Origin of the sequence: Marinobacter sp. KMM 10035 (genome assembly GCF_046537445.1) — a bacterium.
Classification (GTDB): domain Bacteria; phylum Pseudomonadota; class Gammaproteobacteria; order Pseudomonadales; family Oleiphilaceae; genus Marinobacter; species Marinobacter sediminicola.
On the sequence record NZ_JBBVMG010000001.1, the window covers coordinates 2018131 to 2075185 of the forward strand.

Consider the following 57055-nt stretch of genomic DNA (forward strand, 5'->3'; position numbering starts at 1 on the left):
GTTGGGGTATGGTCTGGCATTGATGGCGGCATGCTGCTGGGCACTTTATTCCTGGATTTGCCAGGCGGCACCGGTTGCTATTGCGCCAATAATGCCCAGGCTGTTCTTGTTGGCGGCTGCAGGAGCGGCAATCGCGGATCTTCTCTCAGGGACAGCTTTTGGGCTGCCCACTGGGCTGGCTCTTGTGGTTGGTATTGGCCTTGGTGTGGGGCCATATGGACTTGCCATGCTGGCGTGGGATGTGGCGCTCAGGAGCGGGCCAGCGGCGTTGGTTGGCAGCCTGGCCTATGGTGTGCCCGTACTGGCTGCTGGTTTTCTGGTTATTGCGGGAGTTGCAGCGCCAGATTGGCGGTTACCGCTAGCCGCTACGCTCGTGGTTGTCGGGTCATTTGTGGCAACTATGAAGGCCCGCGAGCCTGCTCTGAAATACTGATATAAACGTAATAGAATACGGATGGTGGATCTACTTGTACGACTGTCCGGTGATGTATTAACAAACCAACGCGCAAAACTATTCTGAGACGGCCGGCTGATGATGCCGGCCAAAACTTCACGGCAGTGTGCGTATCTCTCACATTCTGCTTTGTTGTTTACTCAATGCTGCTGGTGACAGTTCCGGTGTACGGCTTGGAACTGGGCGCTTCTCCTCTAATGCTGGGTGTTATTCTCAGCTCTCAATATCTGCTTCCTTTTTTGTTGGCCATTCCTTTGGGCGGCGCGGTTACTCGCCACGGTGGCCGGGTCACACTAGTGATCGGTGCGTTTGTAATGGTTGCGGGTTTGCTTCTGATGCAGGCTGTACCTGGTTACTACGGGCTGATTGGTGGCCAGCTATTGATCGGTCTGGCGCATCTGCAGATGGTGTTGTCTGCGCAAACGATTATTTCTTCTCTGGCCACTGGGCCAAAGCTTGAAGGCTACTTTGGTTGGTACTCCACTTGGTTATCTGGCGGGCAGGTGGTTGGGCCCTTGATTGCTGGAGCATGGATTGAGTGGGCTGGTAGTGTCGATAAGCTATTTTTGGTGATGGCGGGAATTGCCTTGTTGGGCGCGCTCACCGGCTTTGCTTTGACGGGCGATGCCACCAGGGGTATTCGAGCTACTGGCAAGCAAACCGGATTTCGTGCGCAGGCAACGTTGGCGCGGACCAATATCGGTGTTCAGGTGTCTATCGCCATTACGGTGGCGGGCATGTTTACCCTGGGTGTTTATGGAAGCTATTTACCTGTGTACCTCGATAGCTTGCAGATGAGCGCTGTGATGATTGGTGTGCTGGTTAGCTTGAGGGCAGGCGTGTCGATGGTTATACGGCCGTTTATTCCCAGGATTATCCATGCCGTAGGAGGGCGCGGAAATGCAACAACCATCGCGTTGGGCGGTGTGGCAATTGGCTTGGCATATTTAGGATTTGCAACCGGTGCTCCATCTATTGCACTTGTGGCCCTGCTTGTGGGTTTTGGAGGAGGTCTTACGCAGCCTCTTTCCATGGTGGTTCTGGCTGAAAGTGTGGGGGCGGAGCAACGATCGGGCGCGCTTGGCATGCGGTTGATGGTCAATCGGGCTGTTCATTTTGTGGCACCGTTATTCTTCGGCGTGTTACTTGGTGTGAGTGGCTTTGGGGTCGCATTCGGGGTTTCGGGGCTGCTAATTGCTCTTGTTGCCATTTCACTTAGGCGCCTCCAGAATCGGCGTATCGATCCAGCGGGCTAATAAAATGCGAATTACTTGGAAATCAGTTGCCTGGGGACTGTTTGCAGTAGTCGTGCTTTCTATGCTGATGGGCATTTTGGCAGCTCGTCACTTCTGGAATCAGGCTCTGGAGCAGAACGGAATCGAATCTCTGGAGTGGCAGGGGCTGGATCTGTCGTTCAGTGGTGTATCTGTTCGCGAACTCACACTAACTCAGTCCATTCCGGAGAGGGATCTTGCTTTGCGTGGCCGGGAGCTGTCACTGGGTTGGCGCTGGCCGGCGTGGGAAGGTGAATGGCAGCCGCAGTTAACTAAATTGACCGCGGAGTACCTGAGGCTCGGTTTGTACACTAAACCAGTAGCTCAGTCCGACACGGCACCGCAACAGCAACAGCCAATCCAGTGGCAGCCGGAATTGCTGGCTTTGCTGCCATCGAAAGTAAGCGTACAGCAGTTTGACGTGACCTTGCCATGTGAGACAGGCCGCTGCCCGTTGGCAGGTAGTCTGGCCTTGACCAATTCCCATGAGACCCAGGTCACTGAGGCCCAGGTGCAACTCGACCATGAAGGCCATGAGCTTGCCTTGTTGGCGATTCTCGACAGCGCTGGGCGCGATAGCCTGAACTTGTCAGCAGAAGTATCGATTGATGGTGTGCGGTATCTTGTAGCGCGTTCGGCTTACACTCCCCGGAACGCCAATGGTCTGGTGTCGTGGCAGGGTTCTGTTGATGTGCCGGACTTACCCCGGACAGATTGGTTGCTGGCTTGGCTCCAAGCCTGGCAGAGCCTACCCTTGGAGCAATGGCCGGAACAGCCAGAGACCGGCTCTGCATCTGCCAGCTGGCAACTACAGGGTCCCGGAGATGAAACCTTTTTGGCCAAAGCGACGGGCAGCGTGAAGGTGCAGGCACGACTGCCGCAACCTTGGCCGGCACCCGGTGTTGGAACAGTCAGTGGCAATGCAGAGGTTGCATTGACGGTTGATGAGGGCATCTGGCAGCCCGAAACCCTGCAGGCGGACCTTAAGTTGAGCCATCCAGCACCCTGGATCAAAAACATACCGCAATGGATGCGCCCGGAGATTCTCGAACTCTCCGTTCGGCCAGCAAAGACTATACCTTCAGCGTCTGCCCGCGCTGCTGCTACCCAAGCCGGGGCAGAGCCTGCTTTGCTACCGCTAAATCTCGCGATGACCAGTCAAGGGGGTGCAAACCTTGCCATAAACTCCCATCTGGCTGTGGCTACAAGCTCTCCATGGCAGGTGCAGTTAGGGCGCACGCATGTCACTGCTGCACTGTCAAAATTTGATGTGGCCGGCTGGCGGTTGACCAAACCCAAAGTAGAGGCGTCGCTGACAGGTTGGCTGGACACCCGTGCAGCCGCGTTGAAATTCGGAGAGCCCGCATTCGTGGAAGCTGAGAAACTTGAGCCGCTTTCCGGCACGGCAGCCGTAGCTGATGGTACGCAGCTAAATGGCTTGCGTGTGGACTTGTCCGGAGCGGCACTTGAAGCAGGTTACCGTCGCGAGCAGGGCGGGCTGAGCCAGCTGTCTTTGATTGGGCCGCTGGGCATCAAGGCAAAACAGATCCGGCATCCGCAATTACAATCGCAGTCCTGGCAGCTGGATGGCGATGTGAATGCCACACTCGACCGTACCGATGTTAAAGGCTTGCTGAAGGCCAAAGCCGGGGCATCCGTAAATCTCAATCTGGCATTCCCGTATGACGGGCCATTATCCCTTGAAGCTAGCACTCGTGTGAGCGGTGAAAGCGAAGCTGAGGCGCTGTCCCGCATATTTACAGCATGGCCAGAACCCATGTTTGTATCCGGCGGCACTGTCAGTGCGCATGCCAGGTATGAGCGACCCCAAAATGGCCCAATGCGATTGGCGGGAAAGCTGGTGTTTGCGGACTGGAGTGGCACCTACGACCGCACGGCGTGGGCCAACATGAACGGCGCCACTGAGTTCGTTCTTGAAAACGAGCGCGTTAAAGTAGCAACAACGGAGCTGGCTGTAGAAGAAGTGAACCCGGGTTTGCCTGTTGGTCCAGTGCGCTTGGCTGGCCATTACGAAGCGGCTCTGGCCCACCTTGCGGCAGGGGTGATAAATTTGGAGCAAGCCAGCACCGGTGCTTTGGGTGGAGAAGTAAACATTCAGCCCGGACACTGGGATTTGGCGCAGGCGCCAGTGGCGATTCCCGTTGAGCTCCATCAACTCAGTCTTGCTCGTCTACTACAGCTCTACCCGGCAGAAGGGCTGGCAGGTACAGGCATCCTCAGTGGAACAGTACCGGTGTTGTTTGATCCTGCTACCGGCATTCGGGTGGAAAAGGGTCGAATCGATGCACTTAAGCCAGGCGGACGGCTGGAGGTGACGGCGGAGAGGCTAAAGGCACTTGCCAGCCAAAGTGAGTCCATGGAGCTGGTTGCGCGTGCACTGGAGGATTTCCGTTACTCTGTGCTCGATAGTGGTATCGATTACGATGAGAACGGCACTCTGATATTGGAGCTCCACCTTGAAGGCAATAGCCCGGAAGTTGGCCAAGGCCAGCCTGTAGTGCTGAACATCAACCTGGAAGAGAATATACCGGCGCTGCTAACCAGCCTGCAGCTAAGCGGCCGAGTGAGCGATGCTGTGGCGGAACGGGTTAAAAATTTACTGAAGAAGCGCGAGCGGGATTCAGACGACCTGTTAGAGTAAAGGGTAACAAAGGAGTACATCGATATGACGCAATTTGGTTCGAGGTTTCCCCGGAGTGTATTCGCCTTGTTGGCGTGTCTGGTGATGGGCGGTTTATTGCTGGGTTGCACCCCAACCGTTCAGGTGGCTGCGCCCAAGGAGCCGATTACAGTTAACTTGAACGTAAAGATTCAGCATGAAATTTATGTGAAAGTTGATAAAGACGTAGATGAGTTATTCAGTGAAAAGGGCCTGTTCTGATCGCCTTGGTGTTTTGTACAAAACGAATGATTAAGGAGTTAACCATGACATTATTTGCCCGATTCAGTGCCCTGGTTTTTGCGTTCTGTCTTGCGTTGCCGGCAATGGCAATGAGTTTGGATGAAGCCAAAAACGCCCTCGAATCTGCAAAAAGCCAAGGCCTTGTGGGGGAAACACCGGCAGGCTATTTGGCCGCTGTAGGCTCTGACCAGAAGGCTAAGGAGATTGTAAGTGCGATCAACGATGCCCGGCGTGAAGCGTATAAAGAAATTGCTGCAAAGCACGGCATCGCGGTCACTAAAGTTGAGACGGTGGCGGGTCAGAAAGCGGTGGACAAAACACCGGCTGGACAGTTCATACTGGTGGGTGAGCGCTGGCTAAAGAAATAGAAGGTATTCGTTACGGGGTGGGTGCGATATAACCAATCGATATTAATGTTTGGCGCGCGCCTGCCGTTAGCCGTTACACATAAGCCCCTGCAGGAGGTTAAGGTTATGGTAGCGCCAATCATTGGTCGCGGGCCGGATGTAACCGGTCGAGTGAATACGAGCCCCACCGAAGCCAAGCCCGCAAATCGCGTAGCCGCCGAGGCTCGAATCGAAAAACAGGCGACCATCCGTACACCTGCCGATGCGATCAATGTGATGCGGGCGCGTATGGAGCAGCGACTTCAGGAAGCCATGGGCGGTCAGAGCAAGGCTGTATCCGGGGCAGATAAGTACGCTGCACAGGCGCAGCCACCCACTGCTTCAGATGTCGCTAGTGTGATCCTCGGATTTGTCCAGAACCGACTGCAAGCAGAGGCAGACGGTGGTGCTGATTTGGAGAAGCTTACAGATTTGATGTCCCAGGCCCGCGCGGGCATTGAGAAAGGTTATTCCGAAGCACGAGAGCAGATAGTTGCTTTGGGCATGATGAACGAAACCTTGGGTGCAGAAATCGATAAAGGTTTTGATCTGATTCAGGATGGTTTACTGAATTTGGAGAAGCTGTTTTTAGGCAAAGAGCCCAGCGTGGATAATTCCACCGAGACCGGTTAATCGGCACTCGGTTTTTCTGCAAGCCCCTTCGTTTCCTGGGCTTTGTTCAGCATTGCAGAAGACTCTACTTCTCTACCTTGTTTGGACAAGGCTTCAGCCAGATTATTCCAGCCAGCACTAATATCAGGAAATTGTTCGGTCATGGCGCGGTAGTATTTTTCCGCTTCTGACCAATTGCCTTGCTGGTAGGCCAGATTACCCAAACCAAGCAAGGCGGCAGGTTGATCGGGCCAGGTTTGGGCTGCGGCGCTGTAGGCCGCTTTTGCCGCATTTGTTTGCTGAGTTGTTTCCAGATCATGGGCGGCCATGAGGAATTCTAGTGGTTCCGCCGAGGCGGGCATCTGATTTGGCGGCAGCATTACCCGTGCCCATCGTTCTGAGCGATCCCAAGTCGCCATAAATGCGCTAGCGGGCAGGCGGTAGTTCTCTTGTGTTCCGGAATGCAGTATCAGCACCTCCTTTTTGCTGTCGTAGCCAATTACTACGGCAAAGTGCCATTGCGGCCACCATCCAAAACGAAGATTCTGCAAAACCAATACCGGGTGCCCAGCTTCAACTTCCTTTAGTACAACGTCCAATTCCGGCTTCAGCGGATAAACCAACATGCCGTATTGGCGGGCTGTTGCCACCATCTCGACCTGCAACGCGCCTTTGCGTTCAGGCAGGTAAACCTTGCTCACCAATTCATCGGGCGTTGCCTGCACATCCTGGGCGTTGAGCATCATCGCCAGAGAGGCTGGGCCACACTGATACAGCTCTTGGGGATGAAAGGGTACGCTGGTAAGTGTGGTTGTTTCGTAGGCATCGGGCCACTTTGGTTGGCTGGCGCAGCCTGAGAGGAGAACTCCCAGGAGCGCCGCTGCCAGAAACCGGGCGATCTGTGGCCGGGAAGCATGCATTGCAGTGCTGCTTAACGGATGCAGTTAATAAACGGGAAGATATCCGTAGCGCACAGCATGTCTGTAACAATGAAAACCAGCAGGAACAGCACGATTATCCCCACAACACCTTCACCGGTAGGTGCCTCGGCAAGCTGCTGTTTGAAGTCCGCAAGTTCAGCCGGTGTGAGACTTTGAATTCTGTCTCGTACTTCCTGTTCTCCCACGCCCATGCTGGCCAGTGCGCCTTTTACGTCCTCGCGGTCCAGCATGCTCATCAAGGCTTCGCGGTCGATATCAGCCCTTTGTTCTGTGAGGAGCTCGCCAGTACCAACAATGTTGGCAGATGCAGGGATTGCCCACATAGAACTCAATACCATTACCAGCGCCATGATGGCGGAAACGGACTGGGTGTAAGATCTGATGGCTTGCATTAGGCTGCTCCTGTTCGTGATTGCTTCAGATTGTGATTTTGGATCAGTCAGGGCCTAAGTGTAAGCATTTGCGCGCCATTTGCCGTTAAAATCAGATTAACATGCATTAATCCGCGGTTTAGATTTGCTGGCGGACAAGCATTGTCTTGATTCGGCCAATTTGCTTCATGGGGTTGAGTCCCTTCGGGCAATAAGCCGTGCAGTTGCCAATCCCCCTGCAGCGAAATACGCTGAACGGGTCTTCCAGTTTTGCCAGGCGCTCAGTGGTTGCTGTATCTCGCGAGTCCAGTAAAAACCGGTGGGCTTGTAGCAGCCCCGCAGGTCCCACGTATTTTTCCGGGTTCCACCACCAGGAGGGGCAGGCGGATGAGCAGCAGGCGCACAGAATGCACTCGTACAAACCATCCAGTTTTGCACGATCTTCCGGGCTTTGGAGCCGCTCGATGGCTGGTCGTGGCTGGTCGTTTATCAACCACGGCCGAATGGTTTTGTATTGTTTGAAAAACAGGGATTGATCTACCACCAAATCACGGATCACCGGCATGCCGGGGAGTGGCCGGATGACCAGTTTGGACGACTTGCCAAGAGCATCAGCCACCCGTGTAATGCAGCCAAGCCCATTGCGGCCATTAATATTAAGGCCATCAGAGCCGCAGACACCCTCGCGACAGGAGCGGCGAAAAGAAAGCGTGGGATCGACTGTTTTCAGGTACTCAAGGACATCCAGCACCATACGGTTGCGGTAACTGGCATCCACTTCCACATTCTGAACATAGGGTGTGTTATCGGTTTCCGGGTTGTAGCGATAGAGTTGGACAGTGACAGTTTCCATTGCGTTATCCCTCGTTGCCTCCCTGAAGCGCAAAGGACCAACTGCCGGGTAGGCGTGCGCTCCATGTGATGTTGATCCCCCAAAGTTCTAGCAGAGGCAGGCAGCTTTCGCCTACGGATATATCAATTTGTACGGCGCAGAAATGATCCATCGCATGGGGGCTGTCCAGGTTGTTCATTGAGTGGTGATGATGAAAAGAATGGCCGCAATTTAGTCTATGCTTAGGGCAGTTCCTATCAACGAAGTTTGGATCCTTAGCCATGTCTGAAGCAGACACTACCGTTTTCGAAATTTTCCCATGGAACCGGAATTTCGAAACGGGCATCGAAACAATTGATGAACAACATAAGGTGCTTGTTGAAATAGTTAACAGGCTTGCCTGGCATTTTGCATCCAGTACCTCCGAGCTTGAAATCGGCCACATTCTGGATGAACTGCTTTCTTATGCCGCCTATCATTTCAAAGCGGAGGAAGAAATCTGGAAAGCTGCTCTTGGTGAGCAGGAAATGGTGCAGAATCATCACGATGGCCATCAGTTGTTCTTCGTTCAGATCCATATGTTCCGCTCCAGTGAAGAGCCAGAAGAAAAGGTCATGAGCGAATTGTTCTCCTACCTTACCCGATGGCTGGCTTTTCATATTCTTGAGTCAGATCGCCGAATGGCGCTCACCATCAAGGCGGTAGAGCGAGGTGTTCCTTTATCAGAAGCCAAAAAGGAAGTTGATAACGAGCTAAGCGGTGCAGTGTCTGTAATGGTTTCGGCTCTGCTGGAAATCTATGAAAAGCTGGCTGCCAGCACCATGCAGTTGATGCGTGAAAAAATGGCGCGGCTCAGAGCTGAGGATGAGCTTGCTCGCTTGCATCATGACAACCTCAATACAGCGCTTGAACAGCAGGCGTCTGAGCACGCAGAACACCTGAAGTTTCTCGCGTATTCGGATCCGGTTACCGGGCTGATGAATCGTAATGGAATACTCCGGGAGATCCGGAATGTAATGCAGCAAAAGCATTTACCTGCAGAGTCCGCTGCGGTGATCTCCATTGATCTGGATAATTTTCATAAAGTGAATGCCCGCTTCGGTGAGGAATCTGCCGACCGGCTACTTGGTTTGCTTGCCAGACGCTGGAAGGATGCGATGGCATACGGTGGGCACCTTGCACGAATCAGTGGCGACGAGTTTGTTGTGCTTCTTGCAGATAGCGGAAAAGTAGAATCCCAGCTTAGGGCCTTGAGGCTGACGGCCGAACAGCCATTCATGCTTGATGGTGGCAGTATTAGTATGGCATTTACGGCGGGCATCGTTCGTTTTCCCCATGATGGCGCAGACGATGGGGATACGCTTTTGCGGCAGGCTGATCACACGTTGTTTCGAGCGAAGCAGGAACAAAAAGGTGAGTGGTTGTTTCTGGATGCTGATGCACAGCGCCAGTCGGTTGAGCGCCAGCGGCTTTTGGCCGACATTCGTGCTGGGCTTGCAGGCGATCAGTTCAGGCTGCTGTATCAACCGAAGGTCTGTCTACGATCGGGCGTTGTAATCGGTGTTGAGGCGCTTATTCGGTGGGAGCATCCGGAGCAAGGTACCCTGAGCCCAATGCAATTTCTGCCAGTGCTGGAGCATCACCTATTGATGATCAATATTGGTGAGTGGGTTATCAACGAGGCGCTCAGACAAATGACGGTTTGGGATAGTGAAGGGCTGGTTTTGGATGTGGGAGTGAATATTGCCGCGATGCATCTCCAGCACCCGGATTTTGCAACAAGGTTGGCCGGGGCGCTGGCCAGATACCCTCATGTTGCGCCACAGAGACTGGATCTGGAAATACTTGAAACAGCAGCTCTTGGCGAGCTTGATAAGGCGGGTAGTATTATCCGGGAATGCGAAAGCCTTGGGGTGACCTTTTCGTTGGACGACTTTGGCACCGGGTACTCTTCACTTTCATATCTCAAAAAACTACCCGTCAAAACCTTGAAAATCGACCAAGGGTTTGTGAGCAGTGCGTTGTCGAATGGTGACGACATTGCGATCCTCAAGGGCATAATTGGCCTCTCTCATGCGTTCGACAAAAAGCTGGTGGCAGAGGGGGTGGAAACCATGGAGCACGGGAAGCTCCTGATCCGCCTTGGTTGCTATCATGCTCAGGGCTACGCCATTGCCAGGCCCATGAAGCCAGAGAAAGTTACAGCCTGGAAAAAACAGTGGCGGCCCTATCCTGAATGGTCTGCCGGAGAATACGTAAAACAATGATTACGCCCGCAAACACAACAGACAACCGCAAAATCGCCGAAGCCCGACTGCCTCGGATGATGTTTGACTACTTTGATGGTGGCGCCTTTTCAGAGCAGACTCTAAGAGAGAACACAGGGGATTTCCAACACCTGCACTTTCGCCAACGGGTTATGCGGGATGTGTCCAACGCCTCTGCCGCCACACAAATACTGGGCCAGAATGCCGCCTTACCACTGGCTCTTGCGCCCGTTGGTCTTGCCGGCATGCTCGCCCGCAGGGGCGAAGTTCAGGTCGCCCGAGCAGCGCAGGAAGCCGGCGTGCCTTTTTGCCTCAGCACTGTCGCCATCTGTTCGCTGGAAGAGGTTGCCGCGGCAACCAGCGCGGCTAACTGGTTTCAGCTGTATGTTCTGAAAGATCGGGGCTACTCGGAAGCCTTGCTTAACCGTGCACACAAAGCGGGATACACCACTCTGGTGTTTACGGTCGATCTTCCCAAACTCGGCGTGCGTTATAGAGATGTGCGTAACGGCATGAATGGCGGTCTCTCAACCTGGGGCAAGATGCAAAAGCTGTCTGATCTGCTTTCCCATCCCCTCTGGCTTTGGGATGTTGCCATCAAGGGCAAGCCCCTGACGTTTGGCAACCTCTCCGATGCCGTGCCTTCGGGACGCAATCCTGAGGATTTCAAAGCCTGGGTAGACCAGCAGTTTGATGCGTCGGTTACCTGGAAGGATCTCGAATGGGTGCGCCAGCACTGGCCGGGCAAGCTGGTTATCAAAGGGATTATGGATCCAGGCGATGCTCGCTCGGCAGTAGATGTTGGCGCCGATGGCATTGTTGTTTCCAATCATGGTGGGAGACAACTGGATGGTGCGCCGTCAACCATTTCGGCGCTGCCCGCCATCGTAGAAGCCGTGTCCGGAAAAACCGAGATTCTGTTTGATGGCGGCATACAGTCTGGCCAGGACGTTGTGCGGGCGCTTTGCCTTGGCGCGAACGCCTGTCTGGTGGGCCGCGCATGGGCGTATGCACTGGCAGCCGGTGGTGAGGCAGCGGTTTTGCGAATGCTGGACAACTTCCGCTATGAGGTTGAGTTGACTCTTGCGTTGCTGGGTAAAACGTCGGTAAAACAGTTGAGCCCGGATGATCTTGTCTGAACGATAAACGGAGGCTTGATGATGGATATTCGAATCAAGAGAGCTTACGAAGACGCCGCACGTTCTGACGGCCCACGCATTCTGGTCGACAGGATATGGCCCCGTGGCGTCGCCAAGGAAGATGCGGATATCGAGGCCTGGCTAAAAGGGCTGGCGCCTTCCACTGAGCTGCGAAAATGGTTTGATCACGACCCTGAGAAGTGGAAAGAGTTTCGGCAGCGCTACCTGAAGGAGTTGAAGGCCGCGAAGGAAGGAGACGCAGCCGACGCTCTGAAGGAGTTGAAGGCGATTATAAAAGAGCACAAACGCATAACCCTGGTATTCGCCGCAAAGGATACAGAGCACAACAACGCTGTAGCCCTTCGCGACTTTCTCGATAACGGCGATTTATAATTTACCAAGGGCTTGCTGAAGGTCTGCTACCAGGTCTTCAGCGTCTTCAAGCCCAACAGACATCCGCAGCATGCCGTCGGTAATACCACGGCGCTCTCGCTCCTCTTGGCTGATGCCATGATGGCTTGTGGCGCAGGGCTGGGAAACCAGGCTTTCCACGCCGCCCAAACTGGTGGCCAGCAAGAAAACCTGCAAGTTGTCCGCAACTTTTACCGCTTGTTCCCGGTCCCCTTTGATCTCTATCGTCAGCACGCCGCCAAACCCGTCCATTTGTTGCTTCGCCAGGTTGTGACCCGGGAAGTCAGGCAAGCCTGGGTAGAGCACTCGTTTTATGGCCGGGTGGCCTTCCATCGCGCGGGCAACCGCCAAAGCGTTCTCATTGTGTTGCTTTACCCGCAGGGGCAGGGTTCTGAGGCTGCGAGAGAGTAGAGCAGCGGTTTCTGGTGCGAGAATCTGGCCGAGGTTTTTACGCCACTGGGCGATGGGCTTTATTCGTTCCGCAGAGGCCATGACTGCGCCTGCTGTAATGTCGCTGTGCCCACCAAGGAATTTACTTGCGCTGTGAAGGCTCAGGTCTGCCCCCAGGTTTAACGGCCGTTGGTTCACCGGAGATGCAAAGGTATTGTCTACTGCAAGCAGGGCGCCCTTGGCGTGGGCCTGCTGCGCCAATTCCCGAATGTCCAATATGCTCAGCGTGGGATTGGCCGGCGATTCGCAGTACACCAGCATGCCGGGTTTGTTCAGGGCGTGGGCCAGTTGCTGGGGATCATGTTTTAACAGGAAGGTAACGGGGATGCCCAGCGGTTCGAAATGTTTTGTCAGTAGCTCCTGTGTGCCACCGTATAGATCCCCCACGCACACAATGCCGTTTCGGCCATGGGCAAACAGGGTTGCCGAGATGGCGGCCATCCCCGAGGCGAAGGCTAGCGCATCTTCTGTCTCTTCAAGGCTGGCCAGGCCTTGTTCCAGCTCCTGAATGGACGGATTACTGCCCCAGCGAGTGTACAGGTTACCCGGCGCACGGCCTGCAATGACCTCTTGCAGCGCTGCTGTATCCGGAAACCGGTAGGTGGTGGTGTTATAAATCGGCGAGTAGGGACTGCCAAAGCCATCCTTGTGGCGGCGGTTATGGATGATTCTGGTTGCTTTACCGTGCTCTGAACCTTTTTGCATGGGCTGTCCCTCAAGCTGGCTATGGTTTTAAAAGGAAGTGGGCGGTGTCGTGTGAATTATTCTCGCAGGCATGGCTCGCGCTGACTACTGGGGCAGATGACCGTGGGCATAGAGTGTTATAGAAATAACCACTTCGGGACGGGTTATTAGTCATCTGATATGCTCGGCGGTTTCCCGGTAAAAAGTTCGGGATAGATGCTTATTTATCAGTTTTTGATGCTGGAGTATTCGGTATGCCGGTTATGGTTCAGGCCCTCGTGCCTGTTTTTGCGCTGATTGTTTTAGGGCACCTGTTCAGGCGCTGGGCATTTCCGTCGATTGAATTCTGGCCTCAGGCTGAGCGCTTTACCTACTACGTGCTCTTTCCCGCCATGCTGGTGTTCAAGCTTGGGCAAGCTCGTTTACCCGTCTCCGCCTATGGTGATACTGCCTTACTTATCGCGTCCATGCTGCTGGCGATGACGTTGCTTTTGGTGGTTGTACAGTTCTTCTGGCGCTGGAATGGGCCGGTTTTTTCTTCGGTGTACCAGGGGGCTATCCGGTTTAATTCCTACGTGGCACTAGCGGCCGGGGGCATGTTACTTGGCGATGATGGTCTGTCCCTCACGGCCATTGCCGTTGCGGTCATGGTGCCGCTGATTAATTTACTGTGCATTCTGATGTTTTCGATTGTGGCAACAGACGGCCCGGCCCGGCTGGGGCCTGTGGTGCGCGCCATTGCATCAAACCCACTGATTATAGGGTCGGTGCTTGGCGTGACCTGGAGCTTTTTCGAAATTGACTTTCATCCGCTCCTCGCAGGAACACTTGAGCCGTTAAGCAACCTGGCTTTGCCAATGGGGCTGATGACAGTGGGCGCAGGGCTTCAGTTAAAAGCCCTGCGAGGCGCTTCTGTGCCTTTTGTTGTCTCGTCTGTTTTAAAGTTGCTACTGTTCCCGTTTATGGCCGCAGGCTTGGCCCTTCTGTTGGGCCTTGATGGCACCCTGGTGCAGGTCGCGATACTGCTGGCCACTCTGCCAACAGCGACCTCGGCCTATATCCTGGCACGGCAGTTGGGCGGCGATGCACCGTTGATGGCAGGTATCATCAGTGGCCAGACACTTCTGGCCATGGTGTCTATTCCCTTAATGCTCAGCATTCTCTGGTAGGCATTTGAGCACGGCATCGGCAATGCTTTGCTGGAAGGCCACATACCCCTCTGGGTTTGCGGTTATGTCTGTAGCCAGTGGGTCCCAAGTGCTGAATGTCACATCCAGCCCACTGGTGATGGAACGCCACCACTGCCGGTTGAATTGCGGCTCCGTTAGCAGGCAGGGATGATTTGCATTGCGCAAGCTGCTCTGCACTTGTGCAATGTGCCGGGCTCCCGGTGACAGCTCGGGGTTGAGTGTAAGCACGCCCTCTACATTCAGGCTGTAGTGTTCAGCGAACCGTGTGAAGGCGCTGTGGTATGCAAACAGGCTGGTGTCCCGCAAGGGCTCCAGTTGCTTCCGGATCTGCTGCTCTCTGGCTGTCACTGATGCTCTGAATGCTTCCAGGTTGGCATCGAGGGCAGGTTTGTCTGCCATGTTCCTTTGGGCCAGGGTATCTCGGATGGTTTCTGCCATGGTTAGCGCCATGTGTGGGTCCACCCAGATATGAGGGTCTTCACCATCTCCATGGTCATGCCCGTGGCTGTGTTCATCATGACTATCTGCACTGTCAGCGTGTTCGCTGTCTTCATCGCGCTCCATAAGCATGATCGAACGTCCGCCAAATTCGCTGCCCGTCAACAGGCGATTCAGAAACGTCTCCATTTTGGGGCCTACCCAGAAAATAACATCGGAATCTTCCAGTTCCCGACGCTTTGACGGTGTCATTGAATAGTTGTGAGGGCTGGCGCCAGGTGGCACCAGAGTGCTTACCCGCATGTCTTCCGTGGCTATCGCGCGCACCATAAGTTCCAGTGGCTTGATGGAAGTGAGAATGCGAGTGTCGGCAAGCGTATTGTCGGAATAAAACAAGGTGCTGGTTGTCAGCATTAGAGCCAGGGCTATGATTTTGGCGTGCATGTTAGGTCGGAATCCTGAAGCTGGTTGGTAATGTTATAATGTAACACTGTTCGTGATGTCATCGCAAAATCTTGTTGTGTCTCGAGACGCCAGCCCAATGATACGATTTGCACTCATGCGAAATAATGCCCGGGCCGGTATAATGCCTGGCTAATCAAACGGCCACCGATTTTCAGGAAGGTTCCATGACTGTACGTACCCGAATTGCCCCATCACCCACCGGTGACCCACACGTTGGTACCGCCTACGTGGCCCTGTTTAACCTTTGTTTTGCCCGACAGCACGGTGGCAAGTTTATCCTGCGCATTGAAGATACCGACCAGGCTCGCAGTACGGCGGAATCCGAGCAGGATATTCTCAAGGCTCTGCGCTGGCTCGGCCTCAACTGGGATGAAGGTCCCGATGTGGGCGGGCCCCACGGTCCTTATCGTCAGTCAGAGCGCAAGCACTCCTATGCTCAGTACGCTGAAGACTTGGTAACGGCGGGTCATGCGTTCTATTGCTTCCGCACGCCTGAAGAGCTGGATGCCATTCGCGAAGATCGCAAGGCGCAAGGTTTGAACCCGGGCATCAAGGGAAACCTTGAAGTATCCCAGGAAGAGATCAAGCGCCGTTTGGATGCGGGTGAATCCTATGTTATTCGTATGAAAGTGCCCGATGAAGGTGTTTGCGAAATTGATGACATGCTCCGGGGCACTATTGAGATCGACTGGGCGCAGGTGGATTGCCAAATCCTGCTGAAGTCCGATGGTATGCCGACGTACCATTTGGCCAACGTGGTTGATGACCACTTAATGGAAATTACCCACGTATTGCGTGGCGAAGAGTGGATTAACTCTGCGCCCAAGCACAAGCTGCTGTACGAGTATTTTGGTTGGGATATGCCTGTGCTTTGCCATCTGCCGCTGCTGCGTAACCCGGATAAGAGCAAGCTCTCAAAACGCAAAAACCCCACCAGTATCAACTTTTACGAGCGCATGGGCTTTTTGCCGGAAGCCGTAACCAACTACCTTGGCCGAATGGGCTGGTCCATGCCGGATGAGCGTGAAAAGTTCACTCTGGATGAGATGATCGGTAATTTCGACATTCAGCGGGTATCCCTCGGCGGGCCGGTTTTTGATGTTGAGAAGTTGCGCTGGCTTAACGGCCAGTGGCTGCGCGATGAGCTAACAGAAGACCAGTTTGTCGAGCGCATGAGCCAGTGGTGGTTCAACAAGGATTCACTCAAGGCAATGGTGCCTCATATCCAGGGCAGGGCAGAGGTGTTCTCCGATGTGGCGCCCATGGCTCAGTTTATGTTCTCCGGCATGCTGGATTTAAAGCCTGAAAACTTTACCCACAACAAGCTGGAAGAATCGCAAATCAAACGGGTGTTGCAGTTCACTCTGTGGAAGTTGGAAGCTCAGCGTCATTGGAGCAAGGACACCATTTTTGCCGATATCAAATTCCTGGCGAAAGCCATGGATCTGAAAATGGGCGATTTCATGTTTTCTGTGTTTGTGGCCATTGCCGGTACCCCGAACTCCTGGTCTGTTATGGATTCCATGGATATGTTGGGCCCGGATATGACTCGCGCCCGTTTGCGCCACGCTCTGGAAGTGCTCGGTGGTTTCTCCAAGAAAGAAACCAAGAAAGTAGAGAAAGAGTACGCGGCTTTGGGCGCTTAATGACCAGTTTGGCCAAGAAATGAACGCGATGGACAGGGAAGTTCAGAAAAGTTGAAAAAAGTGGGGCGAAAGGTTGACGACCATGGGGTGGATCCTTAATATACGCATCCGTTGGGGCCATAGCTCAGCTGGGAGAGCGCAACACTGGCAGTGTTGAGGTCGACGGTTCGATCCCGTCTGGCTCCACCAATTTTCTAGTCCCCTTCGTCTAGTGGCCTAGGACTCCGCCCTTTCACGGCGGCAACAGGGGTTCGAACCCCCTAGGGGACGCCAATACGGCTTGACGGTTTAGTCCACCGGATAGCCATCAAAAAAACCGCCTTCGGGCGGTTTTTTTGTGCCTGAATGAAAAGTGGAGTTTAGCTATGTGCCGCGAACCGTGAGCAGGGTGCCGCCTCCCAAAACACGCCGTGAACCCATCCATGGGGGCTTGGTGTTGCCATCCCTGGCAACACACAGTTTTGGGAGGCGGCACCCTGCTCACTTGGCTATGGAGTGGCCTGCTTTCGATGCGGCCGATTTTAGCGGGAAGCTATGGCGCCTTTGCCAACGCCTTCGTAGGCTTTTACGAGAATCGTGTCAGATGGGAATTTGGCTTTCAGCGCGTCTGCAATGTGAGCGGCAATGAATTCCACAGTCGTATCTGTGTTCATCATATAAACCCGCGCCTCGGGCAGGGTCAGGGCAAACTCACCCTGGTTGGACTCATATTCGAAGGTTATGTAAGCCACGCCATCTTCTACATGGCGGCGTACGACATCTTCCTCAGAGCCCACATAAATATCCTGCCATAACTTGGCCCAAGAGCGTTCCAGTTCCCCGTCACGCTTGCCGTTGCGGTCTATCCGAATAGGTGAGCGGTGGCCGTGGGCGATGCGCTGGCAGTTGCCCAGATGCTTTTTCAGGCCGTGTACGTAGTGATAGTAAGCCCCTTCAAGCACTTCTTCCCGCAGGTTGATCTGCACTGAAGTGACATTCGAAGGAAGAACGGCCAGCAATTCCCGCTCGAGCAAGGCGGCGACAGCCGATGGAATAACCCGGTCTGCAGACAGCCATACAACGGCTTCGTCGGGGGACCGATGGACGATGTGACTGCCATCGGTAAGCGCCCAGGTGAAGGTGTCAGGCGTGTCTTGGTTCCAGGAGAGGCCTTCGTAACCCCGGGGTATTACCAGCCGATGATCTACGCGTTCATCGATGATGCGCTTGATGGTGCGCTTCACGTTGCTGAAATCGAATACCATGCCCTGGTCATCAAGCTCACCTCCCAGCACAACGTCGGCAATCCAGCTTTCCCCTACTAACCCACGGGCGGGGTCCAGGTAAGCAAAATCAATAACGGTGAGGTTGTCTACAAACAGATGGTTCATTAAATTTCCGGGCGGGTATAGTTGATTGATGGAGGGATTCTAGCAAAAATCCCTTAGTGAGTGTCTTGTCGAGTTATTGCACTAAAACGTACCTCGTCACTCTTTTTCATGTTCATTGCCTTATCAGGAGCGACATCATAACTGCCTCTCGCCATGACTTCGATCAGGATTTTCCGGCACTTGTGCTCGCAGCTGGGGCTTCCAGCCGGCTTGGGCGGCCTAAAGCCCTGTTAAACGTGGGAGGCATGGAAGGGCCCAGCGATACGTTACTGAGTAACGCTATAAGGCAGGCCAGGGTGCTTAGCCGCGATGTGCGTGTTGTATGTGGCGCCTGGTATCCATTGATTCGTTTTCGCTGTCGCCAGCAGCCTTCCCGTTGGGTCCCTGTGGCGTGCTGGCACGAGGGTATGGCAGCTTCATTAGTGGCGGGTATCCAAAGCCTGGGGCCTCGGGCAAAGGGCGTGTTTGTGTTGGTTGTGGATCAGCCACTGCTGGATATAGGAGCCCTTCAGGCGTTGGGTGAAGCCGCGAGATGTTTTCCCACGGTGCCAGCGGCAGCGGATTATGGCCGGCGCCCGGGCGTACCGGCTTATCTGCCGCGATGGCTTTGGCCTGACGTGTTGGCACTGGAGGGTGATCGAGGTGCTGGTCGCTTATTGGCGGAAGCCTATGCAGCGCGTCTGAATATTCCGGGTGTCCATGACGACATAGACACGCCGGAAGATTGGGTGAGGGCTCGGGAGGAACTTAACCGAAGAGCCCTGCAAGCCACGCAATTCCGAGACTGAACACCCCAAGGCTAACCGCTAGCCCGACGGTGTAGATTCTGGACGATGCGGAACGCTGCTGCGCTACAAACAAGTCGATCGTGCGCTGGGCGATGTCTTCCGCAGTTTCGCGGGAGATTTCGTGGGCTTGCTGGATGGCTTCAGATTGCAGCGTCTGCCAGAACTCCGTATCAATGGTCTGTACGCTGGTAATGTGATCCTTCAGTTCAGCCATGTGGTTGGCGGTAAAGCCTGAGTTGCGTGAGAGATCCTTTTTAAGATCCGCAAGCTCCCGACCCAGACTGAGATTTACCTCAGCGGCGACATCATCGCGCAGGTGTCGTGTTCGCTCCTCTAGCATTGCACTCATGGCGCCCAAGCGTTCTTCAATAATGCTTTCCTGCTTTCCGCGGGATTCATCCAGTGCGCGCTTGAGATTTTCAAACTGCTCATCAAACAGCGAGCTGAGCAATTCATGCAGATTGTTATTAACCTGGCCATGGGCCGCTGAGCGGGCGATCTGCTCAATCAGATCGCTTGTGAGTGGCACGGTGTTGGATGCTTTCTTGCCGTTGAGGGCAGCCTCAAGATCAGAGGGCTCCGCTGACATTTCCAGCGAGTCGCTTTCGGCCGTGCCAACAGCCAGATCGTCAAGCCCTGATTCCGATAGAGGAGAAAGGGGCAGGGTTCCGCTTTTTACGTCGCTGGCGAGTTGCTCAAGCACCAGGCCAAGACCTTCGGGCTGAGTTGGCTTGGTCAGGATGTTGTATACCCCGAAGTTTTTCGCCTCTTTGGTAAAAGATGACGACTTCTGAGACGTACACATAATGATTGGTATGCTCGCGGTATTCGGATTGCTCTTGATGGCCTTGGTGGCTTCCACGCCATTCATGCCGGGCATCAGATGATCCATGAAAATGACGTCCGGATGTTCATTGCTGTCCAGAAAATCCAGAGCTTCTTCAGCTGAACCTGCCATGTTGACATGCATGTCGCGGCTTTCCAGCAGTTTGCTCAGGGCAAACCTGGCTACCTTGGAGTCATCCACCAGAAGAGCGTTCTTGATCGCCATCTTACTACCTCAAGCTGTTACTTCATTCGCGTTGGTTATCGGGCTGGTTTTACTGTTAGAGCTACCAGCCTTCGAGTTTCGGGCACTGTGTGGCCCTGTAGCTTTTGTCCCGATAACACACGCCGGGCTCTGTTGTTCGGGCAGTGAAAATCTCACCTGCCGCCGTGGTCAGGCGAACCTGACCATAGGGTTCACCGTGGCGGAATGTAGCCTCGATGGAGCTGCCATTCGGGTTGCGCAGCAAACCATTTCCGTGGAACTTGCCTTCAATATACTCACCTTCGTATTTCTTGCCATTGGCAAAAACTTCCGAGCCGCGACCATGGAAAGTACCATTTGAAAAGTCGCCTTCGTAATGACGGCCATCGGGGTAGGTGAGAGTGCCGCGCCCATGAAAGTCGCTGTTGAGGAACCCGCCGACGTACAGCATCCCGTCGGCTGTTGTCAGGGAACCGTGGCCGTTGAGCCGCCCCTGTGACCACTCTCCGGTCAGGATATCACCGTTGGCAAGAGTGAGGGTGCCCTGGCCCTGGAACGAATCGGCGGCAAACTGCCCGGTATAACGTGAGCCATCTGCGTCGCGCCATACGCCTTCGCCCGCACGCTTGCCCGTGACCCAGTCACCTTCATAGCGGGTTCCATCCGGGTACCAGGCTGTGCCAGAACCGTGGAAAGCGCCATCTACAAATTGACCTTCGTATTTAAGGCCATCTTTGTCTTCATAGGTTCCGTCGCCGGTCTTTATGCCGCCTCGCCAATTCCCGTTCTGGTAATTGACGGTAGTGTAGGCTTCCAGTTTGCCTACGAGGGTCAGCTCGTTGCCAGCATCGAGGGCAACGCTTTGCTGCCAAGGGCGGAATCCGTCTTTACTGATGGTGATATCGTATTTGCCTGGGGCCAGTTCAAGATCCAGCCGGGTTGCGCCGTAATCCTTGCCGTTGATTTCAACCCGGTCGCCAGCCACGTTAGAGCGCAGTGTAAGGGCGCCGGTAGTCGGGGCTGGTGGCTGCTCTGGCTCAGCTTTGGCGGTATAGGTGGCTATTGCTGCTGGAGGTTCGGCCGAGGCAAGCATGACCGCCTCATCCGGAAGATCTGGAATATTGAATTGCTCTGTGCTCCCTGGCTGTTCCACAGGCGCGGCTTTCACTTCCACGGTCGCTTCAGCAACAGTTTCAGGTGCAGGTGCAGGTGCAGTTTCAGGTGCTTCAGCAACGGTTTGTGGGCTTTGCGTTTCCACCGGTTTGCTGGCGGGCTTAATTGGCGCTTCATCTTGCAACGATTGCAGAGGGGCAGCGGCGACCGGCAGTTCACTTAGAACAGAAGCAAAGCCGGCTGTTACTAGAAGCATAAGAGCCAGTGCATTCAAAAACAAAAGTGGTCTGAAATCGACCATGGCGGAACCTCTTAATCCTGCATTCTACAGATTCGTGAGCAACTTCATCTTACCCAGCGAAAGCGGCGTTATGTAACAGAAAGTGTCTGAACTTGGCGAGAATGCTGGCCAAATCACACTTTAGACGGAAGCTGGTCATGGTTGAGCTGCTCCCACGCACTCATGTAGACATCGGCTTCATATTCGTAAGGCGACTTGAACGGTGTCAGCACAAAATCAAACATGAGGAAGAAGAAGCCAACCGATGCCCAGGCGATGGTCAGGGTGCTGAGCGTTGTAGCTTGTACTTCCGGGTTGCCGCTCACAAAGTCCTGGAGCAGGGGGATCAAATCCGACGCCATTACAACCGGGTTGAAGCTGGACAGCACCAGCGGAATCCAGAACGCCATGAATATCGGAAAGAAGCCAAACGACCAAAGCACGCGGCGCGCCAGGTAGATGGCCACCTCTCGCCAGAAGCGCTGTCGCACCTCAGGGGATTTGCGGATGCGTTCAAGGTATCGACGGCGTTCTGCCCAGTAAGCGGCAACTTCTGGAGCCTGGGCTGTTTTTTTGGGGCCTGACAATGTGCTCATGATCCTGGCAGCTACCTTATAGCTAGGGTGACGGATACAGGATAACCGATACTACGTGTTACCCTGTCATTCTCCAATTGTTTAAAGACAGGAATAGTTTGAATGGCTGCAGTGATCGATAACGCAATCCACCCGGCTTTTGAGAAGCTTCGCAGTCACCGGATTGACACGCTTAATCTTGATGTTGAAGAGTATCGTCATATTAAAACCGGTGCCCGTCATCTCCACCTAGCGGCGGATAACGATGAAAACGTGTTTTTTGTGGCGCTAAGAACCTTTCCCATGGATTCTACCGGCGTTGCCCATATTCTTGAACATACGGCACTGTGCGGCAGCGAGCGTTACCCGGTACGCGATCCATTTTTCATGATGATTCGACGTTCCCTGAATACGTTCATGAATGCGTTCACCAGCAGCGACTGGACGGCTTACCCCTTCGCGAGCATGAACCGTAAAGATTTCGATAATCTCCTGTCGGTTTATTTGGATTCAGTGTTCTTCTCCAAGCTGGATCCGCTGGATTTTGCCCAGGAAGGGCATCGACTGGAGTTTGAAAAGCCCGATGACCCAAGCACTGACCTGGTGTACAAGGGCGTTGTTTATAACGAGATGAAAGGCGCCATGAGTTCGGCAACCTCTCAGCTCTGGCAGAACCTGAGCAGCCACCTGTTCCCGACAACGACCTATCATTACAACAGCGGCGGCGAGCCGGATCATATTGTTGATCTGAGCTATGACGATCTTATTCGCTTTTATAAGCACCACTACCACCCAAGTAACGCCATTTTTGCCACTTACGGCAACATTCCGGCCCATGAGCACCACGAACGCTTCGAAGAGCTGGCTCTCAAACGATTCGACAAGCTGGATATCGAACTGCCAGTGCGTGATGAAAAGCGTATGTATGCCCCGGTTCGTGTAGAGCAGGGCTACGGCGTTGCCGAGGGCGAAGATACCGCCGGTAAAACCCATATTGTGATGGGCTGGCTGTTGGGCCACAGTTTTGACCTGCAGGAAAACCTTGAAGGGCAGTTGTTGTCTTCGGTGCTGCTGGAAAATAGCGCATCGCCCTTGATGCGTGCGTTGGAAACCACGGATATCGGCCATGCACCTTCGCCTATGTGCGGGCTCGAAGACTCCAACAGGGAAATGACCTTTGTTTGCGGTATAGAGGGCAGCGAGCCAGAGAAACTGAAAGATCTGGAAGCCTTGATCGAGACCACGCTTCAGAAAGTGGTTGAGGAAGGCGTTAGTAAAGAGCGACTGGAAGCGATTCTTCACCAGCTGGAATTGCATCAACGCGAAATTGCGGGAGACAGCTTTCCTTATGGTCTTCAGTTGATCATGAGTGCGATCGCGCCCATGGTTCACGGTGGCGATCCGGTTGAATTGCTTGATCTGGAGCCTGTTTTGGCTACATTGCGTGAGAAAATTCGCGATCCTCAATATATCCCCGATCTGATTCGTCGCAAGTTGATGAATAACCCGCATCGGATAACGCTCACTCTGCGACCAGACGACAAGTTGGATGGCCGTCGTCAGCAGGCTATTCGTGAAGCCCTGGCGAAACGCAAGGCAGAGCTTACCAGCGAAGAGGTCACGCAGATTGTTGAGCGGGCTAAAGCGTTGGAAGAGCGGCAGATGCGTAAGGATGATGACTCCATTCTGCCGAAAGTCGATCTAACGGATGTGCCCCTGCAAATGCCTGAGCCGGAGGCACGTTTCGACGGGGACATTTCAGCAACGGTTTATGCACGGGGAACCAATGGGCTGATTTATCAGCAGGTTGTGCTGCCACTGCCAGACCTGACTGACGATGAGCTCCTGCTCCTGCCGTATTACGGTGCTCTGATTTCCGAAGTTGGCTGCGGTGATCTGGATTATTTGCAGATGCAGGATCGGATTTCGGCGGAATCCGGTGGTATTGGGGCGTCGTTCAGCGCCAAAGGCCGCATTGATGATGTTCAGAGCCTTTCTGGCTACGTGATATTCAGTGGTAAGGCGCTTGCCCGAAACCGAACAGCGCTGACGACACTGCTCCGTGATGTCTACACCAGTGCGCGGTTTGATGAAAAAGACCGTATTCGGGAGATTATTGCCCAAATCCGCGCCCGTCGGGAGCAGTCGGTCACCGGCAGTGGCCACGCATTGGCCATGGGGGCCGCATCCCAGGGTATGGGGCCTGGCGCCTGGCTGAGTTTCCGTCTTGGAGGGTTGGCAGGTATTCGTGGCACCAAAGAGCTGGATCAGTCCCTGAAAGACCCGGCAGCACTTGATGCTTTTTGTAAGCAGTTGGCAAGTCTGCACGACCGAATTCGCCAGCAGGCTCGTGAATTCCTGCTCATTGGTGAGGATGAGCATCTTCCTGCATTGATTGATGACCTCAAATCCTGCTGGCAAGGCGATGAAGGCACAGCTTCATCCAGCTGGACCATGGAGCCTGTGAACTTCGTAACCCGCGAAGCCTGGCTGACCTCCACTCAGGTCAACTTTTGCGCACGCGCCTACAGCACTGTTCCGATTGATCATCCGGATGCGGCGGCACTCACGGTGCTGGGCGGCTTCTTGCGCAACGGGTATCTGCACCGGGCTATCCGGGAGAAGGGTGGTGCTTATGGTGGTGGCGCATCTCAGGACAGTGTGAATGGCACTTTCCGCTTTTTCTCATACCGGGATCCGCGCCTGACCGAAACCCTTGAAGACTTCGATAAGGCCTTGATATGGCTTCAGGAGACCGAGCATGAGTATCAGGAGCTCGAGGAATCCATTCTTGGAGTGATTGGCCAGCTAGACCGCCCACGGTCTCCGGCGGGTGCGGCGCGACATGCGTTCCACAACAAGCTGTTTGGGCGCAGTGCTGAGCAGCGTGCGCGTTTCCGTGAGCGGGTGCTGTCAGTGACGCTTGATGATCTCAAGCGGGTTGCGACAACCTGGCTGCAGGCTGAAAAGGCCAGCACTGCAGTTGTTACTGGGTCTGAAAATCGCGCCCTGGTTGAAGGCCTGGGCCTGGCTGTTCAGGAGCTGTAAGTTGCAGGGCAGGCGGGCCGGTAACGGCCTGCCTGCTAATTCAACAGGCTAGATTTCAGCGGTTTCTCTTAAGCCCCGTGGTAACCATAATTCGGGTCGAAATTTCTTCCACGGAGTAAGCGGTCGTATTCAGGAATGGAATGCGCTCCCTCCGGTACATAAGCTCAATCTCTTCAATTTCATGCATGCATTGCTGAATCGAGGCGTAGCGTGAATTCGGCCTCCGCTCATTACGAATGGTGGCCAGTCTTTCTGGTTCAATTGTCAGTCCAAAAATCTTTTCCTTGTGCGGCCGCAGAGCATTGGGCATCTGTTGGTCTGACAGGTCGTCTTCGGTGATCGGGTAGTTGGCGGCTTTTACGCCATACTGAAGTGCCAGGTACAGGCAGGTTGGGGTTTTTCCGCTACGGGACGCACCAACCAGAATCAGGTCTGCTTCATCGTAATGTCGTGTACGTGCACCATCATCGTTATCCAGAGCAAAGTTCACCGCGGCGATACGTCGCTCATAAACCCCTTCATTATTGATAGAGTGGGATTTGCCGACAGAGTAGGACGACGAAGATTGGAGTTCAGCCTCGAGCGGCTTAAGGAAAGTCCCGAATATATCTATCATGAAGCCCTGCGCATCAGAGATAACCTCTCGAATGGAGCTATCGAGGATCGTATCAAAGACCAGTGGGCGGGCACCGTCGGTTTCCGCTGCACTGTTAATGCGCTTGACCATGTCCCGGGCTTTCTCAACATCGTCTATGTAAGGTACGGTAACCCGTTCAAAATCTATTTTATCGAATTGGGCCAGAAGGCTGTGCCCAAGAGCCTCGGCGGTAATGCCGGTGCCGTCTGAAATGAAGAAGGCTGTGCGTTTCATGATGTTTTTCCGGGTCCGTGTCAGGAGAAATGTCGGGGCGCATTTGTCAGGGGCTCCCAGCAAAGTACAGTGTACTTTCTCAGGGGCTCCCTAGGTAAATTCCGAAGGTTACAGTATCATACACGGCAAGTTAGAGACTCCGCAGTGGTTGTTGTCCGCTTTTTACGCTTGCCGCCGCTGGCACGGTTTTATTCTTCAGTACACAGATTCGAGGGAGACGCGCTTTGGAAGATTACATAATCTGGTTTGATCACCTGGGAATGTCCGATGTTGACCGGGTAGGCGGAAAAAACGCCTCCCTCGGTGAAATGATCAGTAATCTCGCCAATGCAGGTGTAACCGTTCCTGGCGGTTTTGCTACCACTTCCCATGCCTATCGTGAGTTTCTCGCTAAGGATGGTTTGAAGGACAAAATTGATAACCTCCTTGATACGCTTGATGTAAATGATGTGAACGAACTTGCCCGCGTAGGGGCAAAAATCCGCCAGTGGATAATTGATACGCCGTTTCCGGATGCGTTGGAAGAGTCTCTCAAGGAAGCTTACGTACAAATGCAGGACGGTAATGAGAGTATGGCGGTAGCCGTGCGCTCGTCTGCAACCGCTGAAGATCTGCCGGACGCCTCGTTTGCTGGCCAGCAGGAAACCTTCCTGAACGTGGTTGGCCTGGAGCAGGTTCGTACCTCGGTCAAGGAGGTGTTTGCGTCACTGTTTAACGATCGTGCTATTTCCTACCGCGTCCACCACGGCTTTGATCACAAGCTTGTAGCCTTGTCTGCCGGCATTCAGAAGATGGTACGCAGTGAAACTGCAGCCAGTGGCGTAATGTTTACGCTGGATACAGAGTCTGGCTTCCGTGATGTGGTGTTCATCACTGGTTCTTATGGCCTTGGTGAAACGGTAGTGCAGGGTGCGGTAAACCCGGACGAGTTCTACGTTCACAAGCCCACACTGGCAGCAGGCAGGCCCGCTGTTCTGCGCCGTAACCTGGGTAGTAAAGCCATCAAAATGGTTTACCACTCAGAGCCGGACACGGGCCAGCTTGTAGAGACCATTAAGGTAGATCCGGAAGAGCGAGGTCGGTTCTGCATTACGGATGCAGAAGTTGAAGAGCTGGCCAAGCAGGCCATGATCATCGAGAAACATTATCAGAGGCCCATGGATATCGAATGGGCCAAAGATGGCGACGACGGAAAAATCTACATCGTGCAGGCTCGGCCGGAGACGGTTAAAAGCCGGGCGTCTGCAAACGTGATGGAGCGTTACCTGCTCAATGAAACCGGTACGGTGCTGGTGGAAGGCCGTAGCATTGGTCACAAAATCGGTGCAGGCCCTGTCAAAATTATTACCAGCATCAAGGAAATGGATCTGGTGCAGGATGGCGATGTGCTGGTAACGGATATGACAGATCCGGACTGGGAGCCTGTTATGAAACGGGCTTCTGCCATTATTACAGATCGCGGTGGCCGTACTTGTCACGCAGCCATTATTGCCAGGGAGATGGGTATCCCAGCGGTAGTAGGCTGTGGGGATGCCACCGAAGTACTGACGAACGGGCAGGAAGTAACAGTTTCGTGCGCTGAAGGCGACACGGGGCTGATTTACGAAGGTGCACTGGACTTTGAGCTGCGTGAAAATACCGTAGATTCCATGCCCAATATACCGTTCAAGATCATGATGAACGTGGGCAACCCGGATCGTGCCTTTGATTTCCAGTCACTGCCCAATGAAGGCGTTGGCCTTGCACGCCTCGAGTTTATTATTAACCGTATGATTGGTGTGCATCCCAAAGCGCTTCTTAATTTTGACAGTCTGCCCCGGGATATAAAGCAGACTGTAGAAAAGCGTATTTCCGGTTATAGCTCACCCGTTGATTTTTATGTAGATAAGCTGGTGGAAGGAATCTCTACCCTGGCCGCTGCTTTCTCACCCAAGAAGGTCATCGTGCGCTTGTCTGATTTTAAATCCAATGAGTACGCCAATTTGATTGGTGGCACTTTGTACGAGCCAGACGAAGAAAATCCGATGCTGGGTTTCCGTGGGGCATCTCGCTATATCTCTGAAACTTTCCGTGATTGTTTCGAACTGGAGTGCCGCGCGCTCAAGAGAGTGCGCAATGAAATGGGGCTGACCAACGTAGAGATTATGGTGCCCTTCGTGCGCACCGTGGGTGAAGCAGAGCAAGTGGTCAAGTTGCTGGCTGAAAACGGTCTTAAGCGCGGCGAGAATGGCCTGCGGGTGATCATGATGTGTGAGCTGCCGGGCAACGCATTGCTGGCGGAAAGGTTCCTTGAGCACTTTGATGGTTTCTCTATCGGCTCCAACGACTTGACCCAGCTTACGCTTGGGTTGGATCGTGACTCGGGTATTATCGCGCACCTGTTCGACGAGCGGGATGAGGCCGTGAAGATTCTTTTGTCCAGTGCCATCCAGGCCTGCAAAAAGGCAGGTAAGTACATTGGCATCTGTGGTCAGGGGCCATCTGATCACCCGGATCTTGCAAAATGGCTGATGGATCAGGGTATTGATACCGTATCTCTTAACCCGGATTCGGTGCTGGATACCTGGTTCTTCCTCGCAGACGAAAAAATCGACTGACTGTTTCTTGCACTTACTTTGGCAATTAAGGAGAGCAATAAGGTGACAACGATTATTACTCCGGATTTGTGTGATGAGTTTCCGGAAGTTGAGGTGGCAGCACCCGGCTTCAATAACTATGGCGGAATCAAGGCCTTCGGTGGCGAAATCGTCACTGTAAAGTGCTTTGAAGACAACTCTGTGGTTAAGGAGCAGGTTGGCCTGCCTGGTAAGGGGCGTGTGATGGTGGTAGATGGTGGCGGCTCGATGCGTCACGCGTTGCTGGGCGATATGCTGGCTGAGAAGGCCGCCAGTAATGGCTGGGCAGGCTTAATCATTTACGGCTGTGTGCGGGATGTTGATGAGATCGGGAAAACGGATCTGGGGGTGCAGGCGCTGGCTACCTATCCCCGGAAAAGTGAAAAGCGCGGTCTTGGCGACTTGGATGTGCCAGTAACGTTCCACGGCGTGACCTTCCGTCCAGGCCACTACGTGTATGCTGACAACAACGGCATCATCGTGTCAGAGAAATCCCTGGTATAGCGCCAGGGGAGTGCGCCTAGCGGGTGACTTCGCTGATGTTGGCCCCCAGCAGAAAGCCGTCACCCTCAGGTTCGCAACGGATAACCTCGCATATTGTTTCCAGTGGAGGGAACTGATCGTTGCTCGGGTGTAGCACCGTGCTCAGTTCCTCTCCGACGGCTACGGGGTCTCGGACAAGCAATTGCATGCCCGTAGCACTGAGATCTCTGCAAATTCCAGCAAACGTTCTTCCTTTGCTATCAGTGATCTCTATTTCTGACTCAACCTGCATGCGATGAAAATCGCGCTTCTCCGAATAGTCCTTCATATAATTCACGCCCAGTTATCAGTTTTTCTTGTGGGTTTGAGCATCGGTATAAGCAGAGCCAGAAGAACACCTCCAAGTACAAGGCCGGCACCAACCAGCATGAAATCAGATTCCTTGCCGGCTTCCAGCCGCTCGTTCTCAGCGGTTAGTACTTCCAGGTCGTTGCGCAGCTTCTGATTCTCCTCCAATAGTTCGCGATTTCGGCGAACCAGATTGATTGAATCTGAAGCTATGCTTTTGATACGTCTGAGTTCCTGTTGCAATTCCTCTGTCTGGGTCGAGAGCGTCGATTCTGCTGAACTCAATGTGTCCCGCTCACTGGACACGTCCTTCAGTTGCCCTTTCAGCGAGGCCAGCTCTGTTTGCGCCTGCTCGAGCTGACGGCTGACGGTTTTCAGTCTGTCCGCTGCGATGGGCCTTTCACTCAGGTATTGGGTAGAAACCCAGCCGTCATTGCCTTTTGGCGTACGTACTCGAGTATAGCCGGAATCAGAAACGTCGAGAACTTCCAAAGCCGTGCCGCTGGGTACGGCGTTTTCAATGATGCGGAACTGGGTGCCGGCGCCCGAACGAACAGGTAGGTAGAGCTGATCATCAACCCAGACGGTTTTCGCCTGAGCCATGGCTATGGATGACAATACAAATAAAGCACTGATGGCAAGGCGAAAAAGCGTCACTGGCAAGGTTCCCACAATGTTCGGTTTAAAAACTCGTTAATATTAAAGCCGCAATTTTGTCACAGATATGCGGTGGTTCAAGCGAGCTGTCATTACAATAAGCTCATGGAATTCTATTGGTAGCGTCAGGGTAGAACTACTTTAAATGGTTTAACCGTTACTCTGCTGTAAACGCCTGCGTCCATATAAGGATCGTTGGCCGCCCAAGCCTCAGCTGCAGCCAGGGAGTCAAACTCCGCTATCACGAGGCTGCCTGAGAAGCCGGCTTCGCCGGGATCTGGGGTGTCTATAGCCGGGTGAGGCCCGGCAACGAGAAGTCGGCCTTCTTTCTTCAACTGTTGCAGACGTTCAATATGAGCAGGCCTTGCGCTCTTGCGCAGGGCAAGGCTGTTATCAACATCTTCACTGATAATGGCGTAATACATGGGGTCTCCGATTCCTTGAGGGCCTGCAAAGTGACGCATGGAGTTGCGGGGCTGGTACACTGTATGTTCCGGTCAGCATAATCTGGCCTGAACCTGAGTGTTGCCATTCACTTCGTTATTTATTTCATTTGGAAATTTTTGTGACTATACCGCAAGACCCCGTTTTGTGCATTGATCTGCATTGTCATAGCACCGCGTCAGATGGGGCGCTCTCACCCACGGAGCTATTGGTTCGTGCTGCAGAGAACAAGGTTACGCATCTTGCTCTTACGGATCACGATACGATTAGCGGCCTTGCTGAAGCCCAGGTTGCAGCAGACGCCAATGGAGTGGTGTTGATTTCTGGTATCGAGCTTTCCTGCTTGTGGCGAAGTCGCACGATACACATCGTCGGGTTGGACTTTGATATCAACAACAGCGAATTTCTCGCGGCGTTGGAGCAGCAAAACCGTAACCGTTGGGCCAGAGCCGCGATGATTACTGAGCGGCTGAGCAAACTTGCCATTCCGGACTTGCTTGAGCGTGCCACTACAGAAGCTGGCGGTGATGTGCCTGGGCGGCCACACTTTGCACGGGTGATGGTGGAGTCAGGTGTGGTGAAAAATGCTGCACAGGCGTTCAAGCGCCACCTGGGGGCGGGTAAAGTGGGTGATGTAAAGGCCTACTGGCCAGAATTGGCGGAAGTTGTGCGATGGATCAATTCAGCGGGAGGAGTTGCGGTACTGGCTCATCCCAGAAAGTATCAGCTTACTGCAACGAAGTTGCGGGAACTGACGGCCGATTTTCGCCGTGCCGGGGGGCAGTCCATTGAAGTGAGCACATCGGGGCAATCCAGTGGTGACCTTGGGTTTTTAACCGAATTATGTATGCGGGAGAAGCTTCTTGCGTCTCAGGGTAGTGATTTTCACTTTCCCGGTGCGCCTTGGTGTGAGCTGGGGCGGATAATGAAAATGCCAGACGGGCTGGAGCCAGTCTGGCATCATTTCAAGCAGGTTCCTGGCGCCCACGCACCGGATTAATCCGGTGCGTGGAACAGCAGGTAAAGATCAGTCAGCGAGTCAGGAATAGCATCTGCCATCTGACCTGACAGCTTTTCACTGCTGCGAACGTTTTGGAAGTCTTCGTCATCAAACAGTCCTGACAGTGTCAGCATGGGTACCATCAGGTCGGCTGTCTCTTCTTCGCTTGCGGCGTCCAGCCACTCATCTTCATGCTCCAGGAAGGTGTCCACAAAACCTGCACACCAGTTTTCCAGTGCATTCATCGGGTCACCGTCTTCCGGTTCCGGAAGTTCAATAGCCTGGCCCATATCGAGGGCTTTGGCCATGTCTCCTGCCAGTTGCGTAACGCACTGGCGGAAGGTTTCCGGAATTCCGCCGCCGGGTGTGTCATCGGTACCCGTCACGAGCCGGAAAACGGTTTCCACGCTCAGTTTGGCTGGCCCGACGACACTGGCGCAGACCACGCCATGAAAGCCGAAGAAGTCCAGGGCGTCGTCGCCCCAAGGCTCTGCGAACAGTATGTCTTCCAGTGCTTCGATGTCGGAATTGGACAGCATCGGTTAGTTTTCCTCGGATTTTTTGGCTGCTTCGGCCGCTTGTTGGCGCTTGCGCATTTCACGAGGGTCGTTGTATGCGCGCCCGGGGGTTACTGGAATACCAGTATCAGTAACCGGCGTGGCTGCTGCCGGAGCAGGTTTGCTCTGTTCTGGCGCGGGCTTATCTGCCGGTGCCTTCCCTGCAGACTTGTCTTCAGCTTCTGCAGGCTTATCCTCAGCGGCAGTTTTGGCTTTGCTTCTGGCGGGCGCTGATCTTGGCTTTCGAGCCGGAGCTGCTTCGCTTTGAGGAACGGCAGGCTCAGCCTTTGCAGCGGGTGTTTCTTTAGTCTGCTTGGCTGAAGACTCTTTGGTCTCATTAGCTAAGGGCTCTTTAGCCTCTTTAGCCGAGGGCTCTTTAATTTCTTTAGCAGATGGCTCTTCGGCTTTAGCGGAAGACGCTTCTGCAGCTCTTACTGTGGGCTCGGCTGTTGCTGAGGGCTTCTGTTCGGCCTCTGCAGCAGGCTTTTGCGCTGGCTCAGTTGTGGGCTTGCTGGCAGGCTCAGGGGTGCGCTCACTAGCGCTCTGGGCCTCAGGCTCCTTAGCCTTGGGGGCAGGAGATGCCTTGCTCGCCTCGGTTGTCGCTTCAGGTGTATCAACTTTAGGCTTTGCAGCAGGTACTTCGGGCTTTTCAGCTGCCAAATCTTTAGCTGGAACTTGAGGCTTTTTCGCCTGCTCCGGTTGCTTTTGCTCGGCTTGCTGAGCCCCTGGTGCATCGGTAGTAACGTGAGCATTGGCCTTTGCAGGCACGGCTGCAGCTGCTGTTTTCACATCAGCGTTGTCGTTACCTGCTTCAGGCTGAGTGTCCTTCTGATGCCGCTCATTGCGGGTGTTCTTGCGGGCAGCTGGTGTAGATGCCGGGTTCTCGGAAGGTGAGCCATCCCGATTACGGGGGCGGCGTGGCTTACGACGGCTATCGTCAGAGCTGGACTTTTCAGTAGAGGCCTTTTGTGGGGCGTCTTGCTGAACCGTGTCTTTTTGATCACCGTTATTTTTAGCTTCACGCTGCGGGCGATTGCGGTTTTGACCACGGTTCTGGCCATCTTTTCGGTTGTCCCGACGGTTATCGCCACCGCGACTTTCACCATTTCTGTTGTCAGAGCCCTTGGTGTCGGTGTCAGCAGCCTGACGATTCTGATTGGGGCGGGTCTGGTCGTCGTTACGGTTGCGGCCGCGCGAGCGGTTTTCGTCACCGCGGTTCGACTGGTTGTTGCTTTGACGGCGCTCGTTAGGCTTGCGGTTGGTTCCGCCAGCGTTTTGGCTATCGCGGGCAACACGTGTTTTACGGCGATCTTGCCGAGCCTGGTTGCGCTGATCTTCGCGGTTAGCGTTTGCCTTGGCTTTGCCTTTGCCGCTGACTTCGCTCTGAGACTCTTCTTCACCGCTAAAGAAGCACGCAATCTTGCGGCCTATTCTGCGGAACAGGCCATCGTCTTGCTCTGCTGACGCTTGGGCGGCAGCTGCTTGCGGGGCTGCTGCAGTCGGAACAGGAGCCCTTGGGCGAATAGCCCTTATGGCAGCCTGTTCGCGAGCAGGTTTGTCCGCTGCTGGCGTTTCAAAGACTTCTTCTTCGCGCTCGCTGTATTCCTGAGCTACCTGGTGGCTCGACACATGCTCGGGAGCTGCTTCGTCGTCGCGCATACGCAGGATTTCAAAGTGCGGTGTTTCCATGTGGGGAACCGGCACAATAACAATGTTCACTTCCTGGCGGGCTTCAATATCGGCAAGCTGCTTGCGCTTTTCGTTAAGCAGGAATGTGGCCACAGAAACCGGCACTATAGCCCGTACCTCTCCGGTCTTGTCCTTGGATGACTCTTCGTAGATAAGGCGCATTATGCTCAATGCCAGGGATTCGATGCCACGGATCGTGCCTTGGCCTTCACAGCGCGGGCAGACTTCACTGCGGGTTTCTCCCAGAGAAGGGCGCAGCCGTTGGCGTGACATCTCCAGCAGTCCGAAGCGTGAGATCTTGCCAACCTGAACACGGGCACGGTCGATTTCCAGGGCTTCGCGCATTTTCTGCTCGACTTCGCGCTGGTGTCTGGCTGGGGTCATGTCGATAAAGTCGATGACGATCAGGCCGCCCATGTCTCGCAAGCGGAGCTGGCGTGCAATTTCTTCGGCTGCTTCCAGGTTAGTCTGGTAAGCGGTCTCTTCGATATCCTGGCCCTTGGTGGCACGGGATGAGTTGATGTCGATGGAAACCAGAGCTTCTGTTGGATCGATAACAATAGAGCCGCCAGAGGGGAGCTTTACCTCACGCTGGAATGCGGTCTCAATCTGGCCTTCAATTTGATACCGGCTGAACAAAGGGATTTCGTCCTTGTACAGCTTGATCTTGTTCTCGAAGGTTGGCATTACTGCGCGAACGAAGTTAAGCACGTCTTCGTAAACGCCTTCCGAGTCGATCAGTACCTCTCCGATATCCTGGCGCAGGTAATCGCGAACAGCACGGATGATAACGTTGCTTTCCTGATGAATCAGGAAGGGTGCCTTGCGCTCACCGGCGGCCTGGGTAATGGCTTCCCAGAATTGCACCAGGTAGTCGAGATCCCACTGAAGCTCTTCAGACGTGCGGCCGATGCCTGCGGTGCGCACAATAATGCCCATGGACTTGGGCACCTGAACGCTGTTCATGGCATCTTTCAGCTGCGCGCGCTCTTCCCCTTCAATGCGGCGGGAGATACCACCTGCACGAGGGTTATTGGGCATCAACACAAGATAGCGGCCGGCAAGGGAGATAAAGGTTGTCAGTGCGGCACCTTTGTTACCACGCTCTTCTTTATCAACCTGAACAATGACTTCCTGACCTTCAGCAACCACTTCCTTGATGTTCACCTTGCCTTCAATTTGGCCTGGTGACTTTTTGAAGTAATCCCGGGAGATTTCTTTTAATGGCAAAAAGCCATGGCGGTCTGCACCGAAGTCTACAAATGCGGCTTCCAGGCTCGGCTCTACGCGGGTAATTCGCCCCTTGTAGATGTTGGCCTTTTTCTGCTCACGGGAGCTGGATTCGATATCGAGGTCAAACAGACGCTGGCCGTCAACCAGGGCGACGCGCAACTCTTCTGGGTGAGTTGCATTGATGAGCATTCTTTTCATGGAAAGAGGTTATTCCTGTCAGTAAATTTTGACAGAAAACCATAGGGCGTCGCATCTGCGAAGCAGGGATATGCGTGCCGCTGGCCCTGTTACATCAGGGGGTGAGCGGCGGACAGACGAATCATTCCCTTCCGGGGTATGATCCCGTTGATCTGAGACCACCGCTGACAATCCGCCTACCTAATGGCAGAGAAGAGTCGTATAGGGTTCGTGTCTGTTGGCGCATATAATCCGTTTTCTAGTTCACACAAGTGCCTGGGTCTCACGTCGTATTCGTAAGCTGGACGGCCCGGCCTTGCGTGGCAGTGATTCTTCGCGATATCGCCCGGCGGTTTTCCGCGCGGTTTCAGTTTCTCCGGTGTCAGCTCGCCGTTTCTTTATTACGGGTCTGCTCTGACACTCCGGAAGCATTTCTTACGCCGTGCCCGATAGTGATTGGGCGTCCGGCGTTCAAACTCTTGAATAGTGTCGGTATACTCTTCTGCCGCTCCGGCTTCTGACTAGAGTAGGTCAGGCCGTAGACAAACGACAGATCACGCCGGAATATAACAGTATTCAAAGAACCGTTCAATCCTGCTTTTGTCGCCAGTTTTACCACCCGTGAAAGGAACCTTATGTCTCGCAAAACTGCTACCGGAAAGCCCGCTAAATCCCGGGTGAGAAAGTCGGCGCCTCATCCGGTGTCTCGCGAAGACAGCAAGCAGGCTAGCCCTGGCCCGCAAGTGGTGCAGCAGGGGGTTGTATGGGTAACGGTAGATGAGGATAACCATGGTCAGCGCGTGGATAATTTTTTGTTGGCGCAGCTTCGTGGGGTGCCCAGAAGCATCATTTATCGCATCGTGCGCAAAGGCGAGGTGCGAATTAATAAGGGCAGGGTGAAGCCGGATACCCGTCTTGTGACGGGCGATCAGGTGCGTATCCCACCGGTTATACGGAAAGAAAAAGTGCCGCAAGCTGCTCCAGGTAGTCGGGTGCAGAGTGTCGTAGAGGCTGCGGTAGTGTTCGAGAACGACCAGATGCTGGTGGTTAATAAGCCATCTGGAATAGCAGTGCACGGTGGTAGTGGTCTCAGTTTCGGGTTGATTGAGGTGCTGCGGTCAGCTCGGCCGGAGGCGCGCTTCCTCGAATTGGTGCATCGCTTGGACAGGGATACTTCCGGTCTGGTTATGGTTGCCAAGAAACGCTCAGCTTTGCGTTTTTTGCAAGATGAACTTCGGCAAAGGCGCATTCGCAAGCAGTACCATGCACTGGTTGCCGGGGATTGGCCGGATAAGCTTAGTCGTGTTGAAGAGCCTTTGTTGCGCTATGAAATGCCTAATGGGGAGCGTCGGGTCAGGGTGGATGAAGCTGGCAAGGCCTCATTGACAACCTTTCGTTGTTTGGAGCGCTACAAAGGGTACAGTCTGGTGGAGGCCTCGCCCATTACTGGTCGAACCCATCAGATTCGCGTTCACAGTTTGTGTTCCGGTCATCCGATAGCGGGTGATGACAAGTATATGGATGATGTAAGTCTCAAAGCGTTTCGGGCGGTTGGTGGGCAGCGTTTAATGTTGCACGCCAGAGCACTCGAATTCTCCCTGCCTGTTACCGGGGAGGCGGTTCGGTTTGAGGCACCTTATGATGATGTATTCAGTCACGTGCTAGGCAGGCTTGAAGTGCGTGCGACGGGAGCAGATTAATGGATGTGAAAGCGGTTATCTTCGATTGGGATGGAACCTTGGTGGATTCCGTAGACCATATTGCCGAGAGCCTGCACCAGGCAGCCACAGATCTCGGGTACCCGGCGCTGGAGCGAGAGGCATACCGGGACATAATTGGTTTGGGCATGGTTGAGGCTTTGGAGCGGCTTTATCCGGGGCTTGGTCGCGACGAGATAACAAGCATACGAGAAGGGTATGCGAATTATTTCTTTCGTAAAATAACAACGCCGCAGAATCTTTTTGAAGGTATGGCGGATGTCGTACTGGATCTTCAGAGTTCTGGTCGCGGGTGTTCGGTAGCAACTGGCAAAAGTCGCAGAGGGCTTGAGCCCGCGCTGGTTTCCAGTGGGTTGGGGCCGCATTTTGATATTACCCGCTGCGCCGATGAAACCCGATCCAAGCCAGATCCGCGCATGCTGGAAGAGATTTTGCTTTTTTATGGCATCAAGCCTGCCGAAGCCGTCATGATCGGCGATACCCGTTATGACCTGGAAATGGCGCAGCGAATCGGCATGCCCTCGATTGGTGTGGAGTGGGGTGTGCACAAGCGCGACGTGCTTGGTGATTATGCGCCTCACGCGATTGTAGATACTGTTACGGACCTTCGCGACGTACTTGGTTTGTAGGTTGACCTTGGTAAATTTATTTCTGACAGGAAACGTTCATGAGTGACTGGGATTCCGATAAAACGCCTGAGTGGGGAGATAAACCTGCTGAGCAAGGTGCGTTGCGACGCAAGCCAAACCTGCCGCCGGAGACAGGGCGCGACTGGAAGTTGATAGAAAAGCTGGTGATGTCATTGCAGTCTGAGCAGCGTCGTAGCCGGCGCTGGGGTATCTTTTTCAAGTTCCTTACCTTTGCTTACCTGTTTGCACTGTTGGCGATTGTTTGGTCACCGCTCGGTGGGAGCTTGGAGGCAACAACTGGCGAGCATACAGCGGTTGTCGAAATTAACGGGCCAATTTCTGCTGATGAGATTGCCAGTGCCGACAATATTGTTGGCTCGTTGCGATCAGCATTTGAGCAGGAGAATGCTGTGGCGGTGATATTACGTATTAATAGTCCGGGAGGGAGTCCTGTTCAGTCCGGTTATATTTACGACGAGATCAAACGCCTCAGGGGCGAGCACCCGGAGAAGAAAGTCTATGCGGTGATCTCGGATATCGGTGCGTCCGGCGCTTATTATATTGCGGCAGCGGCTGATGAAATCTACGCAAACCGCGCCAGCCTTGTAGGCTCTATTGGTGTTGTAGCTGGCGGTTTCGGGTTTACAGGTGCTATGGATAAGCTGGGTGTTGAGCGTAGGCTTTATACATCAGGCGATAACAAGGCGTTCCTGGATCCGTTTTCCCCAGAGCAAGAAGGGGAGGTGGCCTTCTGGCAAAGCGTGCTCGAGAACACGCATCAGCAATTTATAGAGGCTGTAAAGAAAGGGCGCGGAGACCGCCTTGCGGACGATGAGCGGCTGTTTAGCGGGTTGGTTTGGAGTGGAGAGCAGGCTCTTGAGCTTGGGCTGATTGATGGGCTGGGAAGCACCTCCTATGTTGCCAGGCAGATTGTTGGTCAGGAAGACTTGGTCGATTACAGTCGCCGCAAAGGGGCGCTGCGAGATCTTGTGGATCAGCTTGGTGTCTCTTTTGGTCAGGGCATTGCTTCGCAACTCGTGGAGTCTCGACTGGAATTACGCTAATAGCGGGCGGGAGAGCTTGCTAGGGCTCCATTAGCGGATTTCTGCCCCAGGCTATCAGCATTTCATTGAGCGCGATAAGTGGGAGGCCGACAAGACTGTTCGGGTCTCTGCCTTGCAGTTCTCGGAAAAGGCTTATGCCCAGGCCTTCCATTTTAAAGCTGCCCGCGCAGTCGTAAGGTTCTTCTTTGTGCAGGTATGCGTCGATCTCCCGGGTCGTCAGATCGCGAAAATGTACGGTAAATTGCTCACAATAAGTTTGTAGATTTCCGGAGTCGACGTCCAGAAGCGCAAGCCCGGTATGGAAGTTGACGCTTTTGCTACTGCACTGCTCCAGTTGCTGGAAGGCAGTTGAGTAATTTCCGGGTTTATTTAACAGGGTGCCGTTGGGTAGGGCGGCAACTTGATCCGAGCCAATAATCCAATGTCCTGGGTAACTGGAAGCCAAGGCTATGGATTTACTTTCGGCTAAGCGTGTCGCCAGGGTAACGGGATCTTCTCCTGGTACTGGTGATTCGTTAATATTCGGACTTGCACAGCTGAAGGGCAGCCCGAGCCGGGCTAGAAGCTCCCGGCGATAAGGGGAAGAAGACGCCAGCAGCAGGTGTTTCCGGGGCATGAGTCGGTGCTCCTTCGATAATTTTGGGCCAATTTCTGTGCCCGTATCGTAAAATACACCTACGAAAACGGAAAGCCCTTGGCAAAAGCGGACGAAGTCTTTGACAGCAGCGAGCTTCGCCCCTAGAATTGCGCGCCTATGTCAAATGCGTCTAGTGCCGAATTACCGAAAATAGTCGACCCATATAAGTTGGCGGAGCACAGCAGCGTACTGGAGGGAGAAATTCCTCTCAGTGCATTGTCTCGTTTCCGTGAAGCTGTTTTTGGGTTTGAAGATGGTGCTGTCTGTCGCGTAAAGCTGTCCTTTTATAAGGATAGCGAGCGTCGCCGCATCGTCTCGGGTGAGTTGGAGGTTCCGGTAAATCTGGAGTGCCAGCGTTGCATGGGGCCTATGAAATCTGTGTTGGTTTCTCAGTTCGTACTTGGGCTGGTGACCAGTGATGAGCAGGCCCAAGGTTTGCCTAAAGACCTTGAACCTTTTCTGACTGATGATTTCAGTGCGGATTTGTGGTCGATGACAGAGGACGAGTTGCTGTTGGTTTTGGCACCGTACCCTCTTCACGATCGGGGCGAATGCCCGGCTAACGAAGACCTGAAAGCTTATGAGCCAGATGGTTCTTCTGCAAAACCTGAGAAGAAGGCAGGCGAAAACCCGTTCAGTGTGCTGGCGGGGCTCAAGAATACAAAGCATTAATCAGGGCGTGGGCATCTATAATGGGCGCCGGCGCAATCAAACGAACATACGTTATTCGTAACCCTATTCAAGTAAAGTTTACGTTAACAGGTCAGGAGTAGAACCATGGCTGTACAGAAGAACCGTAAGACTCGTTCCAAGCGTGGCATGCGTCGTGCCCACGATGCCCTGAGCACTGCAGCTCTGAGCACTGATTCAACAACGGGTGAAGTTCATCGCCGTCACCACGTATCTCCAGACGGGTTTTACCGTGGCAAGCAGGTAATCGAAGCTAACGACGAGTAATCTCGTTGTATAGCCGCGCAAACCTCAATCGAGTGGGCAAGCGGTGAATCCGGTTACCATAGCGGTTGACGCCATGAGTGGCGATCGAGGCCCGGCAGTGGTAGTAGCTGCGGCCCTCGAAGCGGTGTGTGAAAACAAAGCCTTGAGCTTCATTCTGGTGGGAATCCGGAGTGAGCTTGAGGCTTTGTTGCATGAGGGGCACCCACGAATTCGTATTGTTGAAGCTGCAGACGTTGTGCGCATGAACGAGCGCCCGTCCCATGCGTTGCGGCATAAAAAAAACTCGTCCATGGCAATTGCCTTGAGGCTGGTGCGTGATGGCGAGGCTCAGGGGTGTGTCAGTGCGGGGAATACCGGGGCCTTGATGGCATTTGGTCGTTCCATTATCCGTATGTATCCGGGCATTGAACGCCCTGCAATCACCAAACTTATCCCCTCGCTACGGGGGCGCTGCCATGTTCTGGATCTTGGCGCCAACGTTGATTCCAGTGCGGAAAACCTCTACCAATATGCTCTGATGGGCTCATTGATGGCATCGGCAATCTGCAGTCAGGGCGAGCCACGCGTGGCGCTGCTGAACGTAGGCGAGGAGGAGATAAAAGGCAACGAGCAAGTTCGTCTTGCCTCTCACATGCTCGCCCAATGCGACTCCATTAACTACATCGGCTACGTGGAAGGCAGTGATCTGTTTCGTGATGTTGCGGATGTAGTGGTTTGTGATGGCTTTGTGGGTAATATCGCGCTGAAAACGGGCGAGGGTGTCGCCGGGTTGCTTATTGAGTTGATGGAGCAGGCATTTACCCGCACTCTTTACGGCCGTTTTGTAGGTCTTCTCGCACGTCCTATCATCGGTAGGCTTCTCCGTTTGATGGATCCTTCGCGGCACAATGGTGCCAGCCTTCTTGGCCTTCAGGGCGTGGTTATAAAAAGCCACGGCAACGCCAATGAACGGGCCATGCTTGCGGCCATTCGCCAAGCCGTTCTTGAGGTTGAACTCGAGGTCCCCAGGCGCATTAATGAGCGTCTCGATGATTTGATGCTTTGAGTAGCCCTCTGCCTCTGGCTCCTTGAAAAAGAGCTTGTTTGAAATCATTCGGTTTATTCGCGCAAAATCCAGCCAACTTGTACTATTGGCTAATCTCCTGAAACTCCCAATGACGATAAGATCCCGCTTATGAAATCAGCCTTTATATTTCCCGGACAGGGTTCCCAGTCGGTTGGCATGCTATCCATAGCTGCCGAATCTTGGCCCATGATTAACAAAACCTTTGCAGAAGCCTCGAATGTGCTGGGCTACGACTTGTGGCATCTTTGCCAGAAAGGGCCGGCAGAAGAGCTCAATCAGACCATGATTACCCAGCCCGCGATGCTGACTGCAAGCGTCGCACTATGGCGTGAGTGGTTTGTTGCCGGCGGGCCGCGGCCCGATTTTCTGGCGGGGCACAGTCTGGGTGAGTACAGTGCGCTGGTAGCTGCTGAAAGCCTTGATTTTGTAGAAGCTGTGAAATTGGTGCGCCTGCGTGGTGAACTGATGCAAGAGGCCGTTCCTGCTGGCGAAGGCAAAATGGCGGCTATTCTTGGTCTGGAGGACGCCGATGTTGTTGCGGCCTGTGAAGAAGCTGCGAATGGCGATGTGGTGGCAGCGGTTAATTTTAACGCGCCCGGCCAGGTTGTCATTGCCGGCTCAGTTGCCGCTGTTGATCGGGCTATTGAAGCCTGTAAAGCCAGGGGCGCGCGTAAGGCTATGCCTTTGCCGGTCAGCGTTCCTTCGCACTGTGCTTTAATGAAGGGCGCAGCTGAAGAGCTGGGTCAGGCTCTGGATGAGGTTCGTTTTAACGATGCTGTCATCCCGGTTATACAGAATGTTAACGCTGCAGCGGTTACAGATTCAGCTACACTAAAGGCAAATCTGTTGAAGCAGTTGTATTCTCCGGTATTGTGGACGGATTCGGTTCGCACACTGGTGGGGAATGACGTTAAGGTTGCCCTTGAGTGTGGCACTGGCAAAGTGCTTGCAGGGCTGGCCAAGCGAATTGACCGGGGGCTCGCCGTTCATGGCATCGAAGACCCCGAGGCGTTGGCTGCTGCACTTGCGGCATTTGAACCGTCTTGATGTTTAATGGAGTTGTGCATGTCTCTGGAAGGTAAAACAGCACTGGTAACCGGTGCTACTCGCGGAATCGGAAAAGCTATTGCTCTGGCGCTCGCAAAGCAGGGTGCAGAGGTTGTCGGCACTGCCACAACCGCAGAGGGGGCAGCAACTATTACCGAAAACCTCCAGGCGGCTGGTGCAAACGGTTATGGCATCGTGATGAACGTCGCGGATGCCGAAAGCATTGAAGCTGGCCTGAAAGAAATAGCCAATAGATCTGCGGCACCTCTGATTTTGGTCAATAATGCTGGCATCACCCGTGATAACCTGCTGATGCGGCTGAAAGACGATGATTGGGCGGCGGTTCTCGAAACCAACCTCTCAAGCGTGTACCGTACGACTAAAGCTGTGTTGCGAGGCATGGCGAAGGCACGTTGGGGGCGCGTTATCAACGTAAGCTCTGTGGTTGCCAGTATGGGCAATGCCGGGCAGAGCAATTACTGTGCAGCAAAAGCCGGCGTTGAGGGGTTTACCCGCAGCCTTGCTAAAGAAATGTCGAATCGTGGCATCACAGCGAATTGTGTGGCCCCTGGATTTATCGACACAGATATGACAAAAAAACTGGACGACAAGCAGCGTGAAGCTATGCTGGAAATCATACCCGCGGGTCGTTTGGGGGAGCCGGAAGAGGTGGCAGCGCTTGTTGCTTTCCTGGCATCGGATGTTGCCGGTTACGTGACTGGGGAAACCATTCATGTGAACGGCGGAATGTACATGGGATAGGCTCCAGCATCGGAGCTCGTGCGCAACTCGTTGTCGCGCAACATGTTTAACCGGATCCCTGCTTGTTTGCAGGTAGGGTTTACACTAAACTGGCAGCACTTGAGTTGCTTGGTAGATACACAATAAGTGAGGACATTATGAGTACAGTTGAAGAGCGCGTTAAGAAGATCGTTTGTGAACAGCTGGGCGTTAAAGAGTCCGAAGTTCAGAACTCATCTTCTTTTGTAGAGGATCTTGGCGCTGACTCACTGGACACCGTTGAGCTGGTGATGGCACTGGAAGAGGAATTTGAAACTGAAATTCCTGATGAAGAAGCCGAGAAGCTGGCCAGTGTTCAGGACGCGATCGACTACATCGTCGCGCATACCTGATACTCTGCATTGTAGTTAGCCAGGCGAAAAGCCGTCCTTGTCATTCAGTGAAGGACGGCTTTTTTATTGCCTGAAAATGACCCGAAATGCGGGTTCATTCAGCAACACTGACGCATGAAATGACCAGGTGAGCGCAGTTATGAGTAAACGACGGGTTGTTATCACGGGCATGGGGATGTTGTCTCCACTGGGAAACGATGTAGCGACGTCCTGGGAGGCTGTTCTTGCCGGGCGAAGCGGGATCGGCATGATCGACCGTTTTGATACGTCCGGGTATGGCACCCGCATTGGTGGTGCAATCAAAAACCTGGATCTGGAGTCCTATCTCTCGACAAAAGAAGCCAGAAAACTGGACGCGTTTATTCACTACGGCCTGATTGCCGCTCAGCAAGCTGTCGATGACAGCGGGCTTGCAGAATATGCAGCGCTGGATAAGGATCGAGTTGGTATTGCTATCGGCTCAGGTATTGGCGGGCTTGAGTATATCGAAAAGAGCGTGCTGACAATGGAAAAGTCTGGCCCGCGCAAAGTGTCGCCGTTCTTTGTTCCCGCATCGGTGATCAACATGATCTCCGGTAATGCCGCCATTCGCTTCGGGTACCGAGGCCCGAACATTGCCATAGTGACCGCCTGCACTACCGGTACTCATAACATTGGATACGCTGCCCGCACCATTGCTTACGGCGATGCCGATGTCATGCTTGCAGGTGGTTCTGAAATGGCAACAACGCGTACAGGCGTTGCGGCCTTCTCGTCCGCCCGCGCACTTTCAACCCGTAATGACGAGCCGGAAAAAGCCAGTCGCCCATGGGATCGGGATCGCGACGGTTTCGTACTGAGTGACGGTGCCGGGGTTCTTGTGATGGAAGAGTTGGAGCACGCCAAAAAGCGTGGTGCGACCATTTACGGCGAGCTGGTGGGTTTTGGTATGAGTGATGATGCTCACCATATTACCGCGCCGCCGGAAGATGGCGAGGGCGCTGCCCGCTCGATGGACAATGCGCTGAGAGACGCAGGCCTGAAACCGGAAGATGTTGATTACATCAACGCCCATGGCACTTCAACGCAGGTCGGCGATGTGGCAGAGATTGCAGCCGCCAAGCGGGTATTTGGTGCACACGCAAGCCGACTGGCAATGAGCAGCACCAAGTCCATGACAGGGCACTTGCTCGGCGCAGCCGGTGCGGTTGAAGCTATATTTTCCTTGCTTGCTATACGTGATGGCGTACTGCCGCCCACGATCAATCTGGATAATCCCGATGAAGGTTGCGATCTGGATTTGGTGCCTAATACCTGCCGAAAATCTGATGTTCGCGTGGCTTTATCCAACTCGTTCGGCTTTGGTGGAACCAACGGCACCTTGATTATGCGCCGCTACGAAGGCTAAGGGGCCATGTTCAACCTGTACTGGGCGGATGAAAGAGGACTCCCCGCGGGTGACCGGGGTGCGTCATACGGTGATGGCCTTTTCGAGACCGTAAGAATGCATGGTGATCGGGGAGTGCTTTTATCTCGCCACCTGGATCGCATGGTTCGTGATGCGGGCAGGCTGGGGATTCCCATTGCGCTTACGGATCTTCGCAAAGCCTGCACAGCAGCTATCGATCGCTATCTGGAACGTTTCGGCAAAGCCGACGCAGAGGGTGGCTGGGTGCTCAAGCTGATGCTTACCCGAGGCGAAGGTGGCCGTGGCTACCAGCCAAGTGTTGGAGCCCGGCCAAACCTGATGTTGTCCGCTGGCCCCATGCCTGTATTACCGGCAAGCTCAGGTGTTATCGCTGACTTTTCCCGAATACCGCTCACCGTTAACCCTCTGCTTGCTGGCATCAAATCCCTGAACCGACTCGAACAGGTTATGGCAGCCAGAGAAATTAACGGGGAGCTGTATGAGGTCATCATGGCTGACAGTGCCGGTAGTCTGGTTGAAGGGACTCGCACCAATTTGCTTCTCAAAGTGCCTGATGGCTGGGTAACGCCTCCATTAAAAAGCCTTGCTGTTGCCGGTATCATGCGACAGTGGGTGCTGGAACGGCTGCGTGCGCGGGGAGAGTCCGTCTTCGAGCGCTCGGTGAGCATCGCAGATAGTATGGGATCTCACTGTCAGGGCCTTTTCCTCCTGAATAGCGTTGTAGGAGTGGTTCCTGTGCGGCGGCTTGCCGGCCAGGATTTGCCTGTAGATGACGGAGTTGCGACAATCTTCAATCCTCTCGAAATGCTGGAATAATTCTTTTGTTCAAGAAACTCTTAATTGCAGGAATTTGCGCTGCCTTGCTCGTGGCTGCGGGTACAGGGTTATGGGTCTGGCAGGGGCTAGGGTCCTTATCGAAGCCCGTTGCTATGGATGAGCCCGTACTATTTGATGTGCCGGCCGGCACAGCGTTCAGTGATGTTGCGAGGCAATTAAAAGCTCGCGGGTTGGTCGAAGATAGCTTGTGGGTTCGTGTGTTCGGTCGGCTGTATCCAGATCAAGCCAGAATAAAGGCGGGAGAGTATGAATTTATCGATGGCATGAGCGCTAGAGCCATGCTCGATAAAATGGTCACGGGTGACACCAAGCATTGGTCCGTTCAATTTATTGAAGGTTGGACGTTCCAGGACATGCGCGCAGCTTTGGCCGCTACCGATCGCCTTAAGAAACTCACTACAGAATGGTCTGATGGGCAGATCATGGAAGCCGTTGGCGCAGAGGGTGAGCACCCGGAAGGCCGGTTTTTCCCGGACACTTACCTGTTTACCAGCAGTGAATCCGACCTTGATCTGCTCCGGCGTTCGTATCGGCGTATGGAGTCCGTTCTTGCTGAAGAGTGGGAAGGTCGGGCGGAAGGCCTTCCATACGATAGTGCCTATGAAGCCCTGATTATGGCTTCGATCGTAGAGCGGGAGACCGGCGCGCCCCATGAGCGAAATGAAGTAGCGGGAGTGTTCGTTCGCCGTCTTCAGAAAGGCATGCGTTTACAAACAGACCCTACTGTCATTTATGGAATGGGCGACAAGTATAAAGGCCGTATTGGCAGCCGTGATCTGCGTACTCACACGCCTTACAACACGTATCGTATTAATGGATTGCCGCCAACACCCATTGCTTTGCCAGGTCGTGAGGCCATACACGCATCCTTGCACCCGGGCTCCGGTTCGGCTCTTTATTTTGTGGCTCGCGGTGATGGTACCCACAAGTTTTCAAACACTTTAGCGGAGCATCAGAAGGCAGTTCGCGCGTTTCAGTTGAATCGTCGGTCGGATTACCGGTCTTCACCTGCTCCTGGCAAGGATGACAAAGAATGACAGTTCGTGGCCGGTTTATTACCTTCGAGGGAACTGAGGGGGTAGGGAAATCCACTCAGATAGCCACGGCTGCTGAAACCCTCAAAGAACTCGGTATTGATTGCGTTGTGACCCGTGAGCCGGGCGGTACGCCCATGGCCGAAGCGATTCGTGAATTGCTTTTGGCGCCACGGGATGAGTCTGTGAACGAACTGACAGAGTTGTTGTTGATGTTCGCAGCCCGTGCGCAACACTTGCACACATTGATTCTTCCTGCGTTGGAGAGAGGACAGTGGGTGCTTTGCGATCGCTTTACCGATGCGACCTTTGCCTACCAGGGCGGAGGGCGTGGTGTTCCAAGTGAACGGATTGCTCTGCTGGAAAGCCTGGTGCAGGGTGATGTTCGCCCGGACCAGGTGGTCCTATTGGATGCGCCTGTTGAAACCGGTATGACCCGCGCGCGGAATCGAGGGCAGCTGGACCGTTTTGAGCAGGAGGCGGTGGCCTTTTTTCAGCGCATTCGTGATACCTATCTGGCTCGCGCCGAAGCGGCCCCGTCTCGTTACAGCATTGTGAATGCGGCTGACCCACTGGAGCAGGTTAGCGCCCATATCCGTGAACTTATGTGCAAGTTCCAATCAGATCTGCTTTAATTGAGTCACATTCTCAATTATAGGTTCCGGTCGCGTCTATGTTGGATGCCCGTCTACTCAAATTGCCCATAGCCGCTCACCAGCACCGCCATGAGCATCACCAGATCGTTATAGGTGTTCAGGGCGAGGCAGATTTGAGCGTTGACGGGACCGGATCTCATCTGGACACCTGGAAGGCCTGCCTCGTGCCCACAGAGGCCAGGCACGACTATTGCGGTGATCATCAGAATCACGTGATGGTCATCAATCTTGATCCATCAACGCCTGCTATTTCTACACCAAATCATGCTGACTATGAGCGCATGGTTCGTGTGTTTGAAAAGCCCCGTACCATTCAAATGGACAGACGGTTGCAGGGCCTGGTCCAGTTTGCGGCCGGCGAATTCGATCGGTCACCCGGAAATCAGGCAATGCAGGGTCATCTTGCGGCCAGTATTCTCTATTGTATGGCTGACAGAGTGGTTGATCAGAGAGTTCGGACGTCTCACCGCCACAGCCTGAACCCGGATGCCATGAACCGTTATATTCGGGCAAATCTGCATAAAAAAATCAGGGTGCAGGATCTCGCCAGTGAGGCTTGCTTGAGCGTAAGCCGTTTTCATGAGGTATTTCGTGAGGTGGTAGGAACCACACCGCACCAGTTTTTGTTGGAGGCTCGGCTGGATCAGGCCATGAAACTTTTAATTTCGACGCCGCTTTCTGTCTCGGAAATCAGTTATCGGGTTGGCTTCTCATCCCAGAGTGCGTTGACCAATGCACTGCGCAAACACAAAGGAACTACCCCTACAAAACTGCAAGTTCGTGATAACGTTGCCTGATTTTATCTGAAGTTGGGTCATTCCCGTAGAATTCGACAAAATTACCGTAGGATTTTGTAAGCGGATAATACGTAGTAATACTAGGCTGGTTGCGTCAAATCTCATGCATAGAATCTGTTGCTTGGTTCGGTCGCAAAATGGCAATACTTAACTATAGTTAAGCCTGAGTATGCGATACGTTGTTTCGCTCAGATTCGTAAGGCATACCCGTAAACAAGAAGAACGACACAGTTAGCTGGCGCTCTCGCCAAGGCTGTGCATAGCGAGCGGATATAATCCGACTCATTAAACCGGAGGAGTTCCATGGCTATTGGTGTTTGGATTAGTCTATTTGCATATTTTGCGGTGATGATTGGCATCGGCCTTTTTGCGATGCGCACATCTACCTCTTCATCCGAAGATTACATGCTTGGCGGTAGGGGGCTGAGCCCCAAAGTAGCCGCTTTGTCTGCTGGCGCTTCCGATATGAGTGGCTGGTTGCTTCTGGGTCTTCCGGGGGCGATGTATGTGTCAGGCCTTGCTTCAGCGTGGATCGGCGTTGGTTTGTTTGTAGGTGCGTTTTTTAACTGGGTTCTTGTTGCTCCCAGGCTGCGATCACAAACAGTTCATTACGGTAACGCCCTGACTATTCCAGCTTTTCTGGCCAACCGTTTCCCCACTCAGGCGTTGCCACTACGAACTGTGGCGGCGATCGTTATCGTTGTGTTCTTCTCGGTTTATACAGCCTCTGGCCTGGTAGCCGGCGGCAAGCTCTTTGAAAGTGCATTTGCCGGAATATTCAACTTCGGCGGTATGGGTGATTACGGCGTGGGTATCGTCATAACGCTGGGTGTTGTACTTGCCTACACCGTGGTTGGCGGATTCCTGGCTGTGAGCATGACCGACTTTGTTCAGGGCTGCATCATGATGATTGCTCTGGTTCTCATGCCGGCCGTTGTGCTATTTGGCGAAGGCGGTGGCGGCTTTGCCCAGGCGACCGCTACGCTGAATGAGGTTGATCCCACCCTGCTATCCTGGACAGAGGGGCTTACCTTTGTTGGATGGCTCTCTGCAGTGACTTGGGGCTTGGGCTACTTTGGCCAGCCGCACATCATCGTTCGCTTCATGGCAATCCGTTCAGTGAAAGAAGTACCGACTGCCCGTAATATCGGCATGTCCTGGATGGCGATTTCCTTGATTGGTGCGATTGGTCTCGGTATTTTCGGTCGCGCCTATGCAGTGCGTAATGGCATGCAAATTGACGATCCCGAAACGATTTTTATCATTCTCGCAGACTTGCTGTTCCACCCGTTAATTACAGGCTTCTTGTATGCAGCCTTGCTGGCCGCAGTAATGAGCACCATCTCCAGCCAGCTGCTGGTAGCATCTTCTTCACTGACTGAAGACTTTTACCGCTTGTTCCTACGCAAAGAAGCAGGTGACCGCGAGTGTGTAAACGTTGGTCGTGTGTGCGTAGTGCTTGTTGGTCTGGTCGCAGCGGTTATCGCATCTGACCCAACCTCTAACGTGCTGAGCCTGGTTGGTAACGCCTGGGCAGGCTTCGGTTCGGCATTTGGGCCTCTGATCATTCTCGCACTCATGTGGCCGCGCACGAATGGTGCTGGCGCACTGGCGGGTATGATCGCAGGTGCCGGTACGGCAATGATCTGGGTATCCTTGGGCTGGAATGGTGAGTTCATGGGAGGCCCTGGTGTTTATGAAATCATGCCGGGCTTTGCAGCCTCTTTCATTGCAATCATAGTGGTTAGTCTTATCACTTCCGATGCCAATGAATATCAGGCAGAGCAGTACAGCTAACCGCGAGTGCGGTGATGCGTTATAAGTTAGTAATAAAGGGCTCCTGCGGGGGCCCTTTTTTGTGGCCTGTTTAGCCGTATGGACTGGTAGATCCAGTGGAGTGCAACTATCTTTAGTTAGTTACACTTCTATGATTTGGCAAAAACAATGATAAAAAGGGAGCTATCCATGAGTAAGCGCAGGGTTTTTAAATACGCCGCGGGGCTGCTGACAGCTGCCGCAGTCTCTCTTTCCAGCGGTGTACAGGCGGAGGGCAATTACGTGATGGGTACCGCCACAACGGGCGGTACCTATTATCCGGTGGGCGTTGCTATTTCAACGCTGATCAAAGTTAAGCTGGAGCCTTCGACCAACATATCGGTTTCAGCCATCAGTTCAGCAGGCTCTGCTGAGAACCTGAAGCTTATGGACGAAAATCAGATCCAGTTCGGCATTCTTCAGGGGCTATATGGAGCTTACGCCTGGAACGGCACAGGGCCGGTTAACAAGCCGTATAAAAATTTGCGCTCGGTATCAATGCTTTGGCAGAACGTGGAGCACTTCGTAGTAACCAAGGGCATCGCCAAAACCGGCACAATTGACGATATGAAAAATCTGTATGGGGAAAGCTTCTCCATTGGTGCCAGAAACTCAGGAACCGAGGGTTCCGGTCGCTTTATTTTGGGCAAGGTTGGCATTGATCTGGAAAAGGTAAACCTAGCATATCAAGGTTATGGGCCCAGTGCGGATGCTCTGCAGAATGGTAATATTGATGGCATGAATATTCCGGCGGGTGTGCCAGCGGCGGCAGTAACAAGAGCCTATGCCAATATGGGTGACAAGATTACCACCCTTAACTTTACGCCAGATCAGGTTGCCAAGGTCAACAGTGATTTTGAGCTGTGGACGCCTTATACCATCCCGGCAGGAACCTATCCCAAGCAGGCCGAGGATATTAATACCATTGCGCAGCCCAATATCCTGGCAGTTCGAGATGATGTCTCGGAGAGCGATGTCTATGAAATCACGAAAACCATCTACGAGAACCTTCCGTTCTTGAACAACATACATCAGGCAACGAAAGCGATGGCGCTGGAGAAAGCCATAGCAGGTCTGCCAATGCCGCTCCATCCCGGGGCTGCCCGTTTCTATCAAGAGCAGCGCTTGACCATTCCTGAACGCCTGCTGGCGAAGTAATGGTGACAGCTAAAGCAGAAAGCGAGCCCGTAATTGCGGTTCGGGATGAAAGTGCCAGCGAGGCGAGCGAGCGAGTAGATCACTGGTTGTTAGGGCCAGTGATCTTCTGGCTCGCGATCGCTACTGCGCTGGTTCATCTGTATTTCAACACTTTTTCGACGCTCTCTGAGCTGTGGAGCTCAGCTCTGCACTTTGGTCTTTTCGGGCTGATCTGTACGCTAACCACCCCCATGTTCAAGGCTCAAACGGTTGGTGGGCAGAGGCTAGCGCTTGGTGTAGATGTGATGCTCGGGCTTGCTGCACTTGCCTGTGCTTTTTATCTGATTTTCTTTGAAGATGCTCTGTATCAGCGCGGGTTCAATTTCTCTACCGGGGACTGGGTTTTCTCCATCGCATCCGTGGCGTTGGTACTGGAATTGGCACGTCGCACAGTAGGCTGGTTTATTCCCGTGCTGTGTATTGTGGCTCTGACCTATGTGGCTTGGTGGGGCCAATACGTTGACGGCATCTTTAATTTCCCCGGGCTTTCCTGGGAGACAGTTCTCTATCGCTCATATATCGGTGGTCAGGGAATGCTGGGTTCCATCGCACGTATTTCATGGACCTACGTATTCATGTTCATTCTGTTCGGTGCCTTTCTGGTGAAATCCGGAGCCGGGGACTTTATCATCGAACTGGCGCGCTGTGCCGCAGGGCGTTTCGTGGGCGGTCCCGGATTTGTGGCGGTGTTTGCCTCCGGCCTAATGGGGTCGGTCTCGGGATCCAGCGTAGCCAATACGGTTTCTACCGGTGTTATTACCATCCCGTTGATGCGAAAAGCGGGCTTTCCCGCACGCTTTGCTGCCGGCGTTGAAGCCGCCGCTTCAACCGGGGGGCAATTGATGCCTCCAGTGATGGGTGCGGGTGCTTTTATCATGGCTTCCTACACTCAAGTTTCCTACCTCACCATCATTGGTGTAGCAGCACTCCCAGCGCTTCTCTATTTCATCTCGGTGGCCATGTTTGTGCGCATCGAGGCCAAACGCAGCCATGCTGACAAGCTGGAAGATGAAGCTGCGCCCTCGCTAAAGGACGTGCTGAAGGGCGGTTGGCACTTTTTGCTGCCACTGGTCGTTCTTGTAGCCGCGCTTATTTACGGGTTTACGCCAACCTACGCTGCGGGGATAGCCATTGTGTCTGTTATTGCTGCGTCATGGCTATCGAAGAACCCAATGGGGGTAAGAGATATACTCGACGCTCTGGCGATGGGGACGCGAAACATTACGACCACAGCGATCCTGCTGATTACCGTCGGGCTTATTGTGATGGTGGTGTCTACCACGGGCATAGGTAATACGTTTTCGCTGATGATTACCGATTGGGCCGGCGGAAGCCTGTTGATCACCATTTTTCTGGTGGCGCTGGCCTCGCTGATTTTGGGAATGGGGCTGCCCGTAACGGCGGCGTATATTGTTCTTGCGACACTTTCAGCACCTGCGATTTACAACCTGATCGCGCAAAGCCAGTTGTTGGAGTTGATGGTAAATGGCAATCTTCCCGAGCAGGCCAAAGCCATCTTCATGCTCGCAGCACCAGATAGACTGTCGTTATTGGATGGCCCCATGGATGCCGCTACCGCGCAACAGATGCTCGCATTGGTGCCGGATACCTTCAGTAGCCAACTCCTTGAGCAGGCTTTATCGCCGGAATCACTTTCCATGCTTCTTGTGGCAGCACACATGGTCATCTTCTGGCTTTCCCAGGATTCCAACGTGACACCTCCGGTTTGCCTCACAGCTTTTGCTGCTGCAGCTATTGCTGGAACCCCGCAGATGCGCACCGGGTTTACTGCCTGGAAACTGGCTAAGGGGCTTTATATAGTGCCGCTTCTGTTTGCCTACTCGCCACTGATTACCGGCGATTTTACTGAAATGATCCAGGTATTCTGTTTTGCGTTATTCGGTATCTACGCCATCATCGCGGGTCTCGAAGGTTACTTGGAGCACAAGCTTAACCTGCTGGTTCGAGCGTTGATGTTTCCCCTTGGCGCCTTGATGCTTTGGCCCCATGGGCAGCTACTGATTGATGGGGCAGGGCTAATTATATTTATTGCTGTTCTGGTGTGGAGCAGTCGTTGTGGCAAACGTCTCAGTGGAGCTCGCTCGGGGAATAACGCAGGAAGCGCGAACTCTGCATGAGCATTACAGACGTTATAGCATTGCTGGCGCTAGGCGGCATTGCCGGATTCATCAATGTACTTTCAGCAGGTGGGTCAATGCTTACGCTGCCACTGTTGATGTTTCTTGGGCTTCCGCCTCAGGTTGCAAACGGTACCAACCGAGTTGCAATTATTCTGCAAAGCACCACCGCTGTGGCAGGCTTCCGGCGCCTGGGCCACGGTAATCTCCGTGTTAGCTTGCACCTTGCAGTGCCAGCAGTTCTTGGCTCGTTACTGGGAGCCTGGGTAGCGACATGGGTGCCAGACGCTGTATTCGAATGGGTGCTGATTCTTGCCATGATTTTCGCTTCAGCATTCATGCTGTTGCCTCAACCCCGGTTGGAAACCAACCCGCTGACCGTAAACAGGCTTGGCCCTGTGATTTACATGGCCATGTTTCTGATTGGTGTATATGGCGGCTTCATTCAGGTGGGTGTGGGGGCTCTGTTTATAGTGGTTTTATATCGGTTGCTGCGCATTGATCTACGCCAGGTCAATGTTTTCAAGGTGTCTATTATTCTGCTTTACACGGTTCCCGCATTGATGATTTTCGCCCTTAATGGGCAAGTGCGCTGGGGTATGGGGTTGGTTCTGGCGCTCGGCAATATTACTGGAGCATTTGTCGCCGTTAAGGTGAATCTGAGCAATGAAGGCGCTCAATGGGTGAAGTGGATTACCCTTGTGATGGCCGCGGCGATTCTGATCCGGTTGATTGTTTACTGATCACACCCTGACAGTAGGAGATAAGGCAATGAAGGCGATGGTTATCGAGGAGTTTGGCGGCCCCGAGGTGTTTGTAGAGCGGGAAGTGGAAACGCCTGAGCCGTCGGCTGGGCAGGTCAGAATCAAAGTGATGGCTTCCAGTGTTAATCCTATTGAGACCAAAATACGTTCCGGGCTTGTAAAAGCCGGGCCCGAGATGCCAGCAATCCTGAACGGGGACGTGAGTGGTGTTATAGACAAGATTGGCCCGGGAGTGACCAGCTTTTCTGTGGGTGACGAAGTGTTCGGCTGCGCGGGTGGAACCAAAGGATGGCCGGGAGCTTTGGCGGATTTTATGATCACAGACGCTCGTTTGCTGGCCAAGCGTACGTCAGCTATTAACTTGCCGCTGGTGGAGTGTGCGGCATTACCTCTGGTGTTTCTCACTGCTTGGTCGGCTCTTGTTGAGCGAGCGGCAATTCAGTCTGGCGAGCATGTGCTGATTCACGCTGGCACGGGAGGGGTGGGGCACGTTGCCATCCAGATAGCAAAGCATCTTGGGGCGCGTGTGGCGACAACGGTGTCATCGCCTGAGAAAGCAGAGTTGGCAAGGCAGCTGGGTGCTGACGACATTATTCTTTATCGTGAAGAGTCTGTAGAGGGTTACAAGCAGCGGTTGACTCAGGGGCGGGGTTTCAGCCTGGTCTTCGATACTGTGGGTAGAGAGAACGTGGATCGGGCAATCGAGGCAACTGCTATTTCGGGGCGTCTCTGTTCCATTAATACTCGCTCCACCCATGATCTGAGCCTGATGCATGCCAAAGGCCTGACACTACATGTGATTTTTCGTTCTATTCCCTTGCTGCATGGAATTGGAATGGATGATCAGCCGCGCCTTGTTTCCGCCATGAGCGATATGCTGGAGCAGGGAGCACTGCGGCCGTTGTTAGACACAGAGCGATACTCCTTTGCCATGGTAGGTGAGGCCCACCGCCGTCTCGAATCCGGTCTGGCCGTTGGCAAGATTCTTCTCCTGCGCTAGCAAGTCCGGAGTCTGTATCGCCCACAAAAAACGCCAACCCGAAGGTTGGCGTTTCTTTAGAGCTAAACCTTGAAGCTTAATGCTTAGGCGACAGTCGCTTCAGCAGCCTTCTTGGTGTAGTTCTCCATCTGATCAAAGTTCAGATACTTGTAGATCTCAGCAGACATGCTGTCCAGATCCTTGGCGTATTCCATGTACTCCTCAGGAGAGGGGAGTTTGCCCAGGATAGCGCCCACAGCAGCCAGTTCCGCAGAGGTCAGGTACACGTTGGCACCATCACCCAGACGGTTCGGGAAGTTACGGGTGGAGGTAGACAGAACGGTAGACTTGGGAGCTACACGCGCCTGGTTACCCATGCACAGGGAGCAGCCCGGCATCTCGGTGCGAACACCGGCGGTGCCGTAGATGTTGAAGTAACCTTCTTCCATCAACTGCGCCTGGTCCATCTTGGTAGGTGGAGACATCCACAGACGGGTGTTCAGGCCGCCTTTGTGTTGCTCAAGCAATTTACCAGCGGCACGGAAGTGGCCGATATTGGTCATGCAAGAACCGATGAACACTTCGTCTACCTTATCGCCAGCCACTTCAGACAGGAACCTGGCATCGTCAGGATCGTTCGGGCAGCAAACGATTGGCTCTTTGATGTCAGCCAGATCGATTTCAACTACGTGTGAGTACTCAGCATCTTTGTCAGCACGCATCAGCTTGGGATCAGCCAGCCATGCTTCCATCTGCTGGGCACGACGCTCCAGAGTACGGGCATCGCCGTAACCTTCAGCAATCATCCAGCGCAGCATGGTGATGTTAGAGCGCAGGTACTCGGCAACAGACTCTTCAGACAGGTTGATAGTACAACCAGCAGCAGAGCGCTCAGCAGAAGCGTCGGACAGTTCGAAGGCTTGCTCTACCGTCAGGTGCTCAAGACCTTCGATTTCCAGGATACGACCAGAGAATTCGTTGATCTTGCCTTTCTTCTCAACAGTGAGCATGCCTTGCTTGATGCCGTACAGCGGAATAGCGTGTACCAGATCGCGCAGGGTGATACCTGGCTGCATTTCGCCTTTGAAGCGAACCAGAACAGACTCAGGCATGTCCAGTGGCATAACACCGGTAGCCGCAGCAAACGCAACCAGACCAGAACCGGCCGGGAAGGAGATGCCCATCGGGAAACGGGTGTGAGAGTCACCACCGGTACCCACAGTGTCAGGCAGCAGCATGCGGTTCAGCCAGGAGTGGATGATACCGTCGCCTGGGCGCAGGGATACACCACCGCGGTTGCGGATAAAGTCCGGCATCGTGTGCTGCATTTCAACGTCAACCGGCTTTGGGTAAGCCGCAGTGTGACAGAAAGACTGCATAACCAGATCAGCCTGGAAGCCCAGGCAAGCCAGATCCTTCAGTTCGTCACGGGTCATAGGACCAGTGGTGTCCTGAGAGCCTACAGTGGTCATGTGAGGCTCGCAGTAGGTGCCTGGGCGCACGCCTTGGCCTTCTTCCAGTCCACAAGCCTTACCAACCATCTTCTGACCCAGGGTGAAGCCCTTGGTGCCAGCAGCAGGATCGTTAGGCAGACGGAACAGATCAGTGGCGCCCAGACCCAGAGCTGTGCGCGCCTTGGCTGTCAAACCACGGCCAATGATCAGAGGGATACGGCCGCCAGCCTGAACTTCGTCCAGAATAACGTCAGACTTGAAACCGAATTCGGAAATGGTCTCGCCAGCCTCGTTCAGAATCTTGCCTTCGTATGGGCGGATTTCGATTACGTCGCCCATGTTCATGTTGTCTACGGGGGCTTCGAATACCAACGCGCCAGCATCTTCCATGGTGTTGAAGAAGATGGGGGCAACCTTGTTACCGATACACACACCGCCGGCACGCTTGTTTGGTACGCCCGGGATGTCGTCACCGAAGAACCAAAGCACAGAGTTGGTGGCAGACTTACGTGAGGAGCCAGTACCAACCACGTCGCCAACAAAAGCAACAGGGAAGCCTTTGGCTTTGATTTCATCAATCTGGCTCATTGGGCCAGTTACGCCGGGCTCTTCCGGCTTCAGGCCGTCGCGTTCCATTTTATAGGCAGCGCGGGCGTGCAGCGGGATGTCCGGGCGGGACCATGCATCCGGAGCCGGAGACAGGTCGTCTGTGTTGGTTTCGCCGGTAACCTTGAACACCACCATCTTGGTGCTTTCGGCAACCTTGTTTTTCTTGGTGAACCACTCGGCATTGGCCCAGGATTCAACAACAGACTTGGCAATAGCGTTGCCAGCGTCCATTTTGTCTTTCACGTCGTTGAACGCGTCGAACATCAGCAGGGTATGCTTCAGTTGCTCGCCAGCCAGTTCGGCCAGTTCGCTGTCGTCGAGCAGGTCTACCAGAGTTTCAATGTTGTAGCCGCCT

52 protein-coding genes and 2 tRNA genes (2 of these 54 running past the window's edge) are annotated in these 57055 nt (G+C 53.8%); 37 read left to right on the forward strand and 17 right to left on the reverse strand.

Annotated elements, in window-relative coordinates:
- The 6 genes from AADB16_RS09015 to AADB16_RS09040 all read left to right on the forward strand — a co-directional run.
- Positions 1-433, forward strand: the 3' portion of a protein-coding gene (locus AADB16_RS09015) for a DMT family transporter (RefSeq protein ID WP_309043117.1). 494 nt of this gene lie to the left of the window's left edge; only the last 433 of its 927 coding nucleotides appear in the window; its start codon lies beyond the left edge, outside the window; its stop codon occupies positions 431-433.
- An 83-nt stretch (positions 434-516) separates the two neighbouring features.
- Positions 517-1710, forward strand: coding sequence for an MFS transporter (locus AADB16_RS09020; protein ID WP_309043475.1), 1194 nt, complete (start codon positions 517-519; stop codon positions 1708-1710).
- Between the two features lie 4 nt (positions 1711-1714).
- Complete coding sequence (locus tag AADB16_RS09025) at positions 1715-4390, forward strand: YdbH domain-containing protein (protein WP_410802766.1); 2676 nt, start codon at positions 1715-1717, stop codon at positions 4388-4390.
- A gap of 24 nt (positions 4391-4414) precedes the next feature.
- A complete protein-coding gene (locus tag AADB16_RS09030; protein WP_410802768.1) occupies positions 4415-4630 on the forward strand; it encodes a YnbE family lipoprotein in 216 nt (71 codons plus the stop codon).
- 44 nt (positions 4631-4674) lie between these two features.
- Entirely contained in the window at positions 4675-5019 is a 345-nt protein-coding gene (locus tag AADB16_RS09035; protein WP_410802770.1) for a YdbL family protein, read from the forward strand.
- 105 nt (positions 5020-5124) lie between these two features.
- On the forward strand, positions 5125-5670 hold the full coding sequence (locus AADB16_RS09040; protein ID WP_410802772.1) for a DUF5610 domain-containing protein: 546 nt from the start codon (positions 5125-5127) through the stop codon (positions 5668-5670).
- Here AADB16_RS09040 and AADB16_RS09045 read toward each other — a convergent pair.
- The 3 genes from AADB16_RS09045 to AADB16_RS09055 form a co-directional block, all read right to left on the reverse strand.
- Complete coding sequence (locus tag AADB16_RS09045; protein WP_410802773.1) at positions 5667-6569, reverse strand: PA2778 family cysteine peptidase; 903 nt, start codon at positions 6567-6569, stop codon at positions 5667-5669. The two genes, AADB16_RS09040 and AADB16_RS09045, sit on opposite strands and share 4 nt — an antisense overlap.
- 11 nt (positions 6570-6580) lie before the next feature.
- Positions 6581-6982 (reverse strand): PA2779 family protein, encoded by a 402-nt coding sequence (locus AADB16_RS09050; RefSeq protein WP_410802775.1) that lies wholly within the window; start codon positions 6980-6982, stop codon positions 6581-6583.
- 118 nt (positions 6983-7100) lie between these two features.
- Positions 7101-7814, reverse strand: a complete 714-nt coding sequence (locus AADB16_RS09055) for a succinate dehydrogenase iron-sulfur subunit (RefSeq protein ID WP_410802777.1) — start codon at positions 7812-7814, stop codon at positions 7101-7103.
- 260 nt (positions 7815-8074) lie between these two features.
- Here AADB16_RS09055 and AADB16_RS09060 point away from each other — a divergent pair, with 260 nt between their 5' ends.
- From AADB16_RS09060 to AADB16_RS09070, 3 genes are read left to right on the forward strand one after another with little or no spacing between them, the layout of a single operon-like run.
- The gene (locus AADB16_RS09060; protein ID WP_410802779.1) at positions 8075-10060 is read left to right on the forward strand and encodes a putative bifunctional diguanylate cyclase/phosphodiesterase; all 1986 of its coding nucleotides are present in this window, start codon (positions 8075-8077) and stop codon (positions 10058-10060) included.
- Positions 10057-11199: an L-lactate dehydrogenase gene (locus tag AADB16_RS09065; protein ID WP_410802781.1), complete on the forward strand. Its 1143-nt coding sequence runs from the start codon at positions 10057-10059 to the stop codon at positions 11197-11199. The genes AADB16_RS09060 and AADB16_RS09065 overlap by 4 nt, the downstream gene beginning before the upstream one ends.
- 21 nt (positions 11200-11220) lie before the next feature.
- A complete protein-coding gene (locus AADB16_RS09070) occupies positions 11221-11592 on the forward strand; it encodes a DUF488 domain-containing protein (protein ID WP_410803628.1) in 372 nt (123 codons plus the stop codon).
- Here AADB16_RS09070 and AADB16_RS09075 read toward each other — a convergent pair.
- Positions 11587-12765, reverse strand: coding sequence for a trans-sulfuration enzyme family protein (locus AADB16_RS09075; protein ID WP_410802783.1), 1179 nt, complete (start codon positions 12763-12765; stop codon positions 11587-11589). The two genes, AADB16_RS09070 and AADB16_RS09075, sit on opposite strands and share 6 nt — an antisense overlap.
- Positions 12766-12998: 233 nt before the next feature.
- Between AADB16_RS09075 and AADB16_RS09080 the strand changes: the two genes are divergently transcribed.
- Positions 12999-13913, forward strand: coding sequence for an AEC family transporter (locus AADB16_RS09080; RefSeq protein WP_410802785.1), 915 nt, complete (start codon positions 12999-13001; stop codon positions 13911-13913).
- On the opposite strand, the gene AADB16_RS09085 is transcribed toward AADB16_RS09080, so the two are convergent.
- A complete protein-coding gene (locus tag AADB16_RS09085) occupies positions 13890-14816 on the reverse strand; it encodes a zinc ABC transporter substrate-binding protein (protein ID WP_410802787.1) in 927 nt (308 codons plus the stop codon). The two genes, AADB16_RS09080 and AADB16_RS09085, sit on opposite strands and share 24 nt — an antisense overlap.
- Positions 14817-15001: 185 nt before the next feature.
- Between AADB16_RS09085 and gltX the strand changes: the two genes are divergently transcribed.
- From gltX to AADB16_RS09100, 3 genes are all read left to right on the forward strand, one after another.
- Positions 15002-16483 carry a glutamate--tRNA ligase gene (gltX, locus tag AADB16_RS09090; RefSeq protein WP_410802788.1) on the forward strand — a complete coding sequence of 494 codons (1482 nt, stop codon included), beginning with the start codon at positions 15002-15004 and terminating at the stop codon, positions 16481-16483.
- 113 nt (positions 16484-16596) lie between these two features.
- Positions 16597-16672, forward strand: a tRNA-Ala gene (locus AADB16_RS09095).
- Positions 16673-16680: 8 nt separating this feature from the next.
- Positions 16681-16756: transfer RNA gene (locus AADB16_RS09100), tRNA-Glu, on the forward strand.
- Positions 16757-17004: 248 nt separating this feature from the next.
- Here AADB16_RS09100 and AADB16_RS09105 read toward each other — a convergent pair.
- The gene (locus AADB16_RS09105) at positions 17005-17853 is read right to left on the reverse strand and encodes a 6-carboxytetrahydropterin synthase (RefSeq protein ID WP_309043129.1); all 849 of its coding nucleotides are present in this window, start codon (positions 17851-17853) and stop codon (positions 17005-17007) included.
- A 182-nt stretch (positions 17854-18035) separates the two neighbouring features.
- Between AADB16_RS09105 and AADB16_RS09110 the strand changes: the two genes are divergently transcribed.
- Positions 18036-18641, forward strand: coding sequence for an NTP transferase domain-containing protein (locus AADB16_RS09110; protein ID WP_410802790.1), 606 nt, complete (start codon positions 18036-18038; stop codon positions 18639-18641).
- Here AADB16_RS09110 and AADB16_RS09115 read toward each other — a convergent pair.
- The 3 genes from AADB16_RS09115 to AADB16_RS09125 all read right to left on the reverse strand — a co-directional run bounded on the left by AADB16_RS09115 (position 18601) and on the right by AADB16_RS09125 (position 21660).
- Positions 18601-19692, reverse strand: coding sequence for a response regulator (locus AADB16_RS09115; RefSeq protein ID WP_410802792.1), 1092 nt, complete (start codon positions 19690-19692; stop codon positions 18601-18603). The genes AADB16_RS09110 and AADB16_RS09115 overlap by 41 nt on opposite strands.
- A 61-nt stretch (positions 19693-19753) precedes the next feature.
- The gene (locus AADB16_RS09120; RefSeq protein WP_410802794.1) at positions 19754-21085 is read right to left on the reverse strand and encodes a PEGA domain-containing protein; all 1332 of its coding nucleotides are present in this window, start codon (positions 21083-21085) and stop codon (positions 19754-19756) included.
- Positions 21086-21198: 113 nt separating this feature from the next.
- The gene (locus AADB16_RS09125) at positions 21199-21660 is read right to left on the reverse strand and encodes a hypothetical protein (protein WP_410802796.1); all 462 of its coding nucleotides are present in this window, start codon (positions 21658-21660) and stop codon (positions 21199-21201) included.
- 102 nt (positions 21661-21762) lie between these two features.
- Here AADB16_RS09125 and AADB16_RS09130 point away from each other — a divergent pair, with 102 nt between their 5' ends.
- Positions 21763-24687, forward strand: a complete 2925-nt coding sequence (locus tag AADB16_RS09130; RefSeq protein ID WP_410802798.1) for an insulinase family protein — start codon at positions 21763-21765, stop codon at positions 24685-24687.
- 55 nt (positions 24688-24742) lie between these two features.
- Here AADB16_RS09130 and AADB16_RS09135 read toward each other — a convergent pair whose 3' ends face one another.
- Positions 24743-25558, reverse strand: a complete 816-nt coding sequence (locus AADB16_RS09135; RefSeq protein WP_298447871.1) for a pyruvate, water dikinase regulatory protein — start codon at positions 25556-25558, stop codon at positions 24743-24745.
- A 224-nt stretch (positions 25559-25782) separates the two neighbouring features.
- Between AADB16_RS09135 and ppsA the strand changes: the two genes are divergently transcribed.
- Both ppsA and rraA read left to right on the forward strand, forming a co-directional pair.
- A complete protein-coding gene (gene ppsA / locus AADB16_RS09140; RefSeq protein ID WP_298447869.1) occupies positions 25783-28155 on the forward strand; it encodes a phosphoenolpyruvate synthase in 2373 nt (790 codons plus the stop codon).
- Between the two features lie 42 nt (positions 28156-28197).
- Positions 28198-28677, forward strand: coding sequence for a ribonuclease E activity regulator RraA (rraA, locus tag AADB16_RS09145; protein WP_309043137.1), 480 nt, complete (start codon positions 28198-28200; stop codon positions 28675-28677).
- 16 nt (positions 28678-28693) lie between these two features.
- On the opposite strand, the gene AADB16_RS09150 is transcribed toward rraA, so the two are convergent.
- The 3 genes from AADB16_RS09150 to AADB16_RS09160 form a co-directional block, all read right to left on the reverse strand.
- On the reverse strand, positions 28694-28984 hold the full coding sequence (locus tag AADB16_RS09150; protein ID WP_309043138.1) for a PilZ domain-containing protein: 291 nt from the start codon (positions 28982-28984) through the stop codon (positions 28694-28696).
- A gap of 5 nt (positions 28985-28989) precedes the next feature.
- The gene (locus AADB16_RS09155; RefSeq protein ID WP_410802800.1) at positions 28990-29661 is read right to left on the reverse strand and encodes a TIGR04211 family SH3 domain-containing protein; all 672 of its coding nucleotides are present in this window, start codon (positions 29659-29661) and stop codon (positions 28990-28992) included.
- Positions 29662-29786: 125 nt separating this feature from the next.
- Positions 29787-30086 carry a YciI family protein gene (locus tag AADB16_RS09160; RefSeq protein WP_309043478.1) on the reverse strand — a complete coding sequence of 100 codons (300 nt, stop codon included), beginning with the start codon at positions 30084-30086 and terminating at the stop codon, positions 29787-29789.
- A gap of 140 nt (positions 30087-30226) precedes the next feature.
- On the opposite strand from AADB16_RS09160, the gene AADB16_RS09165 reads away from it, so the two are divergent.
- Positions 30227-31105 (forward strand): PHP domain-containing protein, encoded by an 879-nt coding sequence (locus AADB16_RS09165; RefSeq protein WP_410802802.1) that lies wholly within the window; start codon positions 30227-30229, stop codon positions 31103-31105.
- On the opposite strand, the gene AADB16_RS09170 is transcribed toward AADB16_RS09165, so the two are convergent.
- Positions 31102-31644 carry a YecA family protein gene (locus AADB16_RS09170; RefSeq protein WP_410802804.1) on the reverse strand — a complete coding sequence of 181 codons (543 nt, stop codon included), beginning with the start codon at positions 31642-31644 and terminating at the stop codon, positions 31102-31104. The two genes, AADB16_RS09165 and AADB16_RS09170, sit on opposite strands and share 4 nt — an antisense overlap.
- Before the next feature lie 3 nt (positions 31645-31647).
- Positions 31648-34782 (reverse strand): ribonuclease E, encoded by a 3135-nt coding sequence (gene rne / locus AADB16_RS09175; RefSeq protein WP_410802806.1) that lies wholly within the window; start codon positions 34780-34782, stop codon positions 31648-31650.
- A gap of 614 nt (positions 34783-35396) precedes the next feature.
- Between rne and rluC the strand changes: the two genes are divergently transcribed.
- The 3 genes from rluC to AADB16_RS09190 are packed head-to-tail and all read left to right on the forward strand — an operon-like array spanning position 35397 to position 38172.
- Positions 35397-36461 (forward strand): 23S rRNA pseudouridine(955/2504/2580) synthase RluC, encoded by a 1065-nt coding sequence (gene rluC / locus AADB16_RS09180; protein ID WP_309043143.1) that lies wholly within the window; start codon positions 35397-35399, stop codon positions 36459-36461.
- Positions 36461-37108 (forward strand): HAD family hydrolase, encoded by a 648-nt coding sequence (locus tag AADB16_RS09185; protein ID WP_410802808.1) that lies wholly within the window; start codon positions 36461-36463, stop codon positions 37106-37108. Before rluC ends, AADB16_RS09185 begins: the two co-directional genes overlap by 1 nt.
- Before the next feature lie 38 nt (positions 37109-37146).
- On the forward strand, positions 37147-38172 hold the full coding sequence (locus AADB16_RS09190; protein ID WP_410802810.1) for a S49 family peptidase: 1026 nt from the start codon (positions 37147-37149) through the stop codon (positions 38170-38172).
- 19 nt (positions 38173-38191) lie between these two features.
- Here the strand turns inward: AADB16_RS09190 and AADB16_RS09195 are convergent, their stop codons facing one another.
- Entirely contained in the window at positions 38192-38788 is a 597-nt protein-coding gene (locus AADB16_RS09195) for a Maf family protein (RefSeq protein ID WP_410802812.1), read from the reverse strand.
- Positions 38789-38926: 138 nt separating this feature from the next.
- On the opposite strand from AADB16_RS09195, the gene AADB16_RS09200 reads away from it, so the two are divergent.
- The 16 genes from AADB16_RS09200 (at position 38927) to AADB16_RS09275 (ending at position 54658) form a co-directional block, all read left to right on the forward strand.
- On the forward strand, positions 38927-39481 hold the full coding sequence (locus tag AADB16_RS09200; protein WP_410802814.1) for a YceD family protein: 555 nt from the start codon (positions 38927-38929) through the stop codon (positions 39479-39481).
- A 105-nt stretch (positions 39482-39586) separates the two neighbouring features.
- Positions 39587-39766, forward strand: coding sequence for a 50S ribosomal protein L32 (gene rpmF / locus AADB16_RS09205; RefSeq protein ID WP_298447841.1), 180 nt, complete (start codon positions 39587-39589; stop codon positions 39764-39766).
- 43 nt (positions 39767-39809) lie between these two features.
- Positions 39810-40811 carry a phosphate acyltransferase PlsX gene (gene plsX, locus AADB16_RS09210; protein ID WP_298447839.1) on the forward strand — a complete coding sequence of 334 codons (1002 nt, stop codon included), beginning with the start codon at positions 39810-39812 and terminating at the stop codon, positions 40809-40811.
- 129 nt (positions 40812-40940) lie between these two features.
- On the forward strand, positions 40941-41879 hold the full coding sequence (fabD, locus tag AADB16_RS09215) for an ACP S-malonyltransferase (RefSeq protein WP_309043147.1): 939 nt from the start codon (positions 40941-40943) through the stop codon (positions 41877-41879).
- 18 nt (positions 41880-41897) lie between these two features.
- Positions 41898-42641, forward strand: a complete 744-nt coding sequence (gene fabG / locus AADB16_RS09220) for a 3-oxoacyl-ACP reductase FabG (protein ID WP_410802816.1) — start codon at positions 41898-41900, stop codon at positions 42639-42641.
- A 137-nt stretch (positions 42642-42778) separates the two neighbouring features.
- A complete protein-coding gene (gene acpP, locus AADB16_RS09225; RefSeq protein WP_012136033.1) occupies positions 42779-43012 on the forward strand; it encodes an acyl carrier protein in 234 nt (77 codons plus the stop codon).
- Positions 43013-43151: 139 nt separating this feature from the next.
- Positions 43152-44399, forward strand: coding sequence for a beta-ketoacyl-ACP synthase II (fabF, locus tag AADB16_RS09230; RefSeq protein ID WP_410802818.1), 1248 nt, complete (start codon positions 43152-43154; stop codon positions 44397-44399).
- A gap of 6 nt (positions 44400-44405) precedes the next feature.
- The gene (locus tag AADB16_RS09235) at positions 44406-45236 is read left to right on the forward strand and encodes an aminotransferase class IV (RefSeq protein ID WP_410802820.1); all 831 of its coding nucleotides are present in this window, start codon (positions 44406-44408) and stop codon (positions 45234-45236) included.
- 5 nt (positions 45237-45241) lie between these two features.
- Positions 45242-46294: an endolytic transglycosylase MltG gene (gene mltG / locus AADB16_RS09240; protein ID WP_410802822.1), complete on the forward strand. Its 1053-nt coding sequence runs from the start codon at positions 45242-45244 to the stop codon at positions 46292-46294.
- Positions 46291-46926, forward strand: a complete 636-nt coding sequence (gene tmk / locus AADB16_RS09245) for a dTMP kinase (protein ID WP_410802824.1) — start codon at positions 46291-46293, stop codon at positions 46924-46926. Before mltG ends, tmk begins: the two co-directional genes overlap by 4 nt.
- A 38-nt stretch (positions 46927-46964) precedes the next feature.
- Positions 46965-47744 carry a helix-turn-helix transcriptional regulator gene (locus AADB16_RS09250; RefSeq protein ID WP_309043156.1) on the forward strand — a complete coding sequence of 260 codons (780 nt, stop codon included), beginning with the start codon at positions 46965-46967 and terminating at the stop codon, positions 47742-47744.
- Positions 47745-48047: 303 nt separating this feature from the next.
- Entirely contained in the window at positions 48048-49541 is a 1494-nt protein-coding gene (gene putP, locus AADB16_RS09255) for a sodium/proline symporter PutP (RefSeq protein ID WP_298447821.1), read from the forward strand.
- Positions 49542-49709: 168 nt separating this feature from the next.
- Positions 49710-50717 (forward strand): TAXI family TRAP transporter solute-binding subunit, encoded by a 1008-nt coding sequence (locus AADB16_RS09260; protein WP_410802826.1) that lies wholly within the window; start codon positions 49710-49712, stop codon positions 50715-50717.
- On the forward strand, positions 50717-52894 hold the full coding sequence (locus AADB16_RS09265; protein ID WP_410802828.1) for a TRAP transporter permease: 2178 nt from the start codon (positions 50717-50719) through the stop codon (positions 52892-52894). The genes AADB16_RS09260 and AADB16_RS09265 overlap by 1 nt, the downstream gene beginning before the upstream one ends.
- The gene (locus tag AADB16_RS09270) at positions 52891-53637 is read left to right on the forward strand and encodes a sulfite exporter TauE/SafE family protein (RefSeq protein ID WP_410802830.1); all 747 of its coding nucleotides are present in this window, start codon (positions 52891-52893) and stop codon (positions 53635-53637) included. Before AADB16_RS09265 ends, AADB16_RS09270 begins: the two co-directional genes overlap by 4 nt.
- 28 nt (positions 53638-53665) lie before the next feature.
- Positions 53666-54658: a zinc-dependent alcohol dehydrogenase family protein gene (locus AADB16_RS09275; RefSeq protein ID WP_410802832.1), complete on the forward strand. Its 993-nt coding sequence runs from the start codon at positions 53666-53668 to the stop codon at positions 54656-54658.
- 83 nt (positions 54659-54741) lie between these two features.
- Here the strand turns inward: AADB16_RS09275 and AADB16_RS09280 are convergent, their stop codons facing one another.
- Positions 54742-57055 carry the 3' portion of a bifunctional aconitate hydratase 2/2-methylisocitrate dehydratase gene (locus AADB16_RS09280; protein WP_410803629.1) on the reverse strand. It continues 281 nt past the right edge of the window, so 2314 of the gene's 2595 nt are visible here — the last part of the coding sequence; its start codon lies beyond the right edge, outside the window — the gene reads right to left on this strand; it ends in the stop codon at positions 54742-54744.

Excerpts from the sequence above, each read along its gene's own strand:
- AADB16_RS09030 (WP_410802768.1), top strand. The coding sequence starts at position 4,415 with ATGACGCAATTTGGTTCGAGGTTTCCCCGGAGTGTATTCGCCTTGTTG.
- AADB16_RS09125 (WP_410802796.1), bottom strand. The coding sequence starts at position 21,660 with ATGAGCACATTGTCAGGCCCCAAAAAAACAGCCCAGGCTCCAGAAGTT.
- AADB16_RS09120 (WP_410802794.1), bottom strand. The coding sequence starts at position 21,085 with ATGGTCGATTTCAGACCACTTTTGTTTTTGAATGCACTGGCTCTTATG.
- AADB16_RS09080 (WP_410802785.1), top strand. The coding sequence starts at position 12,999 with ATGCCGGTTATGGTTCAGGCCCTCGTGCCTGTTTTTGCGCTGATTGTT.
- fabD (WP_309043147.1), top strand. The coding sequence starts at position 40,941 with ATGAAATCAGCCTTTATATTTCCCGGACAGGGTTCCCAGTCGGTTGGC.
- acpP (WP_012136033.1), top strand. The coding sequence starts at position 42,779 with ATGAGTACAGTTGAAGAGCGCGTTAAGAAGATCGTTTGTGAACAGCTG.
- AADB16_RS09130 (WP_410802798.1), top strand. The coding sequence starts at position 21,763 with ATGGCTGCAGTGATCGATAACGCAATCCACCCGGCTTTTGAGAAGCTT.
- AADB16_RS09055 (WP_410802777.1), bottom strand. The coding sequence starts at position 7,814 with ATGGAAACTGTCACTGTCCAACTCTATCGCTACAACCCGGAAACCGAT.
- AADB16_RS09135 (WP_298447871.1), bottom strand. The coding sequence starts at position 25,558 with ATGAAACGCACAGCCTTCTTCATTTCAGACGGCACCGGCATTACCGCC.
- AADB16_RS09065 (WP_410802781.1), top strand. The coding sequence starts at position 10,057 with ATGATTACGCCCGCAAACACAACAGACAACCGCAAAATCGCCGAAGCC.
- rne (WP_410802806.1), bottom strand. The coding sequence starts at position 34,782 with ATGAAAAGAATGCTCATCAATGCAACTCACCCAGAAGAGTTGCGCGTC.
- AADB16_RS09250 (WP_309043156.1), top strand. The coding sequence starts at position 46,965 with ATGTTGGATGCCCGTCTACTCAAATTGCCCATAGCCGCTCACCAGCAC.
- AADB16_RS09045 (WP_410802773.1), bottom strand. The coding sequence starts at position 6,569 with ATGCATGCTTCCCGGCCACAGATCGCCCGGTTTCTGGCAGCGGCGCTC.
- rpmF (WP_298447841.1), top strand. The coding sequence starts at position 39,587 with ATGGCTGTACAGAAGAACCGTAAGACTCGTTCCAAGCGTGGCATGCGT.
- AADB16_RS09275 (WP_410802832.1), top strand. The coding sequence starts at position 53,666 with ATGAAGGCGATGGTTATCGAGGAGTTTGGCGGCCCCGAGGTGTTTGTA.
- AADB16_RS09040 (WP_410802772.1), top strand. The coding sequence starts at position 5,125 with ATGGTAGCGCCAATCATTGGTCGCGGGCCGGATGTAACCGGTCGAGTG.
- AADB16_RS09035 (WP_410802770.1), top strand. The coding sequence starts at position 4,675 with ATGACATTATTTGCCCGATTCAGTGCCCTGGTTTTTGCGTTCTGTCTT.
- AADB16_RS09075 (WP_410802783.1), bottom strand. The coding sequence starts at position 12,765 with ATGCAAAAAGGTTCAGAGCACGGTAAAGCAACCAGAATCATCCATAAC.
- AADB16_RS09115 (WP_410802792.1), bottom strand. The coding sequence starts at position 19,692 with ATGGCGATCAAGAACGCTCTTCTGGTGGATGACTCCAAGGTAGCCAGG.
- tmk (WP_410802824.1), top strand. The coding sequence starts at position 46,291 with ATGACAGTTCGTGGCCGGTTTATTACCTTCGAGGGAACTGAGGGGGTA.
- AADB16_RS09160 (WP_309043478.1), bottom strand. The coding sequence starts at position 30,086 with ATGTATTACGCCATTATCAGTGAAGATGTTGATAACAGCCTTGCCCTG.
- AADB16_RS09085 (WP_410802787.1), bottom strand. The coding sequence starts at position 14,816 with ATGCACGCCAAAATCATAGCCCTGGCTCTAATGCTGACAACCAGCACC.
- AADB16_RS09235 (WP_410802820.1), top strand. The coding sequence starts at position 44,406 with ATGTTCAACCTGTACTGGGCGGATGAAAGAGGACTCCCCGCGGGTGAC.
- AADB16_RS09265 (WP_410802828.1), top strand. The coding sequence starts at position 50,717 with ATGGTGACAGCTAAAGCAGAAAGCGAGCCCGTAATTGCGGTTCGGGAT.
- rluC (WP_309043143.1), top strand. The coding sequence starts at position 35,397 with ATGTCTCGCAAAACTGCTACCGGAAAGCCCGCTAAATCCCGGGTGAGA.
- AADB16_RS09050 (WP_410802775.1), bottom strand. The coding sequence starts at position 6,982 with ATGCAAGCCATCAGATCTTACACCCAGTCCGTTTCCGCCATCATGGCG.
- AADB16_RS09170 (WP_410802804.1), bottom strand. The coding sequence starts at position 31,644 with ATGCTGTCCAATTCCGACATCGAAGCACTGGAAGACATACTGTTCGCA.
- AADB16_RS09200 (WP_410802814.1), top strand. The coding sequence starts at position 38,927 with ATGTCAAATGCGTCTAGTGCCGAATTACCGAAAATAGTCGACCCATAT.
- AADB16_RS09025 (WP_410802766.1), top strand. The coding sequence starts at position 1,715 with ATGCGAATTACTTGGAAATCAGTTGCCTGGGGACTGTTTGCAGTAGTC.
- fabF (WP_410802818.1), top strand. The coding sequence starts at position 43,152 with ATGAGTAAACGACGGGTTGTTATCACGGGCATGGGGATGTTGTCTCCA.
- fabG (WP_410802816.1), top strand. The coding sequence starts at position 41,898 with ATGTCTCTGGAAGGTAAAACAGCACTGGTAACCGGTGCTACTCGCGGA.
- AADB16_RS09105 (WP_309043129.1), bottom strand. The coding sequence starts at position 17,853 with ATGAACCATCTGTTTGTAGACAACCTCACCGTTATTGATTTTGCTTAC.
- gltX (WP_410802788.1), top strand. The coding sequence starts at position 15,002 with ATGACTGTACGTACCCGAATTGCCCCATCACCCACCGGTGACCCACAC.
- AADB16_RS09270 (WP_410802830.1), top strand. The coding sequence starts at position 52,891 with ATGAGCATTACAGACGTTATAGCATTGCTGGCGCTAGGCGGCATTGCC.
- AADB16_RS09185 (WP_410802808.1), top strand. The coding sequence starts at position 36,461 with ATGGATGTGAAAGCGGTTATCTTCGATTGGGATGGAACCTTGGTGGAT.
- AADB16_RS09070 (WP_410803628.1), top strand. The coding sequence starts at position 11,221 with ATGGATATTCGAATCAAGAGAGCTTACGAAGACGCCGCACGTTCTGAC.
- AADB16_RS09190 (WP_410802810.1), top strand. The coding sequence starts at position 37,147 with ATGAGTGACTGGGATTCCGATAAAACGCCTGAGTGGGGAGATAAACCT.
- putP (WP_298447821.1), top strand. The coding sequence starts at position 48,048 with ATGGCTATTGGTGTTTGGATTAGTCTATTTGCATATTTTGCGGTGATG.
- AADB16_RS09060 (WP_410802779.1), top strand. The coding sequence starts at position 8,075 with ATGTCTGAAGCAGACACTACCGTTTTCGAAATTTTCCCATGGAACCGG.
- AADB16_RS09150 (WP_309043138.1), bottom strand. The coding sequence starts at position 28,984 with ATGAAGGACTATTCGGAGAAGCGCGATTTTCATCGCATGCAGGTTGAG.
- AADB16_RS09195 (WP_410802812.1), bottom strand. The coding sequence starts at position 38,788 with ATGCCCCGGAAACACCTGCTGCTGGCGTCTTCTTCCCCTTATCGCCGG.
- AADB16_RS09260 (WP_410802826.1), top strand. The coding sequence starts at position 49,710 with ATGAGTAAGCGCAGGGTTTTTAAATACGCCGCGGGGCTGCTGACAGCT.